Source organism: Yersinia alsatica (assembly GCF_902170305.1).
In the GTDB taxonomy this organism is placed as follows: domain Bacteria; phylum Pseudomonadota; class Gammaproteobacteria; order Enterobacterales; family Enterobacteriaceae; genus Yersinia; species Yersinia alsatica.
Genome location: NZ_CABHWW010000026.1, coordinates 230,687 through 288,357, shown reverse-complemented (window position 1 = coordinate 288,357; position 57,671 = coordinate 230,687). Strand labels below are relative to the sequence as shown.

Here is a 57,671-nt window from a genome sequence, read left to right as displayed (position 1 = left end):
AATATCAGGAAACAGTCATCAACCTAAACCCTGGCTTTAACCTAAACCTTGGCTTTAAATATCTTACTCACCCCACCCAAGTCATCAATGATCTGCCAATTAACTTCAGATGGCGTCCCTGCCATGTCAACCGGCAACGCATAACTTCTTTCACCAAAGGGGGCAACATAGGTATTTTCGCCAGCAGAAGATAAATTGATATTTTTGTCACCCAAATGAATAAATTTAAAACTAATGTAAAAAGGTGTCGGGTTATTAACCTGCAACAGCCCCCCTTTACGATGCCATATTAATTCTCCGGCAACTTCCTCCGGTTTTTGTTTGAGTTGGTCGGGTCTAACCAATAATTTCATACAGGTACTGACAGACAATCGAATATCCAGATTAACATCTTGGGCTTGGGTAGTTCTATTTTTGTCGTGTTGACGATTATCCCACACATCCCCTTCTTTCGGTGGTACCCCGGTCAGACATAACCATTGTAAGCTCTCGCGATCCTGCGGGAAGTTACCACCGGTACGAATAACGCGCACTCTGCCCTGCATCCCACCATCAAGACGGAATAACGGTGGCGTCACCACAAACGGGGCTAGCGAATGCTTATCTTCTCCCTTAACCTGTGTTTGCACTAATATCGGATAATCTTGTGGGTTCATCACCGACAATGAAATCCCTTTAACTGAAGATAACGGGTAGATAGTTCGTGTTTGACCCACTTTCACTGAAAATTTATGTTGAATGGCATTAATATTAGTCTCTTTAGCATAAACAAAAGGCAGATATATTAATGATGAAAGTATTAGAAAAATAACTTTTTTAATATTTATTTTCATTTTATTCCTCATTAGAAAAATCCCCATAAAGAAAACAATCCCCCCAAGGAGGGGGTTAAAGCTGAAAAAAACATAGAGAATATGACGATAATAAATCGCCATATTCTCTACTTAATTCCTAATTACAGAAACTCTTCAACTCGACCAGTAAAATGATATACCCCAGCTTTAACCTTAGTACCTGTAACTATGTAAAGGATCGCCTTTTCTTCCTGGCTACCACTACCATTGATATAGTAGTAGCCACCAGACTGTTGGGGTGCCCAAGTCCAACTACTCGTAGAACTTAATTTGACAGTGTCACCTTGGTCGTTATACATAACACTGCCTCTTGATGAACCAGTTGGAATAAAGCGCCAACCTGAATGCTCCGCTGAATCTGATACTTTTAGCACAAATGCAGGCGTAACTTCTTCCTGTACACCTGAGATTATTTCGTTCGGAGAGGGCGCAAATTCAACTTTTGCTGCTCCGCCTTGTCTTACCTCCTTGTCAGCTGATACGTCTTGGCTGTAGATGGTGGTCTCAGATGCATGTGCCATATTCGTCATACCACCAAAAGCCATCATGAATACAGCAATTGCTAAATGTTTTTTCGCAAATTTTTTCATAAGTTAAAACAACCTCATTATTCGTTAAATAACGATGAAATGGAAATGATGATTTCGATAACAGCACCTTTTATGTAGAGAGATAAGTGTCCGCTCGTCAAAAATGATGCAATCACCGACGTGGCATATACTGGCAAAATTTTTTTGATGATTTAAATTATTAATAATTTATTAATCGTTAATAAAAACTGGCCAATAAAAAAGCAGGCTATCCCATTGGGATAGCCTGCTTTTTTACTTGATGAGCCATAGTTAATTAAACGAATATTTTTATTGCAATAACATTATGCACTCACACTGAGATAAGAAGCATGAGTATGTTCACCTTGCAAACCTAATAATAGCGAGGACAAATGAATAGTTTCACCGTTTATTTCAATAAACCCGCGCTCGCCATTAAAGAAACTGACAATATTCTTTTTCTGATTATCAACTTCATAAATACAAACCGATAACACTGAACCTAATGACTTGAGTGACCCTTTGGGCTGACCATTAGCTGCTGATTGATATGAGTGCAGCGGGAAGAAAATATATCCCCCCCCCGGTTTCCGTAGGCTAATACCGGACATCTCTTCTGACAGGATTAAATGCGAATCCTTATCAATAATATAGTGTAAAATGTCAAATTTTAGTCCGCTCACCTTAATATCAATATGCTCGGTATTGCTGCCATACTTCATTTCGGAGTAATAACATAAGTGTTTGTAACTATAGATTAATAATAAAGTAATAATGGAGAAAATAGATATGATAACCACAGATTTTATTTTCATTGCCATTGACACTCCACATGATTGCAAACGATAACTGAACCAAAGTTATCTTTAAATATCACCCCATTCTTGACTTTGGGTAATGTTGCAGCGCTATTATCCAGCGCCGGTGGCACATTGGTGATAATAGTGCTGTGAGTATCGCTATCAGTAAAAGAGATAATATCCTCTTCACCGCTGATAAAAAGCGCCATAATCACAATAATGGCAATAGCCATAAAATAGTAAGTGTAGTTATGGGGGAATCTTTGCCCGCCATGCACTTTAGTCGATTGCAGGGGTTGTTCCTGCTCTGCACTATTCTCTACCGGGGTCTCTTGACGTATTTCTGCTGTATTGATTTGTTGCTCATACACCGCACTATTAATGGCCAATTCAAGACTATCTTGCTGGAAACTGTAACCCACACTTTTATGGGTTTTAATCACCTCTTTTTGGGTGGCCTTGCGTAATGCATCGCGAATATGCTTTATCGCCACCGGTAATGAAACTGGGGATACCACCCGATCAGGCCAGCAGGTACTGAGCAAATCATCGCGGGGAATCACTTCACCACCATGTAAATAGAGATGTTCCAACAGCAGCACTTCATTTTTTGATAAAGCATGTGTTTCATTATTAATGACAAGCACATTTTTTAATTTATCTAAAATAATAGGGCTACTCACCCTTGCCTCCTTTTAATTTAAAAGTCGTTGAGTGATTAAAGACATAAGGGAAAATAGTAACGGGCCGGTATTTTATAGAGGCAACTTAACCCTGGCAAGCATAAATTTAACTACATTATTATCCGTTAATAATGGCATTAAGCATGCATAACAATATGATTTACCAATAAAAATGCCAGTCAGTTAATTCTGACTGGCATTACTCAATAATAGTTATCTTAATCGTATTTAATAATATTTATGCGACTTTCGCGACCACTGCATCAGGGCGTTTTAGCATTGCGTACAGGCCACCGGCCAAAACAGTACCGGCAATAATCGCCACCAGATACAGCAGTACCGGATGAATTGCGCCCGGGATCAGCAGCACGAACAAGCCACCGTGTGGAGCCATCAGTTGCGCGCCGAAGGCCATAGACAGAGCACCAGTCAGTGCGCCACCCGCGATACAGCACGGTAAAACACGCATTGGATCTCGCGCGGCAAAGGGAATCGCCCCTTCAGAGATAAAGCACAGCCCCAGTACCAGCGCCGCTTTGCCCCCTTCTTGCTCGCCTTTGTCGAACTTATGACGTGCCAGCAGAGTTGCCAGACCCATTGCCAGCGGTGGCACCATCCCCGCCGCCATGATAGCTGCCATCGGGGCATAGACTGACGAACTCAGCAGCGCCACACCAAAGGCGTAAGCCGCTTTGTTCACTGGCCCGCCCATATCGGTACACATCATCGCACCGAGGATAGCGCCCAGCAGCACCGCATTGGCGGTACCCATGGATTGCAGCCAGTCAGTCAGGCCAGTCATGATTTTTGCCACCGGCGTACCGACCACATAAATCATCACCAAACCGACAATCAAGCTGGCTACTAGCGGAATAATCAGTATCGGCTTCAGCGCTTCCATACTTTGTGGCAAACGCAGCTTGGTACTGATGGCTTTTGCTACATAACCGGCCAGGAAACCGGCAATAATACCCCCCAGGAAGCCAGCACCAGTGCTGACGGCTAACATACCGCCAATCAAACCCGGAGTCAGACCCGGACGGTCAGCAATGGAGAAGGCGATGAAACCAGCTAACACCGGCACCATCAAGGCGAAGGCAGAACCGCCACCGATTTGCATCAAGGCCGCGGCTAAAGTGCCTTTGACTTCAAATGCTTTAATACCAAACACGAAGGAGAGTGCAATACACAAGCCACCGGCAACTACCATTGGCAACATGTAAGAGACACCGGTCAGCAGATGGCGATAAGGGCCGCCAGTTTCTGCTTTTTTCACCCCAGTGCTGCTGCCGGTTTTTGGCTGATAAACTTCAGCTTCAACCAAGGCTTTATCCAGCTCCTGCACGGTTTTCTTCAGGGCCAGACCGGTGGTGGTGCGGTACATCGGTTTACCGGCAAACTTATCCAGATCCACTTCGATGTCGGCCGCCACAATCACTAAATCGGCGGCTGCGACTTCTTCTGGTGTAATCGCGTTACCAGCACCAACGGAGCCACGGGTTTCAACTTTTACCCACCAGCCACGTTTTTTCGCTTCACTTTCAATGGCTTCAGCGGCCATAAAGGTGTGAGCCACACCGGTCGGGCAAGCAGTGATTGCCACAATGCGCTTAGGCGCAGTTGCTGACGATGTTGCTGGAGTAGCAGTCACTGCGGCTTGATAAGGTTTAGCCTGCGCAATAGCCTGGGCCAAAAAACCTTCCGGGTCGCGTACCGCTTTTTCTACATCACCGAGATAGACTTTTTTGCCGTTCAGCGCAGCATCAGCCGGGATGGATTGCCCTGCGACAATCACCAACTCAGCATCTGCGGCCTTATCAACCCAGCTCAGTCCTGCTTTTGCCGCCGCAGCACCCAACATCAGTGTCGCAAGGTGGCCTCTGGCCTGCCCGAGCGAACTGTCTATTATTAGTAGCGTTTTCATTTCGCCTCCGGAGATCAATTAAAGGGTTTCAGGTCAACTTTCGCCATCATGGCTGCCAACTGCGGGCGATCCGTAATACCCACATTGCTCTGACTGACGGCCAAAGCAGCAACAGCTGTTGCCAAGCGCAGCGTGTGTTCGCTGGATTCGCGCATCAGCAGCCCATAGATCAAGCCTCCGACCATGGAGTCGCCAGCACCCACGGTGCTAACCACTTCACAGGCCGGCGGTTTTGCCAACCAAGCACCAGAGGCATTAACCCACAGCGCCCCTTCTGCCCCGAGCGAGATAACCACATGGGCAATCCCCTGATCACGCAGGGCGTGCGCGGCTTCGACCACATCACCCAGCTCAGGTAATGGGCGACCGGCCCAGATTTCCAGTTCGCGGCGGTTGGGTTTGACCAACCATGGCGAGGCTTTCAGACCTGCCACCAGTGCTTCACGGCTGCTGTCGAAAATGATGCACGGGCATTGGCTGCGCAGGCGCTTCATCCAGTCGGTAAAGTCATCAGGATTAACACCGGCGGGCAGACTGCCGCTGACGGCAACCATGTCGAATTGCCCCAACCAGCTCAATGAGTCGGTCACGAAGCGATCCCAATCCGGTTTAGTGACTTCAAAGCCGGAGAAGTTAAAGTCAGTGACTTCACCATCTTTTTCGGTCAGTTTGACGTTAATGCGGGTACGGCCCGGCACCACCTGAAAACGGTTAGCGATGCCCAGCTCACTGAATAGCAGTTGGAAGCCGTCTTGGTTATCTTTGCCCAGGAAACCACCGACCGTGACATCAATACCCAAGTCTTTCAGGACTTTGGCAACATTGATGCCTTTACCAGCAGCATGCAGACCGGCGGTTTTTACCAAGTTAACTTCGCCACGTTCAATTTCCGGGCAAAAACCGACCAGATCGTAAGCTGGGTTCAGTGTGATAGTTGCAACTCTTCTGCTCATGCTGCCCCCTCGCCCAAACCGGCGGAGATAGCTTCACCAATGGCATCCAGCGCTGCTTGTGCATCTTCACCGCTGGCGGTAAAGCGCAGGCGATTCCCTTTCTTAACTCCTAAAGCCACAACTTTCATCAGACTACGTCCATTAGCGGGTTTACCGGTGCCGTCCAAATTGGTCACGGTGATTTCACTGGTAAACTGTTTGATTGTATTGACTAAAATCGTCCCTGGGCGCGCATGTAACCCATGTTCATTACGGATAACAAACTCAGCGCTTAATACTGCGTTCTGCTCGACATACTCGCTGGTCAGCAGCGCCAGCAGTGCCGCCGCATCCGCGTTCAGCAACGCGTCAGCTTTTTTCGCCAATAACAGGTCGCTTAAATAGTTCAGCACCGAGAGCGGCTGGTCATCAGCAACCGACAGTGTCAGCAGCAGGGCCACTTTCTCTCCGTTATGCTCAAATGCAGTTGCCGGGCGGCTTACCGTAGCGGCGCTGACCAAATTGCCTTCAGTGCTATCACTCAGCCAAATGCCCTGCCCCAGATTCAGTGGCTCACGGGTGATCACATCACTGACAAAACGAGCATCAACCGCGCCGATTTGCTGTAGGCGGCCCGCATTTAGCGCTTGCAGCGTGATCAAATTGTCAGCCGCAACATCGAGTGCAATCAGTGAGGTGTCAAAGTGGAATTCAGCGGTTTTTTGCTCGCCCATCAGCAAACTGCGTAACTCTTCAGCTGACGTGGTTTTGGCCAACTTTGCCGCAACCGCATCATCACTTAATACGTGGGTCAGCTGACGCAATAAGGCCAGATGTTCGTCAGAACGTGCGGCAATCCCGATAACGATATAGGCGGTTTGATCTTCACCCCACGCGATACCCTGCGGGAATTGGAAAACCTGTACGCCAGTGTTCAGCACCAAGTCACGGGTATCAGTGGTACCATGGGGGATAGCGATGCCATTGCCCAAGTAAGTCGAGGTTTGCTGCTCACGGGCTAACATGCCATCGACATAGGCGGCGGCTACACAGCCAGCCTGAGTCAACGCGGCGGCTACCTGGGTGATAGCCTCGTTTTTACTGCCTGCTTGTGCAGCCAGATGGATATCTTTGGTTGATAACTGGAACATTATGTCTCCTCTCTACTGAAATTGAATCGTTTCAGCTTTAGTGAGAAAAAGGAGCGTTACCCTTTATCATCTGGTGACGAGATAACGCTGAAACGTTTCAAGGAGTGTGTTTCCGACTCAGAATATATGCAAGTTTTCTGCTTTTATTCTTGATGAATTTTTGACACTCCGCACATTTTCATGGTGAATAGGCCGGTGTCGGCAGCAAAATAGCATGAATAGCTGATGCTTGCTGACACGCATTGCAAAGGAGTCAATACAATGTCTGTCGTGGTAGGTGTTGGCGTCATTATCGTCAATCAACAAGGTGAAGTGTTACTGGGCAAACGCTGTAGTCAGCACGCGCCTTACTGGTCAATTCCCGGCGGTCACATGGAGGCTGGCGAGTCATTTGAACAAGCCGCTCAGCGGGAGATACTGGAAGAAACTGGTTTAAATATCAATGAGATGAAAGTTATTGCATTGTGCAATAATCTGGCGACCTGGCGGGCGGAAGCTAAACACACCGTTTCAGTTTGTTTGCTGGCCTCGCACCCCGGTGGGCAGCCAGAGCTGAAAGAGCCAGATAAGTGTCAGCAATGGATATGGTGCAACCCGCGAGAATTGCCCGAGCCACATTTTGAAGCCAGCCGCCACGCTATCGATTTATGGCTAAATCAGCAGTTTTACGCCACCTTCGACTAAAAAATAGCGCTATATAAAACATTATATAACCAGCAAATTCAGCTGGTTATTTGTGCTATCACGCAAATATTTATCCATTCATCACATTTTTATTCAGCAAATCTGAACTATTATTGCTAAATACCTCCATTGAGTTAGTCATCAGCAAAAAATCCCCCTACAATACTCGCACTTATTTTGTGGGAAATATTTATCACTAACTGATAAGAATCTATTGGCAGATTATCTGGCATTTTATCTTTTCGTGCATTTGATCCGTCCGTTTTACCAATAATCATTAGAGATACCCAAAATTTTCGAGTTACAGCAACGGCATTACTGCGCGGCAGCTTAGTTCAGCTAACTGACTGAGATGAATAGCTGCGGCTTGAAATATCAAGGGTAGATAACAGTGGGTGCAATTATGAGCAATAAACAGACTGGCTTCGTCAAGCGACGCCGGTGGGGATGGTTATGGATCTTGCTGATCGGCATCATTATTGGTGCGGCGCTATTGGCAGGGACAGCAACCGTCTTCCATAAAACCAGCGATACTGCGTTCTGCGTTTCCTGCCACACCATGCAACAACCACTGGCTGAATACCAAGGTAGCGTCCATTTCCAAAATACCAAAGGTATCCGCGCTGAATGTGCTGACTGCCATGTGCCTCATGAACCACTGGACTATCTCTGGACCAAAATCCGGGCCGTGAAAGATATCTACGGTGAAATGGCTGGCACAATCAATACGCCAGAGAAATACGAAGCCCACAAACTCGCGATGGCTCAGTCAGTATGGAAAACACTGAAAGAGAATGACTCCGCGACCTGCCGTTCATGTCATAGCTTTGATGCCATGGACATCACCGGGCAAAGTGCTGAAGCTCGCATTCAGCATCCGGTTGCCATTAAGAATGGCGAAACCTGCATTGATTGCCATAAAGGTGTCGCCCATATCCTGCCAGACATGAGTGAAGTGACTCAAGCTGGCGCTGCTGAACTGGCCACTGCGGCGGCACAAACCCCGGCCTCGGCAACCAAACTCTATACCATCGCCACTGAGCCCTTCTTTATGAATGCCGGTGACAGCCATAACGCCGGTAATCTGATGCCATCGACCGAGGTCGACGTGGTGAAACAGCAAGGTGATCAGGTGCTGGTTGATGTTAAGGGCTGGCAACAAGATGGCGTCGCCGAGGTGTTCTATGCCGCACAAGGAAAACGCATTCTGAGTGTGCTACTGGGCGAAGATGCGCAAAAAGCGCTGAAAACACTGAATACCCAAACTGACCCGGAAACCAATTTGGTCTGGCATCAAGTGGCACTTCAGGTGTGGTTGCCAAAGAAACAACTGGTTGATGATCAACAGAAAATCTGGCGCTATGCCGCCGATATGATGTCCGCTAACTGTACCGGTTGCCACGGCTTAACGGCACTGGACCGCTTCAATGCGAACCAATGGATTGGGGTAATCAAAGGCATGGCACCACGCACCTCCCTGACTCAGGAGCAGTTGCGCGTGATGACACAATATGTACAAAAACATGCCAGTGATATGCCGGCCAAGCTGTAAATAAGAGGCGAAAATGACTAAATACCAACAACAACCTTTAACTATGAGCCGCCGCCGCTTCTTACTGGGAACCAGCGCGCTGGCCGTCTTGCCGATGGTCGGTGGTCTGTGGCCCAAATCAGCATTAGCAGAAGCCATCAGTCAGGCATTACCTCAGTTTCTGGCACTGCGTCAGGCACAAAAAGGCATTCTGACTGGTGCTCACTGGGGTGCATTTGAAGCTATTGTCGAGAATGGACGCATGGTGGGTGTTCAGCCGGTCAAAGATGATCCGTGGCCCAATGACCTTATCACCATGGCCCCTTATCAGGTGCACGCTGATAACCGCATCAAATACCCAATGGTCAGGAAAAGCTGGCTGGAAGGCGGCCCCGGCAGCCACACCGAGTTGCGAGGCCGTGATGAGTGGGTGCGTGTCAGTTGGGATAAAGCCACCGAACTGGTGTGCAATGAAATCGTGCGAGTGCAGAAAGATCATGGCCCGCAAGCACTGTATGCCGGTTCTTATGGCTGGAAAAGTGTCGGGATGCTACACAACAGCCGCACTTTACTGCAACGGTTGATGAACCTGAGTGGCGGCTTCCTCGGTTATGCCGGTGACTATTCAACCGGTGCCGCGCAGGTCATTATGACCCACGTTATGGGGTCAATGGAGGTTTATGAGCAGCAAACCGCCTGGCCAAATGTGGTTGAAAACAGCGAGCTGGTGATTCTATGGGGTTGTAACCCGATGATCACCTTGAAAAATAGCTGGAATATTCCGGATCATGTCGGTCAAACTGGTTTTGAAGCCTTGAAGAAGAAAGGCACCAAAGTCATCAGTATTGACCCAGTACATAATGACAGCGCTAAATTCACTAACGCTCAATGGATTGCCCCGCGCCCATACACTGATAGCGCCATGCTTATCGGGATTGCCCACACCTTACTAACTGAAAAGCTTCACAATCCAGACTTTATCAAGACCTATACCATCGGTTTTGATAAGTTCCAGGCTTATCTGTTAGGGGAAACTGACGGCCAGCCGAAGAGTGCTGAATGGGCGGCTGATATCAGTGGCGTGGATGCTGAGGTACTGCGCCAACTGGCGCGGGATATGGCAAAACAGCGCACGATGATCATGGGCGGTTGGGGAATTCAACGCCAGCACCACGGTGAGCAACAACACTGGCTGCTGGTAACTGTGGCGGCAATGCTCGGTCAAATTGGCTTACCGGGAGGCGGTTTTGGTTTCAGCTACCACTACTCTTCGGGTGGCAGCCCGACAGCTAAAGGCGGTATTTTACCAGGGATTTCTGCCGGTAATGCGCCGAAGAACTCGCCAACGCCAATTCCGGTGGCTCGTATTGCCGAGTGTCTGGCGAATCCGGGAAAAACCATTGATTTCAATGGCACCAAAGTGACCTATCCCGATGTCAAAATGGTCTATGTTGCTGGCGGCAATACCTTCCACCAGCATCAGGATACCAATAATCTGGTCAAGGCTTGGCAGCACCCAGAAACTATCGTGGTGAATGAACCTTACTGGACTGCCACCGCCAAACATGCCGATATCGTATTGCCCGCAACCACCAGCTATGAACGCAACGATTTGGAAATGGGCGGCGACTATTCGCAACTGTATGTTTTCCCAATGCATCAGTGTGTTCCGCCACAGCATGAATCACGCAATGATTTTGATATCTTCGCCGCGATGGCCACTCGACTGGGTGTTATTGATGCCTTTACCGAGGGCAAAGATGAAACACAGTGGCTGAAATCAATGTATGACGATATGAAATCACAGGCGCGTACTGCCCGTGTTGCCCTGCCCCCTTTCGATATGTTTTGGGCCTCGAACAACTATATTCGCTTCCCGATTCCTGAAGCGAACAAGCAGTGGGTGCGTTTTGCTGATTATCGTGAGAATCCGCTGCTCAATCCTCTCGGCACGCCATCCGGTAAGATTGAAATCTACTCTGATACTATCGCCAAAATGGAATATGCCGATTGTCAGGGGATCCCAACTTGGATGCCGCCTTATGAATGGTATCGTGGCGTGGAGGCCAAGAAGTATCCGCTGTCACTGAATACCGCGCACCCTATCAATCGCCTGCATTCGCAATTGGATAACACCCCACTACGTGAAAAGTATGCCGTTGCCGACCGTGAAGCGATCCTCATCAGCCCGCAAGATGCCAGCGCGCGGGAAATTGTCAACGGGGATTTGGTACGTGCGTTTAATGATCGCGGGCAGATCTTAGTGGGGGCCGTGGTATCGGACGATGTTCGCCCGGGAGTGGTGCGGATCAGTGAAGGTGCCTGGTTTGACCCAGCCGACCCATCAGTACCGGGTTCTCTGTGCAAAAACGGCAATATCAACTGCCTGACTTTCGATATTGGCTCATCCAGTCTGGCACAGGGCAACTGTGGGCAGATGGCGCAGCTTGAAATTGAAAAGTATCGCGGGCCAGTACTGAAAAATACCGCCCACGCGGTTCCTGCCGGAGCTTAATAGCATTAAGTCATCAGCGAAGGGTGGTAATCAGAGCGCCCTTCGCGACCATTAAGGCGCAGTATCCGCTTCCAGCTTAATCAAATACACTAGCGCCTGTTCGCGGGTATCAAAACACATCTCACGCAATGCTTGTAGGCTGGCACAGACTGTCGGGCGGAATGGCGAGTGGAAAATACCGCAGCGCATATTGTCATCCAAATGCAGACAACGGGTATTGGCAGGCTTGCCCAAAGGCATGCCGGGGATCGGGCTGGAAATCGAAGGAGCAATACAGCAGGCACCGCAATCTGAGCGACAGTCCATCAGCAGGCTCCTGTAGGCTGGTGGCATAACAGCGGACAATAGCAACCGCCCTCATGAACTGCCAGCATTATCCTTGATCAATAGCTTAATTGCCGACTCGTCCCACAGCCTTCAGCTGTTAGCTTCGTATTTTCAGTTTGTTTTTTAACCTGAACCATCCCTTTTGGTGCAATATTTGCTCAGTATTTAATCTAGACAACCAGACTAATCACTGACCAAATGATCCACGCAAGCATATTCATCTGTTTACAGCTTCATCGTCAGCATGTACCATTAAGCTAGTACAAAAGAACTATTAACCTATTATTAATATCCACTGTCATTGGCGCTACAGCCTTAAAGACGAAGAATATTTGGAGTGACAAATGTCGATGGACTTAACCCAACCCTTATCACGGCCTTCTGTGCTGGGCGGCGCAATGATAGTTGCTGGCACCGCTGTGGGCGCAGGGATGTTCTCAATCCCCATCGTGACAGCCGGTGTGTGGTTCAGCGGCTCAGTGGCTCTGTTGATTTATACGTGGGCCTGTATGTTGATTTCCGGTCTGATGATTCTGGAAGCTAACTTAAACTACCCAAGTGGTGCCAGTTTCCACACCATGGTGCAAGACCTGCTGGGTAAGGTATGGAGCTCAATCAATGGGCTTTCAATCACTTTTGTCCTCTATATATTAACCTACGCCTATATCTCTGCCGGTGGTTCAATCATTACCCATACACTGCAAAATACAGTGGGGATTGGTCAGGCTGGCGCCGGCTTTATTTTTGCACTGTTGGTGGCGTTTATTGTTTGGTTATCAACCCGAGCCGTCGATCGCTTAAGTACAATATTGATTGGCGGCATGGTCATCACATTCGTCATGTCTGTCGGTGATATGTTTAGCCACGTGGAAAGTGCAGTTCTGTTCAATCAGACTGACAGTAACGCCAGCTACCTGCCTTATGCTTTGGCAGCACTGCCCTACTTACTGACCTCATTTGGTTACCACGGTAATGTGCCGGGGCTGGTGAAGTATTATCACAAAGATGGCAAAGCCGTGGTGAAAAGCCTGCTATACGGCACCCTGATCGCATTGGTCATTTATATCCTGTGGCAGTATACCATTCAGGGCAATATTGCTCGGGATGCATTCAAGCAAGTCATTGCTGATGGCGGTAATATTGGTAGCTTGCTGAAACAGATGGATACGGTCTCGGCGAGTCAGGCCACCAGCCAGCTCCTTAATGCTTTCTCTTATATGGCATTGGCTAGCTCATTCCTTGGCGTGTCCCTTGGGTTATTCGACTATATTGCCGACTTCTTTAAGTTTGCCGATGACCGTGGTGGGCGCACCAAATCTGCATTAATCACTTTTGTGCCGCCAACCATCGGTGCCTTACTGTTCCCAAATGGCTTTCTCTATGCCATCGGTTTTGCCGGTTTAGCTGCGACTATTTGGGCCGTCATTGTTCCTGCATTGATGGCGCGCGCCAGCCGCAAGCGCTTCCCACAAGCGACTTATCGGGCTCCCGGTGGGCGCATGATGATTGGCTTTATTATCTTGTTTGGCCTGATCAATGGCGTCACCCATATCGCCGCTTTATTTGGCCTGTTACCGGTCTATCAATAGGGCCGATTTTATGGCGAAAATATCACTCTTTTTTGCGCTATCTGCTTGCCTGAAACACGCGGCACGAGTAACTTGTCGCAACTTATCTTCAATTCTGATTGGCGGTTAATAAATGGCAAGAGCTAACGAAATAAAACGCGGTATGGCGGTCAACCTCAACGGCAAATTACTGCTGGTGAAAGATATTGACGTGCAAAGCCCAAGTGCCCGTGGCGCAAGTACGCTGTATAAAATGCGTTTTTCTGATGTGCGTACCGGTTTGAAAGTTGAAGAGCGTTTTAAAGGCGATGAGATCCTCGACACCATCACTTTAACTCGTCGTTCAGTCAACTTTTCCTACATTGATGGCGACGAATACGTCTTTATGGATGATGAAGATTTCACCCCATACAACTTCAAGAAAGAGCAGATTGAAGAAGAGCTGCTGTTTATTCCTGAAGGCGGTATGCCTGGGATGCAGGTTCTGACGATGGATGGCCAATTGTTAGCGCTGGAATTGCCGCAGACTGTTGATATGGAAATTGTTGAGACGGCACCTAGCATCAAAGGCGCATCAGCCAGTGCCCGTAACAAACCGGCAGTGATGAGCACCGGTCTGTCCATTCAGGTACCAGAATATATCAGTCCGGGCGAGAAGATTCGTATTCATATTGCGGAGCGTCGCTATATGGGACGCGCCGAATAATCAATTCTATATAAATTTGAAGGGCCGGTTTTCCGGTCCTTCAAATTTTATACTGAAGCCATACCCTATAGATTTCATGATACAGGAAGGCGGCAAGCGAACTCATCCCGATGAGTTTACATCAGTAAGTGATTCGGGTGAGCGAGTACAGCCAACACACCTGTAACATGAAAGATGACGGGTATGGATGGCTATTTTAGCTCAGGGAAAAACGCCCGCTTCAGTGCCAACTCCACACCACGAACTTCTGCCAACCCTTTCAGGCGACCAATGGCGGAATAACCCGGATTGGTCTTCTTATGCAAATCATCCAACATCTGATGACCATGGTCTGGTCGCATTGGAATTGGGCGCATGTCTCCGGCAGCCTGACGACGTTGTTCTTCGGTTAAAATTGCTTTAACGACCGAGTACATGTCGACATCACCCTGCAAATGACCACCTTCATGGAAGGTTTTTGGGTTCCCTTCACGGCAAGTTGAGCGCAGATGAGTAAAGTGAATGCGATCACCAAAGGTTTCGATCATCTGCACCAAATCATTGTCAGCGCGTACGCCATAAGAACCGGTGCACATCGTAAAGCCGTTATGAATGCTATCAACGGTTTCTTTCAGCCACTGCATATCTTCAATCGTTGAAACAATACGCGGCAAACCAAGAATTGGACGCGGTGGATCATCTGGATGTACCGCCATACGCAAGCCGACCTGTTCCGCGACGGGTATAATCTCGCGCAGGAAATAGGCCATATTTTCACGTAGTTGCGCTTTATCGATACCGTCATACTCAGCTAAACGCGCGCGGAACTGGTCCAGCGTATAGCCCTCTTCTGCCCCTGGCAGACCGGCAATAATATTGCCTGTCAGCTTGGCAATATCCGCTTCAGACATAGCATCGAAATAGTCAGCCGCCTGCGCCTGCTCTTCAGCAGTGTAATCATTCACAGCACCAGGACGTTTCAGAATATGCAATTCGAAGGTCGCAAAAGCTATCTGGTCGAAACGCAATGCTTTGGAACCATCAGGCAATTGATATTCCAAATCAGTACGCGTCCAGTCCAGTACCGGCATAAAGTTGTAGCATACGGTATCAATACCGCAATCAGCCAGATTACGTAGCGTTTGCTTATAATTTTCAATGTGTTGCTGATAATTACCGCTGTGAGTTTTGATCTCTTCATGAATCGGTACGCTTTCTACTACCGACCAGACCAAACCTTTCGCCGCCAATTCAGCCTGACGCTGTTTGATCTCACTCACCGGCCAAACTTCGCCATTCGGAATATGGTGTAACGCGGTCACTACTCCAGTTGCGCCAGCCTGACGGATATCATCTAAGGACACCGGATCATTCGGGCCATACCAACGCCATGTTTGTTCCATTTATTTTTTTACCTTCTATGTAAACTATTCAGGTGTGCTAAAAATGCTGTTATACAGATTTCCAAGAGGTATCACTCAGCTTATCCTTACTCTTTCAGCGCTAAGTGTCAAAAAGCAAAACCTCATTGGTTGATCCACTTCACGAATATAACCAATATTGGACTTACCAATTTTATTTTCTGTCATATGGCTTTACACTGCAAGCCGATATTCATGGCAACCAGCAAAAGAAAATGATCAGCACGGTGTGGCCTTTTTCCTACAAGCAGCCCATCGAAACTGGTCTAACAACTTTTTATTTGCCACCTTTTATGTCAACTCCCCATGTACCCATCCTGGGGTGAATGATTTTGGAGCCACGTATGAACACCATAGCCAACAGCACCCTGCCCTCAACTGTACAGTTGCCTACTTATGATAGAACAGCGCTGAAAAGCCGCATTGTTCACATTGGTTTTGGCGCATTTCACCGCGCTCATCAGGCACTGCTCACTGATCGAGTATTAAATCAACAAGGGGGAGACTGGGGTATTTGCGAAGTCAGCTTATTAGGTGGCGACGTATTGATTCAAAATTTACGCCAGCAAGACCATCTTTTCTCCGTTCTGGAAAAAGGCGCGCAGAGCAATCAGGCAATTATCGTCGGTTCTGTTTGTGAGTCGGTACATGCCCGGTTAGACGGCATCATGCAAGTATTGGAGAAATTGGCCGAACCACAAGTGGCCATTGTCTCACTGACCATTACTGAAAAAGGTTATTGCATCGAACCGGGTAGCGGCCAACTGGATCTGCAAAATGAGTTTGTTCGTGCCGACCTGGCAATACCTGACGCCCCAACATCCGCACCGGGTGTGCTGGTTGAAGCTCTTCGTCTGCGTCGCTTGCGTGGCTTACCACCTTTTACCGTGCTTTCCTGCGATAACATTCCTGAAAATGGTCATGTCGTGAAAAATGCGGTTTTGGGTCTGGCGACGGCGCGTGATCCTGAACTGGCCAACTGGATTAGCAAGAACGTTACCTTCCCGAACACCATGGTTGACCGCATTGTGCCAGCAGCTACTGCAGAAACTCTGCAAGAGATTGCCGATGAACTTGGCGTAGTCGACTCGTGCGGGATTGCCTGTGAGCCATTCATTCAGTGGGTTGTTGAAGACAAATTTGTGGCCGGCCGCCCTGACTGGGAGATCGCCGGGGCGCAGTTGGTGGATGACGTATTGCCCTTTGAAGAAATGAAGCTGCGCATGCTGAACGGCAGCCATTCCTACCTCGCATACTTGGGTTATCTGGCCGGTTATCAGCATATTAATGATTGTATGGCCGATAATAATTACCGTGTTACCGCTCGCCGCTTGATGATCGATGAGCAAGCACCTACTCTGCGCGTCACCGGTGTTGACCTTAACGCCTATGCCGACCAGTTGATCGAGCGTTATACCAATCCATCGTTAAAACACCGCACTTGGCAGATTGCTATGGACGGGAGTCAGAAATTACCACAGCGGATGTTAGATTCCGTGCGCTGGCATTTGCAACATGGCGGAAACTACCGCTGTCTGGCATTAGGCATTGCCGGTTGGATGCGTTATGTCAGTGGTGTGGATGATAACGGTCAGCCTATTGATATCCGTGACCCTATGGCTGACAACTTTAAGAAATGTGTCGCCAATAGCGAAGAGGGGGTTGCCAGAGTACAGAGTTTGCTCTCGCTGAAAGCACTATTTGGCGAGACCCTGCCACAACAGCAAGCTTTCGTCGAGGCTGTCACCGAGGCCTATCTCAGCCTGCAACAATTTGGCGCGAAAGAGAGTGTGAAACGTTTAGCCGAACACGCTTAATTTCATGAGTTAATATTGGCTGGATGACATTTATGCTGGTTATCCAGCCAATACTTTAATGACTCAATGAGATTCTATTCTTCCAACTGATACGGCGCAGACTCAAATAAATAACCATCGAAATCAGGATGGTCAGCATCAGAAAGCTCCAGTAACTTCAGTTTTACATTCTCCAAATGCTGCCACATAGCTTGCTTGGCGGCCTTGCTGTCACGGCGCAGCACGGCTTGCAAGATTTTCTGATGATCTTCCAGCCACTGCCAGCGGTAGCTGAAATCAACAGTATGGCCGTGAGCACCTAACCACATTGCGCTGGTTTTTCGCGCCTGCCAAGCCTCTGCAACCATATTGGCCAGCACGCTATTTTGTGTCGATTGAGCCAGTAGGCAATGAAATAGTTCATCCGCACTTTCATCCACAGCCCCCGCTTCTAGCGCACTTTTTTCTTGTTCGATAGCATGACGCATTTTGATGATATCGGCTTTAGTGGCCTGCATCGCGGCAAAAGCAGCAACTTCGCTTTCGAGTAATTGGCGGGCTTGCAAGAGCTCAAACGGACCATAACCACTGTCGGTTGCAGCGGCGGACTCGCCCCCAACTGACATCTCAGGCACATTGACCACATAAACGCCGGAGCCTTTACGCACCTCTACCAATTTTTCCAGCTCTAACATAATCAGTGCTTCACGTACCACACTGCGGCTGACACTGAAATTTTCGGCGATATCGCGCTCGGGCGGCAAACGATCGCCTACGTTATATTGACCACTGACAATCGCTGCGCGCAGTTGACTGCCCACTTCCTGATATAACCGCATAGCCTTATTTCCTGCATCGGGCATTGGCGTTGATGTTAATAATACCAAATTGGCCGGACCAAAGAGTGTCTGAATAGCAGTGAGTATATCATGTGGTCACACAATTTCATTGTGGTCAAATAACTTCTGACAGCAAAAACATCTGACGAGCTAACACGACTTATCAACAGGATAAGCCGTGTTTATAGGGATAGGTTTCTACAGAGATAAGTATTCAAAGATATAAACAATACAGACTGAAATATTAGAGATAAGTGACGGTTAAAATGCCCAGACTACGCTGTGGATTCAGCCATTCCAGAGTGGAAGAGGCTAAATTACCGGGTAACCGGGAGGTCAGAGGCATATTACGTGAGAGTGCTTGTCGTTGAGTCAGTGTTTCGCCATTACGATAACAACGAGTTGTTATTGTTTGGCCCACTAATGCGGTATCACATGGACTGTCTACAATGGCTCCGGAAAAGGTAATTGTTCCTGAAACAGACAGGGTAGATTGCGCACTACTTGCAGAAAAAGATATTATCCATGAAAACATTATCGCTAAGATAATTAGTACTCGATAATTGCTCATAAACACCTCGACTCTCATATCTGTCATTTTAAAGATAGAGGATTTCAGCGCGAGCAATAGCAATGGCAGAGCTTTTTTTATTGCTCTACTCCGTCTATAACCCACTAAAATCCCCCGAATAAGCTAATTATATTGCTTAACTCAGGGCCGCCATTAGGCGCTGTTCTGAAATTTCCTAGGAAATACTCTTAATTTGGGCTTTTTTCGTTTAATAATTAGCCTACGCGTAGTTCTGTCCTGTTCTAATAACAACGGCTAAAATGCCATTAACTTAATAGCTAATTAAAAAAAAATTTTACAGCGGAGAATCCATATGACAAAAACCAACTTGATTACCGGATTTTTGGGGTGTGGAAAAACCACCACTATTCGTCATTTGTTGGCCCAAAAGCCGGAACATGAGAAATGGGCCGTTTTGGTGAATGAATTTGGTGAAATAGGGATTGATGGCGCGCTATTAGCTGAGAGCGGCGCGGTATTAAAAGAAATACCTGGCGGGTGTATGTGTTGTGTTAATGGTCTGCCGATGCAAGTCGGTTTGAATATGTTGCTACAGCAGGCAAAACCGGACCGTTTGCTGATTGAGCCAACCGGATTAGGCCACCCCAAACAGATCCTCTCCTTATTGACCTCAGATATTTACCAACCATGGATTGATCTGCGCGCGACCTTAAGCTTGCTGGATGCCCGCCAACTGAGTGAGCCTCGCTATACCGAGAATGAAAATTTCCGCGACCAATTGGCAGCCGCAGATATTTTGGTGGCGAATAAACAGGATACTTATAGCGCAACAGATTATGCCGCGTTACAACAGTGGCATGAGCAACAACCAACATCACGCCCCCTCTATTATGCGGAACAAGGGAAAATTGATGTGGCCCTGCTCGATACACCGCACAGTAATAATGATGAATTACCTGACGGTGCGCATCACCACGGCTCCACACGACAACATGGGTTGGCAGCATTACGTTTGAAAGGGACGGAACCTTGGCGTCGGGCATTGAATAAAGGTCAAGGTTATCTGAGCTGTGGTTGGGCATTTAATGCCGACACCGTATTTGATACAGTTCCACTATTGGAATGGGTACGATTAAATCCAGCCGAGCGGGTAAAGGGAGTGATGCGTATTGCAGAGGGAACATTAGTAATTAACAAGCAAGGGAATGATCTAAAAATAGAAACACGTCAGATCCCCCCGCTAGATAGCCGGATTGAACTGATTAGCGCGAATGAAGCTGATTGGAATGCACTACAGCATGAATTACTGAATATTCGGTTAAATAAAGGGGTATGATATGCCCCGATTTTTATTCGTTGCACAATTTATAGTATAGGCCGCCGCATGACCCGTCGTAATTTACCGACAATTTTACTGCTCAATTTGCTTGGGATTGCTCTGTTCTTCTCTTGGTACATCCCGGCAAACCACGGTTTTTGGTTCAAAATAGATTCGGCAATATTCTTCTATTTTAACCAACATCTGCTGTCCAGCCCTGCCTTTCTGCATTTGGTGGCACTCACCAACAATCGGGCTTTTGATGTCATTTCCCTAATGTGTATGGGCCTGCTGTATTTATACTTCTACATAAAGGAAACACCCGTAGGTCGTCGCCGACTGATAGTCACCGGGTTTGTCATGTTGCTGACCGCGGTTATCCTCAACCAGTTAGGCCACATGTTGCCAGTTTCGCATCCCAGCCCAACACTGGTGTTTGAGAATATTAATCGCGTCAGTGAGTTAACCGGTATTCCAACCAAAGACGCTTCTGGTGATAGTTTCCCTGGCGACCATGGCATGATGTTAATGATCTTTGCCTGCTTTATGCTGCGCTATTTTTCTCGCGGTGCTTTTGCCATCGCCTTATTGATTGTGATTGTCTTCTCGATGCCACGAGTGATGATCGGCGCGCATTGGTTTACTGATATTGCTGTTGGTTCTCTTTCCGTTGTTCTGGTTGGGATAAGCTGGGTACTGCTAACACCACTCAGTGACAAGGCCATTGATGTCATTAACCGGAACTTGCCTGGGTTCACAACGAAATAATCTGTAACCTGCTTATGTTGGGGCAAAAGTCTATTTTTTGCTCCAACTGCCATTAACATTTCCCTTCATTTATTATCCCCGAGTGGCTACAAAATCAGCAATCTCGCTTTTAATAGCACACATTAAGTTTCATTAACATTTAGTAAAATAATGGTTATAAAAGCTCTCGCCTTTTATTAACTATTACGGTAACCTCAAAAACGTTTGTGTTCGGATACCGGCATTTCACCACTGTCCTGATTAATATTGTGCGTTCCTGCACATTTATTTGGTTAAGTGATTGTCTCATCAGACCACAATCAATAATCTCGATTCGTTTGGCATTTTTGGGTAGCGACATCCGTCGTAAGGATAGCAAGGGAAAACAACAACAATGGTCAAGTCTCAACCTATTATGAGATATATTCTGCGGGTCATTCCTGCGGTTGCAGTAGCGGTAATGTTATCCGCGTGTAGTTCATCACAGACTTCGAACTTACATAATACGCAAACTGAGATGCGTGCAGTTAATGACAAAGATGGGCTTTTACTGCAAGCCTCTCAGGATGAATTCGAAGCGATGGTGCGCAACGTTGACGTCAAGTCAAAAATTCTAGAACAGTATGCAGGGTGGAAAGGTGTTCGTTATCGTTTAGGCGGTAGCACCAAACGCGGTATTGATTGCTCCGCATTTGTACAAGCCACTTTCCGTGAACAATTTGGTATGAATTTGCCACGCTCAACATCTGAGCAGCAGGATCTTGGCAAGAAAATTCAACGTACCAAGTTGCGTCCTGGTGATTTAGTACTGTTCCGAGCGGGTTCGACTGGACGCCATGTTGGTATCTACTTAGGTAACGATAAATTTGTTCATGCATCGACCAGTGTCGGCGTGACAATATCGAGCCTAAATGAAGATTATTGGAATAAGCGTTATCGCGATGGGCGCCGAGTGCTAAGTAGCGGTTCGCGCAGCTAGCTGATTTTATTCCTGTTGTCCGAGAGATGCCAAACGAAACTCTGAAACGCCGCATTAGCGGCGTTTTTTATTATCCGCTATTTATGACTGCCCATTCTGCAACTACCCACTCTTCCTGCTGGCTTGTAGGAAATGTCCTTTTTTTTTAGCAACCGCGAAATTCAAGAAATTTCTGTGTAAAATCCGCCCCACTTAACCAAGAGTTTTCTGGCACTAAGACATATCAACCGACGATTCTCCTTTCTAGAATTAAGTAGATTGTGTCAATAATCTGAAAATTTGTTTTACTGATATATATTCCTGAATATACCTATCAGTACAAATTAAGAATGCAGATCCGCTTATTTGATGCATTTTATGAGCACATTTCTTTATATTGGATGTTATTCATATCGATACGCTTATTAATGCCAATAATGCTCACTAGCAAACCGGTAGCGCTGTGCTGCCAACTTACTTATACTCATAACACTTTATCAATCATGCTGAGGAGCGGCGTAACATGGGTTCAAACAGTGCGTTCTCCCGCAATATTTTATCCAGACGCCACCTTGTAAAAAAAAGTGTCATCCTCGCACTCTGTTTCTTTATTTGTTTTGTTGTTATTACGTTGTCATTACTTTATCGCAGCAGTGAACGTAAATTAACAACACAAAGCGATCATATTATATCCTATTCGTCTCAGTTCCTTAATGGACTGACGACAACCATGTCTCAGCTTATCCCGCAAAGCACCAAGACATGTGAACAGGCCAGTTCAGCACTGCACTATCGAGCTGCATTTACCAATGGCGTTAGAGCTTTCTTATTGGTTCACGATGACATTGTTTATTGTTCTTCAGCAACAGGTGAAATGCATGTACCGGTCAGTGCGCTATATCCTAAAATTAACGTATCCCAGCCTTTAGATTTTAAAATTCAGCAAGGTACGCCCATGATGCCAAGTAAACCGGCAATTGGGGTTTGGTTGCGTGAGGCTGGTCGAGGTAACTCTGGGGTATTAGCAACACTAGAATTAACGCTACATCCTTATTTCTTGCTGAACTCGGCGGAAAACCAAGTCAATAACTTAGCTATCGTTATTGATGATTTAGCGATAACCACTTTTAGCGCCAGAGTCATTCCGGTCAACCAATTACCAGCCCAATCCTCACATGAGGTCCAATTACCCGGCTATCCCATTAAAATATTGATTTATCACACCAGCCTGACTGCGGATGATATTCGCATGACGTTACTCGGCGGTCTGTTACTTTCAGGTTTAGTCGGTATCCTGGCATATTATATTTTGATTACCAGTCAAAGTGCTGAAGCCGAAATTCTACGTGGTATACGGCGTGGTGAATTCTTCATTGAGTATCAGCCAGTATTCCGTTCAGATGAACGTACAATGTCAGGCTTTGAGGCACTCATCCGTTGGAAACATCCTATCGAAGGGCGAATCTCACCGGATCTCTTTATTCCCTATGCAGAAGCTCAGCATTTGATTCAACCACTGACTCGGCATTTATTTGAATTAATCGTCAGTGACAGTAAGTTAATGGAAGATTACGTTCCTGCTGGGACGAAGCTTGCTTTTAATATCTCCCCTGTCCATCTTGCTGATGATGGCTTCCGTAAAGATGTCTTACACATGTTGCAGCAATTAAATACCGACATTTTTGCTCCGGTGTTCGAGATTACCGAGCGAGGTATGGTTGAAGAAGAATTAGCTATTGAGCAATTCGCCTGGCTGCGTTCCCAAGGGATACAAATCGCGGTTGATGACTTTGGGACTGGACACAGTGCGCTGATCTATTTAGAACGTTTTACTTTAGATTATATTAAAATTGATCGTGGCTTTGTTAGCACCATCGGCATTAATACGGTCGCGGCACCGGTATTAGATGCTGTATTAATGTTGGCGCAGAACCTCAATATCGAGACGGTTGCTGAAGGTGTTGAAACAGAACAACAACTCCAGTATTTGGCCCAACATGGGGTGAACTTCTTGCAAGGCTATTTACTTAGCAAGCCGTTATCTGTTGGGGATTTAGTCAAGTTTTGTAATAAAAAGAATTCGTAACAAAAACTCATTGGCTTAATGTTTGCTTTACCCCTGCAAACTGGTAATTTCATTTAAGAGTATTACTATTCGAATAACAGCAGGAGATCACCACCAATATGTTGTCACGCCTACTTGCTGCCTTAGCACTTGCGGCCCTGAGTTTTGGGCTACAGGCTGAAACTATTAAAGAAGGCAGCTCTTTTGCCATACTGGGTGAACCTAAATACTCATCAGATTTTAGCCATTTTGATTATGTTAATCCGGCGGCCCCTAAAGGCGGGGATATAACGCTATCGGCTATTGGTACCTTTGATAACTTTAACCGCTATGCATTGCGTGGCAACCCGGCTATACGCTCTGAGCGGCTATATGACTCGCTATTTGCCACCTCCGATGACGAAATTGGCAGCTATTACCCATTAATTGCCGAATCCGCGCGTTTTGCCCCAGACTTTCATTGGATTGAAGTGGATATCAATCCCCGTGCCCGTTTCCATGATGGCACGCCAATTACCGCGCAAGATGTTGCCTTCACTTTCAATAAATTCATGACCGAGGGTGTGCCACAATTTCGTATCGTCTATAAAGGCGTGCAGGTAAAAGCCATTTCTCGCCTGACTGTACGTTTTGAATTCCCGGAACCCAATAAAGATAAAATGCTGGGTCTATTTGGTTTGCCAGTGATGCCAGAGCATTTTTGGCGAGACCATAAACTCAGTGATCCTCTGAGTAAACCGCCAGTCAGCAGCGGCCCTTATCGTATTGGTAAATATAAAATGGGCCAGTTTATTACTTATGAGCGGGTCAGAGATTATTGGGCGGCTAATTTGCCAGTCAATCGTGGCCAATATAATTTTGACACCATCCGCTATGATTATTATTTAGACGATAAAGTCGCGCTAGAAGCCTTTAAAGCTGGGGCGTTTGATTTCCGTGAAGAGACCTCGCCAAAAAGCTGGGCCACACAATATGTGGGCGGCAACTTCGCCAAAAACTATATCGTTAAACAGGATATCGTCGATAACTCGGCACAAAATACTCGCTGGCTGGCATTTAATGTCCAACGCCCTATTTTTAGCGATCGCCGAGTTCGTCAGGCGCTCACCTTAGCTTTTGACTTTGACTGGATGAATAAAGCCTTTTATTACAACAGTTATCAGCGCACTAACAGTTTCTTCCAGAATACTGAATATGCTGCGACGGGTTATCCAGACAGTGCTGAATTAGCCTGGTTAGCCCCGCTGAAAGGCAAAATACCGCCAGAGGTATTTACGCAACTATATCAGCCACCACAAACTGACGGCAGCGGCGATTCGCGGGATAATCTGTTAAAAGCGCGCGAATTACTGAGTGAAGCTGGCTGGGAAGTAAAAAACCAGCAATTGGTCAATAGCAAAACTGGCAAACCTTTTGAGTTTGAATTGCTATTGCTCAGTGGCAGCAACTTCCAATATGTTCAGCCGTTCAAACATAATTTGCAGCGTTTGGGCATCACCATGAATATCCGTGAGGTTGACAGTTCTCAATTTGTTAACCGCCTACGCAGTCGGGATTACGATATGATCCCGACCGTTTACACTGCGTTCCCTTACCCTAGCCCAAATCTGCAAATCTTGTGGAGCTCGGCTTATATTGATTCCAGCTATAATGCTTCCGGTATTAAAGATCCGGCTATTGACCACTTGATTGAACAGATTATCAAACATCAAGAACAGCCCGAAGCCTTGCTGTCTCTGGGGCGCGCCCTTGATCGCGTCTTGACCTGGAATTATTTGATGATCCCGATGTGGTATTCCAATCATGCCCGCTTTGCGTATTGGGATAAATTCTCAATGCCTGTGGATCGCCCCACTTATTCGCTAGGGTTTGATAGCTGGTGGCTGGATGTCAACAAGGCAGCTCGCCTGCCAGCAGAACGTCACTAGGGGGCGGTTGTGGGCGCATATCTATTACGGCGGTTATTGCTGGTTATTCCCACATTGTGGGCGATTATTACTATCAACTTTTTTATTGTGCAAATCGCCCCAGGCGGGCCAGTTGATCAGGCGATAGCCAACATTGAACTGGGCCATTCCAGTGGCTATAGCGCAGGCGGCGGTGATGCTGGCTTGGGTGGCGCGAAAGTGGGCCTTAATGCTGCCCAGGTGGGTGACAGTAACTATCGCGGCTCACGCGGATTAGACCCGGAAGTCATTGCCGAAATCAAACAGCGTTTTGGATTCGACAAGCCGCTGCACCAACGTTATTTCGATATGTTATGGAGCTATGTGCGCTTTGATTTTGGCGACAGTCTGTTTCGTGGCGAATCGGTAATGTCATTGATTAAGCACAGTCTGCCAGTGTCCATCTCTCTCGGGCTATGGAGCACGCTGATAATTTATATCGTTTCCATTCCACTGGGGATTAAAAAAGCGGTGCGAAATGGCACGGCTTTTGATACCTGGAGCAGCACCTTAATCATTATCGGCTATGCTATCCCTTCGTTTTTGTTTGCCATTTTGCTGGTGGTGCTGTTTTCCGGCGGCAGCTATTTCGATTTATTCCCGCTGCGCGGACTGGTTTCCAGTAACTGGGATACGCTGCCGTGGTACAGCAAAATAACCGACTATTTGTGGCATATCACTTTACCGGTATTGGCCACAGTGATTGGCGGCTTTGCTACATTGACCATGCTGACTAAAAACTCCTTCCTCGACGAAATTCGCAAGCAATATGTTGTCACCGCGCGCGCCAAAGGGCTACCTGAAGAAAAAATTCTCTATCGCCATGTGTTTCGCAATGCCATGTTGCTGGTGATCGCCGGTTTCCCGGCCACCTTTATCAGTATGTTTTTCACTGGCTCACTGCTGATCGAAGTGATGTTTTCATTGAATGGATTGGGATTACTGGGCTACGACGCCACCTTACAGCGCGATTACCCGGTAATGTTTGGCACTCTTTATATTTTCACCCTGATTGGTTTGCTGCTGAATATCCTCAGCGATATCACCTACACCTTGGTTGATCCACGGATTGATTTTGAGGGCCGCCAATAATGATACGGCTAAGTGCTATTAATCAGGCCCGCTGGGGGCGATTTCGTCAGAACCGCCGTGGCTACTGGTCGCTGTGGATTTTCCTGACTCTGTTTATTATTAGTTTGTTTGCCGAGCTCATCGCCAATGACAAACCGTTGCTGGTGAGCTATCAAGGGCGAATTTATATGCCCTTTATGGCTAATTACAGCGAGTCAACTTTTGGCGGCATTTTAACCACCGCCGCCGATTATCAAGACCCTTATGTTATTGGCCGAATTAAAGATCATGGTTGGGCTATCTGGGCACCTATCCGCTTTAGCAATAACACCATTAATTTTGCCACTGACGTGCCCTTCCCTTCGCCCCCCAGCCGCACCAATTTATTGGGGACTGACAGCACCGGTGGCGACGTGTTGGCTAAAGTCATTTATGGGTTCCGTATTTCGCTGTTATTTGGCCTGACACTGACGCTATTTTCCAGTGTGATTGGGATTTGTGCCGGGGCAGTTCAAGGCTATTACGGTGGCCGAGTTGACCTATGGGGCCAGCGATTTATTGAAGTCTGGTCAGGTATGCCAACCCTGTTTTTAGTGATTCTACTGTCCAGCATCGTGCAACCCAATTTCTGGTGGTTATTAGGTATTACCGTGATATTTGGCTGGATGGGGTTGGTCGGTGTGGTGCGGGCAGAGTTTCTGCGCACGCGAAATTATGACTATATCCGGGCAGCACGGGCCATGGGAGTACGCGACCGAGTTATTATGTCGCGACATATGCTACCTAATGCCATGGTGGCCACATTGACCTTCTTGCCCTTCATTCTGTGTGGTTCTATTACCACCCTAACTTCGCTGGATTTCCTTGGTTTTGGCTTGCCTATGGGCTCTCCCTCATTAGGCGGGCTGCTCTTGGAAGGTAAAAATAACCTGCAAGCGCCCTGGCTTGGGATCACTGCATTCCTGGTATTAGCCGTGCTGTTATCTCTGTTGATCTTTATCGGCGAAGCGGTGCGTGACGCCTTTGACCCAAGTAAGGTGTACTGATATGGCAACCTCTCCACTCCTGGATATTCAGAATCTCAGTGTTGCATTTCGTCAGGCTGGCGTTGAACGTCAAGTGGTCAGCGAGCTGTCATTGCAGGTAGCACCGGGTGAAACACTGGCTTTAGTGGGGGAATCTGGCTCCGGCAAGAGTGTCACCGCCTTGTCAATATTGCGTTTATTGCCCTCACCGCCGGTAGTTTACCCGACAGGGGATATTCTGTTTGCCGGCAAATCACTGTTACATGCCGACGAACCGACATTACGCAGTATTCGTGGTGACCAGGTTTCAATGATATTTCAAGAGCCTATGGTCTCACTCAACCCACTGCATACCATTGAAAAACAGTTGGCTGAAGTTTTGTCGCTGCACCGAGGTATGCGTCAAGAAGCGGCTCGAGCGGAGATTATTCAGTGCCTTGACCGGGTGGGAATTCGCAATGCTAAAGACCGACTGGCTGATTTTCCGCATCAGTTATCCGGTGGGGAACGTCAGCGCGTCATGATCGCCATGGCGGTCTTGACCAAACCCAAATTGCTGATTGCCGATGAACCGACCACCGCGCTGGATGTATCAGTTCAAGCCCAGATTTTGAGTTTGCTGAAAGAGTTAAAGCAAGAAATGGGTATGAGTTTGCTGTTTATCACTCATAACCTGAATATCGTGCGCCGGCTGGCAGACAATGTGGCGGTGATGCGTGAAGGCCGTATTGTTGAGCAGAACAGCCGCCAGACACTGTTCAGCGCCCCGCAGCACCCCTATACCCGTCAATTATTGGATGCCGAGCCACAGGGCGACCCACTGCCACTGACCATGGACTTGCAACCCTTACTGCAAGTTAAAGGGCTGCAAGTGGCTTTTCCCATTAAACGCGGCTTACTGCGCCGCACTGTCGCTCATCACTATGCACTGAAAGATCTCAGTTTTGATTTAAAGCCCGGTGAGAGTTTAGGTTTAGTGGGAGAATCTGGCTCAGGGAAAAGCACCACTGGGCTGGCACTGCTGCGCTTGCTGCCCTCTAAAGGTGAGATTTGGTTTAGTGGTCAGCCGCTACACAGCTTCTCGCCCAAGCAAATGTTGCCTTATCGTAGCCGCATTCAAATCGTGTTTCAGGACCCTTATTCAGCCCTAAACCCACGCTTGAATGTTCAACAGATCATTGCTGAAGGGCTGGAAGTGCATCAAAGGCTCAGTGCAGTACACCGTGAGCAGCGAGTAATTAAGGCCATGGAAGAAGTTGGTCTGGACCCAGTGAGCCGCTACCGCTACCCAACTGAGTTCTCTGGTGGGCAGCGCCAGCGCATTGCAATTGCGCGAGCCCTCATTTTGCAACCTCAATTACTGATTCTGGATGAGCCAACCTCATCACTGGATAAATCAGTACAGGCACAAATTCTGGCCTTGCTGAAATCTTTGCAGCAACGTTATCAACTCAGTTATCTGTTTATCAGCCATGACTTACAAGTCGTTCGTTCGCTCTGTCATCAGGTGATTGTGTTAAAACAGGGCGAGGTGGTGGAGCAAGGTGATTGTCAGGCGATATTTGCCGCACCCAAGCAGCAGTATACTCAGCAACTGCTGCAATTTGCTGATTAATTTGGTGTAAATCAGGAATTAAGACACAAAAAAGCGCCAGCATATTTGCGTGACAAACAGCGCTGACGAAATGCCGCTAACGAGTGCTCGATAGCGTATCAGAAGGGATAAAGTGCCGTCATGGTTTCGGCAATGGCCACACCCACATCTTTCAGGCGGCAGATAGTGGCACTCTCATCTTGATTGTGAACAAATAAGCAAGGCTCACCTTCCCATTCGACAATCGCGGAATCCACTTGTATCTCTTGTAACGAGAGATGCAACCGCTGCATGATAATTTGCGCGTGTTTACCATCGTGGCTAAGTAATTTCAGCCCCATGAGGTCATTATTGGTCTCGTCTATCGCCGTCAGTGGTATCGGCTCAACTTTCACGCCGATAAATCCAGATAACCAACGGTAACTTTGCGGCAGACGATGTACTACCGAAAGTTGGATATTATTCACGTGTTTTTCCTAGTCAAATATAAAAATGCAAAAAATCATAAAAGCACCACAATGACTCACACTTACTAAAGTTATAGCTGCTAAGTTGTCATTGTGCTTGGTTCAACCTCTACCAAAACACAACATTGATAACAATTTAGAAACTAAAAATCTACAATGTCATTTTTATGCTGTTTCTAACCTTGATTCAGCCACCGATGCCAAGCACGGGACTGTTGGTTTGGGATTTAGATCCCATTTTTTGTTATATTTATACCTTTATGGCGGCTATCTCAACCATTTTTCTTGCAAACTTGTTACTTAATGCCAATCAACATTTTACATTTCAAGAACAAACAAAGATCAATACAGGCAAAGAAAATCCATTTAATTAATTGATAAATAACTATATTCAATGATATTCATCACTCTTTTATGAGTACCAATAACGGATAAAAGTCCGGTTGATACAATTGAAACTTTTTTATTTCATCGCTCAAAAAGTTAACAATATGGTGTCAAACATAACTATGCAATAAATAATGATATGCATGCTTACTATATTGATGGAGCGCAATAATTTTGTGCTTTTTAGTGGCTATTAGAGCGATATTTAGCAGAGTGAAGGGAAAAGCAGAAAGGAAATATGAGCAAAATGTTAATTAATAAATAAGAGATATGAAGGGAGCGCTCGCCAGCCTCTCCTCTTCATATCTCTCAATTAATTATTTTACCGCGCCCTTATGGGGGCGGCTGGCATAAAGATACAGCAGCATGGCGACAATAATACAGAAGGCCATTGAGCTCACCATTGGCCAGGCACTACGCGATGGTGCCATCGACAATAGCGTTCCCACTATCGCACCAATACCAAAGCGTAAAGTTCCGGCCAGAGAAGAAGCCGTGCCCGCCATATGTGGGAAGTCATCCAAAATAACGGCCATGGCATTTGAGGTGATCATCGCGATACAGCCGACATAAGCCGCCACGCCCAATACCAGCGCCCAGAATCCCAGCCCGGTGGCACATACCACCAGCAGCCAGATGCCCATCACCAGTTGGACTAACATACCAAAGCGGAACATTTTCAGTGCGCCAAAACGGCGAACATTGCGGCTATTTATCAATGTCATCAAGAACAGAAAGACAATATTCAGTGCAAAATAGTAGCCAAAGTTCTGCGGAGAAACGCCGTTTAACTCAATATAAACAAAGGGACCGGCACTCAGGAATGAAAACATCCCGGCAAAAGAGAAGCCGCTGGCCAGCATATAGCTCAATACCCGCTTGTGGCGGAATAAGGTCGCGAAATTGCCGATAGTGGTACGCAAGTGAAATCGCTGTCGCTTCTCTTGCGGTAAGGTTTCTTTGATAAACAGTGAAACCAGTATCGCCGCCACCAAGGCGGCACCGGCCATGGTCCAGAAAATCGCATGCCAGCTAAACCACACCAGTAGCGCGCCACCAATAATCGGTGCCATTAGTGGGGCAATAGTCATCACTAAGACCACAAAAGACATCATGCGGGAGAAGTCATCTTTGGTGAACATGTCTCGCATCAATGCATTGATCACCACACTGGCGGCGGCGGCGGACAAACCATGCAAAAAGCGCATGTTAATCAATTGTTCAATTGACTGCGCCATAGCACAAGCCATCCCCGCCAGTGCGAAGATAAGCGTTCCCCAGAAAATGACCGGCTTACGCCCGATGCTATCGGCCATCGGCCCATAGAACATCTGCCCGATAGCAAACCCCAGCACATAAGCGCTTAGGGTCATCTGCACCGCGCCACTCTCTACGCCAAACTCTTGCGCAATGGTGGGCATGGCGGGCAGATACATGTCAATCGCCAAGGGCATCAGCATCGACAGCAGGCCCAAGATGAAGATTAAGCCAAAGTGGGATGTCCGGGTCTTCCCGTCATTTTGATTACTGGCATGCACGTTCAACAACTCCTTCCATAACCTACTGCGGGTTATATCAACGGCAAAACAGCGTGGAGACAGTTCGCCCACGTTGCAATAGAAAATCACTTACAGATGGGGAGCGCCGACACTCGCAATCTCTTCTGCCGTCAGTGGACGATACTCGCCAGGTGCTAAATCATCGTCTAACTTGATATCGCCAATTCGCTCACGGTGCAGTTCAAGCACCCGATTCCCGACGGCGGCAAACATCCGCTTAACCTGATGGTAGCGCCCTTCGCTAAGGGTCAGACGTACCAACTGTGGCTCAATAACCTCAAGCTGCGCTGGTTTGGTCAGGGACTTTTCATTATGTAACTGTACGCCGTCCGCAAACTGCTGCGCCGTATCATCCGCCAGCGGATGCTCCAGTGTCACCAGATAGGTTTTTTCACAATGGTGACGCGGAGAGGTGATGCGATGTGACCACTGGCCATCATCTGTCATCAGGACTAGCCCGGTAGTATCAATATCTAATCGGCCCGCGGCATGAAGTTTGTAAGCTACTGGCTCATCAAGGAAATACAGCACCGTCGGATGATCGGGATCTTCGGTAGAACACACATAGCCCTGCGGTTTGTTCAGCATGAAGTAACGTGGGCCAACTGTTTGTTGCAGTGGGTTACCATCAAATCTCACGTCTTGTTCTGGCGTCAGCTTAATAGCGCCACTTTTGACCACTTCGCCATCAATGGTTACTCGTTTTGCCCGCAGCTCGCGCGCGACCAACGCCCGGCTGACACCTAATTGCTGAGATAAAAACTTGTCCAATCGCATTGAATCTACTTTGCCTGTTGTATAGTCGTGCCAGTAACAGGCACGATACCCGCAATCACGCCTACATCTTAAAGATGCGGGGGATTATACGGTGTGGAATGAATGAAGCAGTAAAGTGGTATAGGGGAAAATAATTTGCTGCCTAACCGACCTAATTCACCAGTATAGCGGCGGTTGCCATATCATCCTAGGAACAGTTGCAGTGAAACCCTTATTTAGCAACCACATCGTGGTAAAATTCAGCAATCGCCCTAATCCCGCCGATGGGCACAATAGAGAGTAGAAATTTTTTCACTACTCGTAGAGAGAAATATTGTTTATACCCGGTAAAAGAGTGTTGCAAATCATGTATTCAATCTATGGTCACGCAGTGTAATGGCATTCACATTACGCCCCTATCAGCAAGAAGCGGTGGATGCGACGCTGGCCCATTTTCGTCGTCACACTGAACCCGCACTGATTGTTTTACCCACCGGGGCCGGGAAAAGTCTGGTCATTGCCGAGTTGGCAAAACTGGCGCGTGGGCGCGTTCTGGTGCTGGCACATGTTAAAGAACTGGTGGCGCAGAATCATGCCAAATACTGTGCCTATGGTTTAGAGGCTGATATCTTCGCCGCCGGTCTGCAACAGCGCCAAAGTGCAGGGAAAGTGGTCTTCGGCAGTGTGCAATCTGTGGCGCGCAATCTTACTTTGTTTGATAGCGCCTTTTCGTTGCTGATTATCGATGAGTGCCATCGCATCAGTGACGAGGATGACAGTCAATATCAGCAAATTATTCAGCATCTGCGTAGCACTAATCCGCGTCTACGGCTGCTGGGGCTGACCGCCACGCCTTATCGTCTGGGTAAGGGCTGGATTTATCAATTCCACTATCACGGTATTACCCGTGGTGATGGGAAATCTCTGTTCCGCGATTGTATTTATGAATTACCCCTGCGCTACATGATTAAGCACGGTTTTCTGGTGCCACCAGAGCGGCTGGATATGCCGGTGGTACAATATGATTTCAGCCGTCTGACCAGCAACAGTGACGGTATGTTCCGTGAAGCGGATCTAGACCGCGAACTTAAACAACAACAAAGAATTACTCCGCATATTGTTAGCCAGATAATTGAGTATGCCGCCCATCGTCGCGGGGTGATGATTTTCGCCGCCACCGTTGAACATGCTAAAGAGGTTTACGGGCTACTACCCCAAGGTGAAGCCGCGCTGGTCAGTGCCGGAACGCCTCCCGCAGAGCGCGATGCACTCATTAGCGCCTTTAAGCAGCAGCAATTGCGTTATTTGGTCAATGTTGCCGTGCTGACAACCGGCTTTGATGCCCCACATGTCGACCTGATTGCGATTCTACGCCCGACTGAGTCGGTCAGTTTATATCAACAAATCGTTGGCCGCGGTTTGCGGCTCTCTCCGGGTAAAGAAGATTGTCTGATTCTGGATTATGCTGGCAATCCCCATGACTTATTCACGCCAGAAGTGGGTACCAGCAAACCTCACAGTGATAGCCAACCGGTGCAGGTCTTCTGCCCTGACTGCGGTTTTGCCAATATTTTCTGGGGTAAATGCACTGAGTCAGGCGAGATTATTGAACATTATGGCCGCCGCTGTCAGGGCTGGTTTGAGGATGACTCTGGGGCGCGGGCACAATGTGACTATCGCTTTCGCTTTAAGTCCTGCCCACATTGCGGTGCTGAGAATGATATTGCCGCCCGCCGCTGTCATCAGTGCCAGGAAGTGCTGGTCGATCCCGATGATATGTTAAAAGCTGCCCTGAAATTGAAGGATGCACTGGTTCTGCGTTGCGGCGGAATGAGTTTGGAAGCGGGGCATGATGCGAAAGGCGAGTGGCTAAAAATCACTTATTACGATGAGGATGGCACCAATACCAGTGAGCGTTTTCGCCTGACCACGCCCGCTCAGCGAATGGCATTTGAGCAAATTTTCTTACGCCCTCACCAGCGGGCGCCCGGTGTTACCCTCAAATGGCAAAACGCCGCAGATATCATCGCGCAACAGGCATTACTGCGTTACCCGGATTTTGTTGTCGCCCGTCCTCGCGGACAATGGTGGCAAATCCGAGAAAAGATATTTGACTATCAAGGGCGTTTTAGAAAAGCAGATTCACTGGCTTAATGAGTTGACGTTGCAGCAAGGCGGCAAGTGAGTGCATCCCGATGAGTTTACATCAGTAAGTGATTCGGGTAAGCGAATGCAGCCAACACCGCTGTAGCGTCAAATACAGAGAGGATTATACCCAAAGTAGTTGGCGTGACAGCAAGGCGGCAAGTGAGTGCATCCCGATGAGTTTACATCAGTAAGTGATTCGGGTAAGCGAATGCAGCCAACACCGCTGTAGCGTCAAATACGCAGGGAATATGCGGTATTGTTTGCTGTCTGGCGGAGACTTCGCTAGAATATCGCCCGCTTTGCTCTGGGTTTACCCAGTCAAAGCCGAGTATCGAACCTGTTGCTGGGTCGCCTGTAGCAGGGTAAATTTTCTTTAAGAGAAAACAAAATGACCACTATCAATGTAGAAGTACGTAACGACCAGGGTAAGGGTGCGAGCCGCCGCCTGCGTGCAGCAAATAAATTTCCGGCAATCATTTACGGTGGTTCTGAAGCAGCAATTTCTATTGCTCTTGACCATGACACCACCAAGAACCTTGAATTGAAACCGGGCTTTTATGATTCCGTACTGACTCTGGTTGTTGACGGTAAAGAAACCAAAGTTAAAGTACAGGCTGTTCAGCGTCACGCTTTCAAGCCAAAACTGACTCATATCGACTTCGTTCGCGTTTAATCGCGTCGCTGTCGATATTCGGGACGCCGAAGTAAAAAACGCCGCTTATGCGGCGTTTTTTATTGGCTAATTTGGTGATTTTCTCATCACGCAATCTATTCTACTTACCGGCATTGCGCTGCAACTGATCGCGCAGATTCGGCGGCGTGCCTTTAATGGTCAATGTATCTGTCGCTGCATCCCAGAAAATACGCTCACCGAGTAATAGCGCGTCAAAATTGATACTCAACCCGCCGCCACTGCCTGCGAACTTGGTCAACTGACGCAGAGTGCCGCGATCCGCCGGGAAGCTCTCTTCTAATCCATAGCCTTGCTCAGCAGAGAACTGTTGGAAATCTTTTTCGCCCAACTTCGGCAACTCTTGCGCAAGCTCTTGTAAGGCAATCTCCTCACCGGCCTGCAACTGCTCATTACAATAACTATAAACTTGCTGGCGATAGGCTTGACGCTCATTTTTACCCAGTTCAGCATCCGCACAGTAATCATCAACGGCTTGTAGTAAACCGCGATTCTGCGCTTTGGTATCTAAACCTTCAGCAGCAGACAGGAAATCCATAAAGAAGTCAGATACTTTGCGCCCGATCCGCCCTTTCAGGAATGAAAGATAACGGGTAGATTCCGGGTTATTTTCCCACTCAGTCAAATCAATACGAGCCACAATGTCAGCACGGTTTATATCAAGATAGTGAGTGGTGCTCAGATCCAACTGCTCGTTTACTCGCATGCTATTACAGCTGCTCAGCACCGAAATCAGCAAATATTCCACCGCCAGATAACGATATTGGCAAAACAGCACCACACCGCCTTCAGCAAAGGGATACTTGGCTAACTCATCGCGTAAGCGCCCAGTTGCCGCGCGGCTAAAGCTGAGGAAGTCTTCATCACCCTTACGGCTTCGTTTCAGTGCTTCAGCCAGCTCACTTTGCTCATTAAACAACCCGTAAGCTTTGCTTTTGGCACTGTAGACCCGATGCAGCTCGGCCATCATTTCTTCAACTACAGCATTGGCAGGTAACAGCGAATCGCGCAACACCACATCAAGCGTTTGTTCATCACGTTTGATAAGCTGATGTAAGGCTATCTGGTCAATATCCAGACTCATGATAAATACTCCTTTTGGCTAGGGGCGTATTCAATCACTGATGCCTGAGAGCTGCAACCCAAAAGCTATCGCCGCCCTCAATTAATGGCTAATGATTCTTAATGCTATAAAATAGCGGAAAAGCGCGACTCTATACGGTAAGATATGGGACTTTGTCAGGTGTTGAGCACAATTTTTATGCCACAATCATCCCGTTATAGCGACGAACACGTTGAACAATTGCTGTCTGAACTGGTCAGCGTACTGGAAAAACACCGTACCCCAACCGATCTTTCTTTGATGGTTTTGGGAAATATGGTAACAAATCTGATCAATACCAGCATTGCCCCGGCGCAACGCAAAGTATTGGCGCGTTCTTTCGCTGAAGCCCTGCAAGCTTCAGTACGTGAAGATAAAGCTCATTAATTTATCGGCCAAGACTGCAATCTCAATATGGTGACAAATCGTCAGCGCTATCGTGAAAAAGTCTCCCAGATGATCAGCTGGGGGCACTGGTTCGCCTTGTTTAATATCCTGTTCAGCCTAGTGCTGGGTAGCCGCTATTTGTTTGTTTCCGATTGGCCTTCATCGCTGATTGGCCGTATCTATGCCCTTGTCAGTTGGCTCGGGCACTTTAGTTTTATCGTTTTTGCCGCCTATTTATTGGTGATATTCCCACTGACTTTTGTGGTGATGTCGCAACGATTGCTGCGCTTCCTTTCTGCGGCCTTTGCCACTGCGGGTTTAACCCTGCTCTTGGTCGATACTGAAGTTTTCACCCGCTTCCACTTACATCTTAACTCCGTGGTATGGGAGTTAGTGATTAACCCCGACCAAACTGAGCTAGCGCGTGATTGGCAACTGATGTTTATTGCCGTGCCGGTCATTTTTCTGGTCGAGATGCTTTTTGGTACCTGGGCGTGGCAAAAACTACGCAGTCTCAACCGGCAGCGTTTCGTTAAGCCATTGGTTGCGGTGTTCATTTCCGCATTCTTTGCTTCACATCTAATTTATATCTGGGCCGATGCCAATTTCTATCGCCCAATCAGTATGCAACGCGCTAACTTGCCGCTGTCATACCCAATGACCGCGCGTAAATTCCTTGAAAAACATGGTCTACTTGACCAACAGGAATATCAGCGCCGCTTGGTAGAGCAAGGGAATCCGGATGCATTAACGGTTGAATATCCACTCAGCCCGATTACTTTTAGTGATAAAGGCAGCGGTTATAACCTGCTATTGATTGTGGTTGATGGTATCCGCGTCGATAGCCTGCAAAAAGATATGCCCGCGTTAGCTGAGTTTGGTCACTCAAACATTCAGTTTGACCGACATTATAGTTCGGGTAACCGCCAAGATACGGGTCTGTTTGGCCTGTTTTATGGCATATCTCCAACTTATCTGGACGGGGTTCTCGCTGCCCGGAAACCTTCTGCATTTATTACGGCATTAGGTGCGCAAGGCTACCAATTTGGTCTGTTCTCATCTGATGGCTTTGCATCGCCGCTCTACCGCCAGGCGTTATTATCTGATTTCACCTTACCTGCGCCAACACAGCAAACAGACAGTGAAACGACGGCACAATGGCAACAGTGGTTGTCAACTCTGACCAGCAGTGCGCCGTGGTTCTCATACATTAATCTTAATGGCGCAGTCGAAGCACAAGACCCCATCAAAGGTAATCAAGTTGCCTTGCCAACTGACTTTATTCGTCACTATAAAGCCGGGGCGCAAGATGTGGATCAACAGATTGCGACCATTCTGGATACCCTGAAACAACGTGGGCAACTCGATAAAACAGTGGTGGTGATTACTGCCGCCCATGGTGTCGAATTTAATGACTACGGCAATGATAATTGGGGTGCAGGCAGTAGTTTCAATCGTCAACAGCTACAAGTGCCGCTCATTGTTCACTGGCCGGGGACACCTGCGCAAGCAGTTAACAAGCTAACTAACCACGAAGACATCATGACGACACTGATGCAACGGTTGTTGCACGTCAAAACGACATCAGAAGATTATTCGCAAGGGGAAGATTTATTCGCCGCGCAGCGCAATCATAACTGGGTGGCAACCGGCGATAACGGCATGCTGGTTATTACTACGCCAACACAAACGATTGTGTTAGATAATAACGGTGAATATCGGACCTATGATCAGCAAGGCAATGAAATCAAAGATGAAAAGCCTCAGCTCCCATTACTATTGCAAGTGCTGACGGATATAAAACGTTTTATTGCGAACTAGCTCTAAAAACTGAGCACGATACGTTTAAAAAACCGGCAACTGTTTTTATCCGGTATTGCATTAGTCACTGTAAAATGTAGTATAAATACCGCAGCATCGGCATGTAGCGCAGCCTGGTAGCGCACCGTCATGGGGTGTCGGGGGTCGAAGGTTCAAATCCTTTCATGCCGACCAAAATACCTAAAGAAAACCAACCTGTTAAGGTTGGTTTTCTTGTTTGTGGGGTTTGGTGAGGGAAACCTAAGGGTAAAACACTGACTATATCTGACCCGTGTGGCTCAATACTTCTATTCAATGTTTACCCGATGACACGCAATATGTCTAAAGCATTACAGATTTAAAGTTCTTCACCGTTGCTGGCAATAACTTTCTTATACCAGTCAAAACTCAGTTTACGCGAGCGCGCCATTGTGCCGCTACCGTCATCATTTTTATCAACATAGATAAAACCGTAACGTTTGCTATATTCGCCAGTGGTAAATGACACGCAATCAATGCAACCCCATGGGGTGTAACCCATCAGATCAACACCGTCCTCAAATACCGCTTTTTTCATCTGCTCGATATGCGCTTTGAGATAAGCAATACGGTAATCATCGTGGACCATGCCATCATCAGCCACTTTATCGATAGCGCCAAAACCGTTTTCAACAATAAATAACGGTTTTTGATAACGCTCATACAATACACTGAGTGAATAACGTAAGCCGACTGGATCAATCTGCCATCCCCAGTCAGAGGCTTTAACATGTGGGTTAGGCACACTGCCCTCGAAGCCAGACAGCGAATTGCCACTTCCTGGATTGGTCGCTGAAACCGCGTTACTCATGTAGTAACTCAGCCCCATATAGTCAGCACAGCCCTCACGCAGAGTCTCAAGATCGCCCTCTTCCATATTGATGGTGAAGCCACGGCGCTCCCATTCATTCAGAATGTACGAAGGATAATAACCGCGCATATGAACGTCACCGAATAAATAACGCTCACGCATGGCTTCCACGGAATACATCATGTCGTCAGGGTGGCAAGAGAACGGATATAGCGGCACCATCGCAACCATACAGCCAATCTTGAACTCAGGGTTAATCGCATGGCCCAGTTTGACCACTTTGGCGCTGGCAACAAACTGATGATGCAGAACCTGATACATTGTCTCTTCAGGATTTTCTTGTTCAGTGAATACCACGCCAGAACAGCAATAACCAAATAACGGATATTTCCAGTTACGTTGATTATTGATCTCGTTGAAAGTCATCCAATATTTGACTTTGCTTTTGTAACGCTCCATCACCACTTCACTGAATCTGACAAAGAAGTCGACCACTTTGCGATTTTTCCAGCCGCCGTATTCTTTGACTAAATGCCATGGCATTTCGAAGTGAGATAAAGTAATCACCGGTTCGATGCCGTATTTCAACAGTTCATCAAACATATCGTCGTAAAATTGCAGGCCAGCTTCGTTCGGTTGCAGTTCATCACCCTGCGGGAAAATACGTGTCCAGGCAATAGAAGTACGGAAACATTTGAAGCCCATCTCGGCAAACAGTGCGATGTCTTCTTTATAATGGCCATAAAAATCAACCGCTTCATGGTTTGGATAGCGATACCCTTCCTGCACACCATCGGTCATAACACGGTCAACGCCGTGTGCGCCGCCGGAAAGTACATCGGCAATACTTACCCCTTTACCGCCTTTATCCCAGCCGCCTTCGACCTGATGTGCTGCGACCGCGCCGCCCCATAAAAAATCTTTCGGCAATTGTTTGTGGCTCATAACTTTCTCCCTTAGTACTGTGGGCAACTATTCGCCCTGAAAATGAAATTCAATGGCGGGTGGTTGCCCGCCTAAATCTTAAAACTATTTTAGCCTTGATTCATTTGTGCCTGAGCAATAGGTGCTGCTGATGTTTTTTCCTCTACACTTTCACTCTCATCGGTAAACCCAACCAGCCAAGTGAACACGGCACCCAAGACGAAAGCGACAGTGATAGACAGTAAGAAACCGAGGAATTGGGCCATATGCCCCTCTTTAAAGAAGACGGGGAGCACAGCAATACCCGGTAAACAGTAGCTCCAGGACACCGCATTAAAACTCCCGGCAATAGCCCCGCCAATTCCACCAGCAGCGCAACTGCACAAGAAAGGTTTTTTCAGTCGTAATGCCACACCGTAAATGGCCGGTTCGGTAATACCGAATAAAGCGGTGATCCCGGCCGACAATGAAATACCTTTCATTTCACTGTTGCGAGTTTTTAGGTAAACACCAAACATGGTACCTGCCATCGCGAAGACGGCTGAAGCTTGCAGACCGGTAAAGGTGTCGTAACCCAAAGTTGCATAGTTACCCACCGTCACTGGCGTAATGCCCCAATGCACCCCTAAAGTCACCAATGGTTGCCAGAATGCCCCGACCATAAACCCTGCAATCGCTGGGCTAAGGTTATACAGTGTATTGTAAACACCGCCGATAGCACCGCCAATCAAGTTACCTATCGGGCCGAAAACCAGCAGAGTTAATGGCACCATAATGGCGATACAGAACATGGGGGTAAACAGGTTACGCACCACCATTGGCAGGATACGTTCAAAGAAACGCTGCACATATGACATGGCCCAGACCATCAAAATGATCGGAATAACCGAGGCGGTATAACTCAGGTATTGCACGGGAATACCGAAGAAATCCAATGTTGGAGAGGATAAAGGAATACCGGCAATGGTATTCAGAATCTGGGCAATTTGTGGATTATTCACCGCTTCATGCATCAGTTGCTGAACCGCCGGGTCCGCTGAATTGACAGTCACTATCTTATTGGCGGTCAGCATATTCATGTAATCAGGGCTGATCAGTGCACACGCCGTAATGACGGCAGTAAAAGGGTTAACATTGAATTTTTTAGCCGCGGTGAAAGCCACCATGACCGGCAGGAAGGTAAAGCCCGTCCAGGAAACAAAGTTTAGAATTCGATAAGTACCACTAGCAGCATCCATCCAACCAATAGCCGCGAGGAATGAGATAATCCCCTGCAAAATACCGCATGCCGCCAATGGATAAAGGAAGGGAGCAAAAATGCTAGAGATAATGTCCATCAAGCGGCTAACAATACCGACTTTAGGAGCGGCAACTGGCGCGCTTTCATCGATGTTAATTAAGTTGGTGACATGTTTGTAGGCATCACCAACATGGTTGCCAATGACCACCTGCATTTGCCCGCCAGCTTCAATAACAGTAATCACGCCTTTAACACGATTTAATTTTTCTTTATCGACCGCTTTATTATCTTTCAATATAAAACGTAAACGCGTTGCACAATGTGTGACGGTAATCACATTATTATCACCGCCAATATACTTAATAATTTCCTGAGCGGTTAATGAGTAATCAATTGCCATTATTAGTCTCCTGTTAAGGACGCTGGTATAAGATAAACAGAGCGTTATCGGCTTATTATTAATATTTTTGGTCGATTGAGACTGGAGTTTAACAAAAAAAGAAGTGAAGTCACGATATAACAAAAATCGCAACTTGTAATATGTAACAGGTAAAAAACACCCTGTTTTATTTCGCGTTTTTATTAATTAATGGCGGGAGTTTCTTACCTATGGTTTCAATAATATACAACACTGGAATTTGAGTGGTAATATTATAATGACCTTCCAATACAATAGGTGGCATATGATAAGAGATATTCAAATCAGCCATCTTAGCTAATGTTGAGTTATCACTGTTGGTTAGGCTGATAATTTTACAGTTATGCAAGCTAAACTGATTGGCAATACGAATAATCTCCTCGGTCTCGCCGGAGACTGAGAGGATGATCGCAATAGCATCCTGATACATATCACTATTAATAGGATAATAAGGATCGTCAATATAGGTACTATATTTCCCTATATTAGAAAAGAAACGAGCACTGTATTTTCCTAATGCGCCTGAGGTACCTATGCCAACAAAAATAATTCGACGCGTTGCCGCTATTTGTTCTGCGGCCATATCAAGCAACTCATCAAACTCACTATTATTAATACTTTTAAAATAGCTAATTATTTCACTGATACCAAAACTAACCGGTGGCTTTTCGTCATGCTCTAAATACAGTTTAAAACGCACGCGGAATTCAGAGTAGCCATCACAATTCATTTTTTTGCAAAAACGCAAAACCGTGGTAGTTGAAACACCCGCAGCATCAGCCAGTTCTCTGATGGTCATATACATCACTTTGTCAGTGTTTTTTATGATGTAGTTATAGACAATCAGTTCCAGTTCGTTTAGCGACGATATTTCTTTATATGTAAACATACTGGTACCTGAAACGATGCATTGGCCTGTGATATGAGAATTTACCATGAAATGAGGATAGTCACGAGGGGGATTGGTGTAGGGTTGAGTTTTGCAGCAAGGATACGGATTATCCCCAATTGGCAAGATTCCGGGCGGTTAAGCCCGGCGTTGTATTACTCAGGTACAGTAGGCCACTCAATATCAGGAGCTCTCAAGGTGTCAATACGATTTAGCAATACACGGTAAGTTTTCCAAGCTGCAAGTTGGATCTTCTCATCAACTATTGCTATATCGGTATCGACAGCATCTTGCAGCGGTGCCATCCTTACTGCTGCCTCATTCAATAACTGTTTTTTTGTATCCTCAGCCATTTGTACTTCAGAAATGTACTGCTTTTCTGAATCCGTAACCCACTGCATTCCATTCCACAAGTCGTAATTCGTCTGTGGAGCTAGTAATGTAAGTGTATCAGGCAAAGTACCAATAGAATTAACTGACTCCGGCAGTCCGGTAACAGTGCTATAAGCTACTTTACCACGAAAATCAGCTACAACTTCCCAAGCCATCTCATCGTCAGTACGTCGTACAGTTTTATCATCATCTTTAACTAACATTGGAGCATCAATATAGCCACCAGCAGGCAAACCCACCCCGAGTGCAAGAAATTCGTTATTTACGCCTGTGTATTCTCGCGATTCACGGCTTGCACTATAAACGGTGACCCAACCTTCGGTAATAGCCAAACCATATTCACTTAATTGAGCCTGGACAATATCTAGCGCATTTTTTTTCATTATAAAGCTCTCACTATGTAATTGAATGCAATATTTCGCATACGGTTTTCGGCAGCAGTAGGTACAACATTTGCGGCAGAAAAATTAAATTGAGGGATAGTTGTATCTCCACCAGCTGCAACATTATTTTTCCCTGCAACACCACTAATGGCAAATGCTCCACTCGCTGCTGATGGAAATGATGTTGATAATTCTTTAGCGCCATGAACGCTAAAAGTCCCTGTTATATTTCGAATTGCATCGCCCTGTTCTGACAGTAATGCTCGGCCAGCATCAATCCCTCGACCATCATCCCATGCACGAATAACATCACCGCGCATATCAGGTAAAATACCCGATGGATAGGCGAGAGCCAGTTTGGGATATTGTGTTTTACTAAAAGAAGCACCGTTACATTTCAAATATCCCATGGGAAGAGTGGCTTGAGGCCAAGGAATTGGAGATCCTACTAGGTCAATTGTGTTTATATAATTATAAAGATTACTCCCCCATATCGAACCGGTAATATTCCCATCTGTGCCGAGAATAGATGTCCCACCGTCACCATTCTCATTAGCATAAATAGCACCTTTAGATATCAATCTCCCTCCATGAAGATCACCGGTTACGGAAAGACTTTTTACCCCCAATGCACCTGCTAATTGAATATCCGTATCCATACTATTAATAAAGGGCAAAGCAATATCAGCAGTCCCATCAAAAGCCACACCGCCAATTTTACGGGCTGTAGCAAGCTTGGTTGCCGCTGCTGCTGTCCCAGTCGCTGATAATGCGCTAAGGTTTACAAGAGCCGCTGCAACGGCGGTTGGGCCGGCGGCTTTTATTTCGGATAAATTATTACCCGACTGTAAAAACAGTTTCTTCAGGGCGGCTAATACCTGGGTATCGTCATTGGGATCTAATGCTAATCCTCCGTCTTGCACGACTTTAATTAATTCGCGTTGCAAGGTATTAAACCATTCAGCCGGTAATATGGTTGGTGGCACACCGGCGGCAACATTACCGTCGGTGAACTCGCCATTACTGTCGGCGCGTGCATTAGGAATATCGCCAATTTTTTGCATAGAAAATCCTCGCCAGTTAAGGCACTTAAAAATAAATGAAAGGGATTAGTTAACTAACGTAGCCGAATTTCAAAATCGTATGAGACGGATTTAATACTGCTAATCTGCACTCAAGCTGTTTATTACCCCATGAACGTAATGGGTCACTGCAATAGGTTAGGCCACTTTGGGCATCATTAATGGTGGTTTTTGGGGCGGTAATTAACCAGGTGAATGGCCACTCTTCGCCATTCAAGGCATCTCGACAAACCGCCATCCCTGCGCAAGCTTGTCGGTATTGGGTCACCGTAATGGAGTAGCCCAGCGCCTTTGCTACCCGGATAAAATAAGCGGCGGACTGCCCACCGATACCAAATAACTTCGACACCACAGCGCGCTGACGCTGGATCATACTGTCGACTTCACCAATAGCACACAAATCCGGTAACCCAAGTGTTGCTTCCCACTCCGGTAGCATTGACGTGGCTGTGGCCGGAAAAGCGCCAGACAGCAAGTCTTGTGCCTCTTCATCACTGCGCCGATAAGCCTGAGCCAATGCCCGCAAGACTTCGGTTTGTACTCCATCGGGCCGTCGTGGCCAGACCAAACCCATTGGCATTAACGCCTGCAAAGCTTCGGTATATTCACTGACAGAATAGCGGCTCATAAGTAGCTCACTGTACCCCTAATGGGGAGTTTGCCGGTTTGCAGCTCAATATTTGCTGCTGGAGATTGCATGATAAAGCCCCCGGTACCGGCGATTTCACCGATGGCTAACAGCAGCGATGACCACAGAATTTTGCCTCCGGGTTCTCCTTCGGTGAAAAATACCTCGTCGATGGCTGCATTAATGGCCGCGGTAGTTGCACTATCAGCATGGGAAATACCACTAATAATAAAATCAATGGATTGCGCGACAGGGGCACAGACATAAACCAGTGCGATAATCGGTTGCTGCGGATAAATTGCATCCGCGACTCGCCGCTGATCACCGCTGGCTTTCACCGCCCCCCACTCTTCAAGAGATGAAATCCCGTCGCTACCCTGTGGGAAGCCAGCATAATCATTATCATCACACATAATATAGATGCCAACGGTACCGGCCCCCATCAAGCGCCGTTTAACCCAACATCGGGTCACTCCCGGCACCGACAATGCCCAAGATTGATAGTCAGTATCATTACCACCTTGTGGGATATTTTGGTAAGCCAATAACATGCGGGAGCGAAATGCATCTTCGGATTCAATATCAGCTCCGCCGCTAATTTTACTCAGCGCCGTGGCCGTGGCCTGCACCCCATCAATGGCAATATCCAGCGTCAGTACAGTTCCGAGTGCACTGTTCCCCCGATTTCCTCCGCCAGTCGCATCGTCCAATGGGCTAGGTAAAATGGCGGTAATTTCTCCGATTACGCTGCCATTGGTAGCGATTGTGACTGCATTATCCAGCCGATATTGATAGCCATCAGCTCGATTTAGCCGCCGACCAGACGGAATAACTCGCCCAGCGATACCACTGAAGCGCACATCGGCACAGCGGGCCGGATTAGCGGCTTTGCGAAAGACATCTTTCAGCGCCGCCCAAGCCGCAAGGTATTCATCGCTAGCATTATAAGGTGTCGCTTGCCGGGCAATATAATCAAGATAGCCGTAATGCAGGTGAGCCATCCCAGCATCTGCGTCACTGATCACGCCAATGTTAGAAAAACGCAATAAATTGCCGCCAGTTTTCAGTTCCGATTGAATATAGGACTGATTTCGCTGTCGCAATTCGCTTAATGTGGGTCGATTAAATGGCATGAATTACTCCTCCCATACCCATGAAAATTTAACTGATGATTGAGTTTTACCCGGTTGTTGATAAGCAATAATCAGCAATAATGTATTGGGGAAGATTATTTGCGCCCGAGGACTAATAACGCTGACAACGGCATCTTCCATTAGCCAGGCCAATGCTTCACGAGCATAATCTTCAGCTTTGATAGCAACTTGAGTGGTCAGTTTTTGCCGCCGTAATAGCCAAAGCCGTGAACCAATGGCCGATGTTGCGCCACTGTCCCCCCACCAGCCGCGACGATCATCACCATCGATATCGTCATCAGCGCGGGCCAGACGATCAGTGAACAAACTCAGTAAAATGGCAGTATGCAGATCATCACCATCCAGCAACCCACCATGGCCGGTCCGCCAATCCCCCAGCGAGGCATCGACATCCCAAACTGTTTTAATATCCGTTGTCATCGCACCACCTTAGCGGGTGTTTCACTGGTGAGTGTTGCATTACCCGACTGTACATTTTTGAGTTGATGATTATGACTGTTGTAGGTGTCACGTAAGGTTTTCAGCGTCGTCGCATTACTGTCGGCGTTATCCACAATATCGCCACTAACCTCCAGTAGCGGGGTGTTTAACCGTACTTTTACCGATGCATTGACGGTCACCTCGGTGGCATCATTTACCGTCACTGGCTGGTTATTGGCCTCAATGATCACTCCACTTTCGGTCAATTTAATAAATTGCCCCCATTGGGAATAAATCACTGTTTCTCCTGGATTTAATTCTTTATGGCGGTAAGACGGATGGTTAGACGCAATGATCATGCCGCTGGAGCGATCCCCACCCAGAAACCCCATCACCACGTCACTGCCCGCCGGTAATCCTGATGAAAAACCAAACTCGGCTAACCGTGGCGTATCGCTGTGAACTTCCAGTAAGGTCTGATATTGCACGGTTTGTACCCCATCACTGTCATCGAAAGCCGTTGCTCGCCCGATCCCCAACAGCATTTTTATCTGCCGGTACAAGGTCGAGATTTGCCCACTAACGTCATGCATATAACCCCCTGTTTCATTTGATTTTATAGAGCTGAACTGCGAAGGCCTCAGGAGGCATCAGCGTCATAGTCGCCACGGTTCCGCTGGTATCTTTCTGATAAACCACCTCTGATAGCAGCCACAGTTCATCTTGCAGCCCCAAGGACGGGATAGTGATAGGAATCAGTGAGTTGGTTTGCCAGAGTTGCTGCTCCCGATCACGCCAGTTATCAACTTGCACCTTGAGAGCTTTGGAACGACCGTTATTACGATTTATGCTCCAATCAAGGCTGTTCCTCACCAAGTTAGGTGAATTCATCGTGCTTTCGACGATAACTATCTTGTTGCGGTGGCGAGCCGGAAACTGTTCAGCCAGTTGAGTATCCTGAGTTCTCACCAGAGCCGAGGTATTATTGCCGCCGGAAGCAGAACGGCGGGCGACCGCATTGCTGGAAAGGGCGACACCGGTGTAGTCAATAAAACGCTGATTGATATCCGTATGCAGGTTGGCACTCAAGATATTAACCCCCTGCTCCACGCCGCTGGCTGCTTGACGCGTACCAACCCGTGTCAGGTATAAATTGCCATCGGGTTGGTCGTAATAAAGCAATGCTGCCCAGCGGGTTACGTGCTCAATGACTGCCTGTGCGGTTTCCCCCCAGTTAAGGGTGAATTTCGGCACCACCACCATGTCGTTAATGTCTGATATCACCTTAATGCCGTAAGGTTCGGCCAGTTTTTGTGCAATTTGTAATACCGTAGACTGGCTGATCACGCTGTTGGGCCATTCAGCGGAGCAATCCACTAAATCCTGGCATTTGCTGCGCCCTTTGGCTGTCACCTCACGGCTGGTAGCCGTAATGGTGCTATCCCAACTGTCGATATAGCCGGTCAGAACGGCATCGTTGCCCAGCTTAACTACGCAGGGATCGCCAGGATTTATCCATTGCTGCCCTTCGCTACCGGGGTAGCGGTCCATTAATGACAGCTCAAAGCTGCTGGGTAATTTTTCAATGCCTCTGGTAACCTGAATTTTGCTCCAGCCAGTGATTGCCCGGCCGCCGACTTCGAGTGTTAAATCATCGTTTATCCGTTCATCATTCATAAGTTCAATGCCTTAAAACGGATAGGCATAAATGCCGGATGAATCGGGTCGGCCATTTTCACCAATGCATCAGTGCGAGAAGCATCCTGATACAGACGATTTGCCAACATCAAGGCGGGCTGTGAGCGGCTAAAATTCACCTCTGCGACACGCGATAAATTAGCGCCAGCTTGCTGTAATTTCAGGACGATAGACTCTCGCATCAGCATTAATGCGCCATAGGTTTCATCATTTCCATTGTCAGCGGCAGCCAGCGCTTTCCTGTCGATGACCTCACACACTCGCGCCAAAATATCGACAGCATCGTCATAACTTTCCGGCTGATATTGCGACGCGGCATAGACCATCGCGCCCGCGCACAATGTCGTCATTAAGTGCTGGCTGGCGTCAGCAACCGCAGCATCGCTATTATTGGCACGAAACATATCGTCTTGAGATATCGACAGATTTTCCATCATGCGCATGACATCTACGATACTGACGCCGCTGCTTTGCAGTGTATTGACCAGCGCCAACATCTTGTCGGCATGAGCATCAATGCTGTTTGCATCAAGCAGTTCATTTACTGCCGTATCGACAGCCGCCCGCCCCTCAACCGTTAATGCCAGCCGCTGCGACACCAAAAGTGCCAAATCCGTAGTATCACTTTCCAGCACGACGGCTGCGGTGGCCCCCGAACTGCTGCCGCCTACTGTGCCGTGGTTGTAGCGGCCATAGCGTTTGCGACCAAAAGTTGAGCGCAGAGCATTTCCCAAATTACTGGCTTCATTGGCGGTATTGGTGACCATTCGCCCCCAAAACGCCGCCGTACTTTTCAGTGTTTTTATCGCCTGAGTTGCAGAGCGCATTTCTCCTTTCACTGTAGCGATAAAACCCGCGACGGCTTTAGCACTCAACCCCAGCCAGGAAGATTGGATTGATGCGCCCATTTCTGTCGCGCCGGTGATGGCAAAGGCGCGTAAACCAGATTCGTGCACTGTTAAGCTGAATGAGAATATCCGCCCGCCAGCGGTATTTTCATCAATCTTCAACTCACTCACACTGACGGTCATTTCGCCAAGCGTCGGGTGCACTAATGTCCCTGGTCCCGGCATTTCACAGGCGGCAATCAATGAGTCACGCTGGGTCATTACATCTGGTGCGGTATAAATCTGACTGTTCTGCACCAGAAAACCGCCCAAAGTCATGCTTCTGGCACTGCGCCCCAGATCCTCGATATAGCTGGTATCACGATAAGGATAACTGTGTACTGCCTGACGGCGACCAAAGGTGCCGGTGCTTTTTTCAATGACAAAAGGAACACCGCGAAATGAAGCTTGATGTAAATGTTCCGACCATTGCCAACGGGTGTCACCGCCGCCTAATAGCGCTGATAAGGTATTGCCGATGAGTGACATGGCGTTCTCCTGTTGAGGATCCTTACGATAGAAAGTTAAAAACCCGCCGCAGCGGGTTATTGCAAAAACGAAGTAATATGACTCACGCCATTACATTGGCATGGCCATCGCATAGCTAATCCGCCCGCCCCCCTGCGCCAATAGCATTGAAGTTTCCCCACTCCGGCTGTCGATTAATGTCAGTTCGATCTGCACTCGGTTATTCTGCATTGCAGTCGCAATAACATCGGCAATATCACCAGAATTAAAGCCTCCCGCCGACTCTGGATAAATAGGCGATATAGATGTAGAAGCTGTTGCAGGAAATGTATTCATTAGATTGCTGGCTACAGCCTGCTCAGATGAAATAGGAGGTAATGATGACAACAGTGGCCAAATATAATAATCCGTTGGTTGATTATCACTCCACGTATCATCAGCTTCCAGATCAAATGTATTCTTATCAGAATAAGATTTGTTTCCCAGATTAAATATATCCGTCAATGGATTCGGTTCAGGCTGAGGTAATGTAAGTCCTGGAATAGCACCCGCCATAGCTTCTTTATATACTAATGGTTCAGCATTTTTGAACTCAGAGTAATCTTGGTACTTTTTGCGAAAACCATCAGTCATAAAACCAAGCTTAAGCATTTCTTTTTCATATCGATTTAGCTGTTGATAAAAATCCGAATCATTATATGCCGAGCGCATTTTATCGGATTCTTCGCCACTGATTACCCCAAGGGTTCGCGTAATGGCGAAGCTATCTAGACCATACGTCATCAGATCAGTTACTCCTCCTATACCATCAGCTATAGAGCCATCGGAAACTAGAGCGCCATATAATTTATTGGATACTTTATCTTTCAACCCATCCCAAGCCGCACTTAACTCATTAGTCTTGCGGTCTAGTTCTGTTAACTGCGTATTGAGTTCAGGGTCAATCATTAACCCAAATCTAGTCGATTTAGCCAGTAAGTCCCTTAGCCGTACACCCTCTCGTAATAACTCAATAGCATTACTGTCCAAGCCAAGAGAACTAATCAACGTGCTTTGTGCTTTGGGATCCATTTGCGAAAAATCATTGGCAATGTTAGCCATAGTTGCAGGAACATCCGCTGTACCATTTTTATTACTGATAATTTCAAAACCGAAGTTACGTAGCTGAGCTAATCCCTTCTCATTACGCCCCCAAAGCATATCATTCAACTGACTATAGAGCTGCTCAGTCGATTTGATTGAAGCATTTTGCTCAGCACCGCGAATGCGCATAGCACCACTAATCTGGCTAAATTGGTTAATAGGCGCACTGACATTTAGAGCTGCCGTATTTACTGTATGAGCCTGCTCAGCCGCTCTATTTAGCCCGCTGGCAACCTCAGCGCCAGCTGTATAAATAAGATTAGCTCGTCTGGTTAATTTATAAATATTTTTCGCTCTATCTGAAGTTTTATCCTCCTGGCTTTCTAAAGCTGCGCCAACAGTATTACCTTTAAAACTCTTATTATATTTTTCAAGACGTTTTTCTATCCTCTTAATTGGGAGAGGAATTACCTGATCAACCGCCACAACACTTTTACGTAGTTCATAAAATTGAGGCACTAATTCTTTTACTGCCTTATTCATACGCTTAACTGACTCAGTTATCTGAGCATTAGTGGTTAATTCAAAATCAAATTTATTAGCCATTTTTGCCAGCCTTAATTTTATTAATCCGCTCGGCCTGCTGGCACCACCACATTAATTTACTGTAGGTCAGGGACCAGGCATCGCCCGGCCCCCAGCTATAGTAGTAAGTGACGTCAGCGATTATTTCGCGCCATCGTCCCCCATTGGGGAGTAGGCTAAAAAACCCATCATGTAGACCTCGCAAGCTTTGTAGTCGGTGAAAGCCATCTTTTTGATGGCCTCACGCGGTACCCCAGACACTAATGCAATCAGCAATCCCATGCCGCTAAGTGAACCGGTCTTGGTTTGCTCATCGTAAAATTGCTGCACTTGCAATAGAGTGGGCTCGTAGAGTTCGACCACCTCATAAGTGGTCTTGGTAGCCTCGTGCGAAATGGGTTTAACCAGCGAAATGGTTTTACTGCGCTCCAATTCAGCCATATCAGTTCTCCGTCACCGAACCGCCTTCCCAACTGACATCAACCGTACCTTCGGTGCTGTCCACCACCAAAGTACTCACTGACCACATGCCGCTACCGATAATGGTTTTGCCATTAGCCAATTCACACACGATATTGACATTGGTTTGGTCATTGAAGTCACTGATGGAAACACCGCCACTATCGCGGATGGTGCAAGAAATTGACGGTGCAACCACGGTTTCTTTATAGCCGTGAATGCCGTCCATCCCCATCACGGTTTCACGTTTAACTTTTGACGGGCTGTATTTGAACTGACCGGCGACCATGATAGTAATGCCATCAACAGTGACATAAGCGGTACCCGCCAGGCGGTTTGAAGAATCGCTCATAATTTATTTCCTTTTATTTTTAACGAGTTGAGAATTAGCAGATGGCAGTTAAACCGCCGCTTGCAGACGGAATTGATTGAGTACCGCGAAGATACGTAGCTGATTAATCAGCACACCGGTCCACAACACATCGACGCGATTTGGGTTACTGGTGTTTTTCTCAACAATCAGCCCACGGGCGAAACCTTTGGCGTCCTGCACATAGCCGTTAAATTCCAATGTCTGATACTGGGCAATGAGCTCAGCACGAATAACATTGGGGGTGATAATCGCCGAACCGGCGGCAAAACGGGTGCCATCTGCGGCTAACTTCATACGAGCAAATTTAGAGGTCACTTGCGTACGCAGGTAGCGGGTGACAAACATCAGCAAGAACAAGGTTTCGATTTGCAGGTAACTATCATCTTCAGCACCGTATTTATTGGTCTGATAGGTAGTGATGATATTCTCCACTTGGACCCTACCGTCATCCGCCACTGTCACGGTGGAAATACCACTGTGCAGCAGGTTATTGCGCTCCGTCAGAGTGAAACGGCTAGATAATGGCGGTGCCAGCACCCCACTGACCGCCAGTGTTTGCAATGGGCGACCGGGATCATTGCGCAGGCTCTGAGCAATTGCCCCCACATAAGCTGCCGACCAGATGTAGGCCGGAGTCGGTGAGTTATGAATGCCCAGCAATGAAGCATGTTGATCATTACGTAGCTCTCCGGCAGCGGTCAGTTGACCATAAGTGCCCGATTGCGCGGCGAAACTGTGCCCATACAACTGCTGGCTGTAGCTCCAACGCCCGGTGCTATCGGAGAGAAAAGCTTTGATAGCATCCAATGACGCCGTATCGGTATAAGGGTTAATGATGAAATCGAAGGTGCGATCCTGCAAATTCGCCAGGCCATCAGCCAGTTCAGGCACACCGGCGCCACCAGCCATCGGGGTCATCGTCAGGACCAGACTGTCTGGGGTCACTTCCCCACCCGCACTGCCTAAGTAGTTCAAACGCAAGTCAATATTATTACCGTGCGCGCCTTTATTTTTCGCCGTCAAGACGATGACACCATCTTCCGCCGCCACACCTTCGGCATGAACAACCGTCACGGGCAATTCGGGTTTGCTCTCAATGGCCGCAGCCAGTGCAGTGGCTACAGCATTGGCATCATCGGTTGCAACCACCGTGGTTTGTACCCGAATACCGCCGATATACAGTGAAATGACCCCAGTTGCCGAGGCTGGCGTGGTGACAGTGATTTTGCCCGTAGCAGCCACCATGGCATCAGTGTCACTCAGCGGAAGAAGATAAATTTCACCGGCAGTGTCGTTCGCCAAATAAGCCGCCATTTGCCCATGTAGCATCGAACCGGCCCCGGCTAAACCGGCCACTGTCGCCGTTGATGAAACCAGTAATGGCACATTGGCTGGCAAACTACTTTCTGGCAAAGTTTGCCCGATAATCAAAGTCCGCTGAGTAGTACTCGCCGTATTAGCCTGAGAATTATCAAATTCCGCAAAGAACAGCGGCGTGCGCAAATTGCTTGGGATATTAGTGAAAGGAATGGTCATAGTTTTGTACTCTCCGTTGTTGATACTTCAAATGCAGATATCACTGATTTAGCAGCTATCTGCATCACATCGCCGTCTTGAATTCGACGGCGCCAAAATGTGTTATCAGGAACCTCAGTACCCAATTCAGGCAAAAAGGTGCCCTTGACCGGGTCACGTACCGCGCGACCAGTCATAGGTTTGACGAACATAGGGTTACTCCGGGAAGGTGATGGCGATCAGCGGGTCGGTGGTGCCATCGGGCATAGCAATAGTGACGTCGATGCCCGCCAATGGCGTGGTTTCCAGCGGGAAGAAATCTTCCGGCCCTTGGTAATACTCAAGATCCAACTCTACTTTGACTTCAGCAAAGTGCTGCTCACTGCTGGTGTCGATACCCAGGGTGGTGCGCACTTTGGCAAATTGCTGAATCTGCCGGGTCAACTCATAGCTGTTAATCACCGCGCGTTGAATTTGCTCACACAAACGCTCAAGTGCAGTTGCTGCTGCAGTGACCCGATTTTCCGTCTCACTCAGTTGGATATGCCCACTGATTCGCAAAGTGGTCATGGTCTTAAACTGCGGCGCATTACGGCCAATGGACTCTTTAACTTCCAGCGGTGTTTGCAACAAAATGGCCGGATAAGTCGTTAGCGGCCAGGCGTCGGTTGAATAGATCCGATCTTCAGCATCGGTTTTTCCTACTAGCGCTGCGGCTGCCAGTTGCCTGATTTGAGCTGCATTCATGATTTCACCCGATAGAAAATGCGAATTCCGACATCAATACATGCCATGATTATTCTCCTGATAGATAGTTGCCCCATTAGGGGATAAAGCTCGAGCGGCCACTAAGGGCGAGTCACCGAACAGCGGGAATTTCTCAGGGGCGCAGGGAGTTACGCCAATTTATAACCTCATCTAACCGCCCCTTGCAGATGAGCAATTCCCGCTTGAGGGTCAGGGCATATAAGGCGCTATCACCCCATGTCGATCCGGTAAACTCAGGGATTTCACATGCAGTCATCGCTGGCTCTGGCGGCAATAACAGCGGGGGATTGACTAAAAGAGTGCGCGGTTTATTCGCGCAGGATGCTAATACCAGACTCAGGCATGCGGCTAACAGCACAGTTGTCAGTTGCCGACGCAGCCGCAAAACGCTTGAGACGATCCTCGGTTTCATGTCGTAACGCCCTTTCGTTTTCTAACTGTCGGGCGGCGGCCGCTCGATTGGCGGCGTCGTTTAACTGATAGGCATCAATGATGTTACCCAACGTCTGATTCACCAGTTGTTCCGCCTGTAACTGTGTATGTTCTTGTTTTTGCTTAGCGCTAAGCCGATAAGTATTTGCTGTAAGGCCAAGGAGCAAGAACAACAGCAACCCAATGCTGATAATCCGTCGCTTCATTTATCCTCCGCGGCTTTTTTCGCCACCGATAGGGGCATCAAGCACAGCTCGCGTTCTATCTCGCGCCGATGAATCAAACCTTGCCACCGTTTACCGCCCGCCATAATCCAGCGCCGTAACTCGTCGCACGCAGTAGCCATATCGCCACTATTCAATTTCTTTAATAAAGTTGAGTTGAGGAATGCGGTTTGACCGACGTTGTAGGTAAAAGAGTAGAGTGCTGCCCGGGTGTATTCCCCGATGGGAACCTGTACGGCGCTATCAACCCGCGCCTTTACTGGCAGTAAATCCCGCTGTAGCAGAGCATCACACTCCTGATCGCTGTACTGCTTATGGCGAATAATATCGCTGCCAGTGTGGCCATCGCATACCGTCAGAACCCCCGCGACATCATAATAAGCACGATATTCGCGGCCCTCGATGCCGCCATGCCCGCCAAGTAATACTCCGGCAATCGCAATAGCACCTCCGGCGGCAGCGCCCAACACTTTGTTACGTAATGCTGGTGTCATATCAGCTCTCCATCTTGTGCAATGCGTCATTGCATACCGCAATGGCGGCTGGAATATTCTCTATTGTTTTATTCCGTAAAAAATCTCGTAATATTTCGGTTCGACGTTGCTCCTCTTTAATTATTGCGGCCTTCTCATGTAAATTGACGTAATACGTTTTAATCGTGAATATCACGCTAATCACTGTACCGAGAATAAAGATGTAATCCTGTAAGCTCAGAGCCGAAAATAGTGCCAGCGATCCTGTCCACCAATATGGCAGTTGACTTTGTTCATTCATTTATTACCTCCCATTCTGATACACTGGCACGTATTACCAACAGAAACAGGAAAGCCCCGACATTGCGAGGCTTTCCTGTTTTTAATCAGTATGTAACTAACCAGTGATATCAGACTAATATACTTTTTGCGGACCGCGTTAATGTTTTTTAATGAATATTTAAAAAATTATTTATTTACACTAACAGTCAGAATTATAAAAAGAAAAACCCCGCATTAGCGAGGTCTTAAAATATTATTCTTGCGTAACACACCAACCAGTAATATCAGACTAATACACTTTTTGCGGACCGCGTTAATGTTTTTTCATAAATATGTAAGTTTTCAATTAATGGGTCCATTTCTAATTTTACATTCAACATAGCCAGACAACCATCAATAAAGCCTTCAGCCATTTGCATATTAATCCTTACCAGCTTTTCATCTCTTTTTTGCTGGCGTGCAATAGCTCGCTTTGATTGATTAAGAACATAATGACGAATAATCAATTCATATTCATCTGGTCGGTATTGTTTTAATCGCGCCACACAACCATCTACGACTAAGCCATCATCATCACAGCAGGAGGCTTTACTTTTAGAGGTATCGGGCAAAAGCCCTTTGAAGCCAGCGGCAATAGATGAATAATCCAGCCCCGAGCTATATCTAGCCCAAACACCCCAGCGCGCTAATACTAATTGAATATCTCTCGTGCCCGGCATCTTCTGACTATGGTTTCCGGCTTTCGGGCCGTTAATTGAACTCATATATAGCTACTCCACAAAAGGCGGGGTCACAGGATGACACCTCAGCCTATCGATTGTTCAGCAACGGAAACCCTTATACGCCTGGCTGCCGTCTTCTTGTGATAACCAGAGCAACTCACGGCACGAAGGCTGATGACACGACTAACAGTGCGTGTTGCAGGTGCGATTCCATGCGTTTCTCTTATATATTTTGATTGATTATTACCGCAAGTGATTTTATAGTCAATACCGCAGGTGATTGGATATTATTGCTAACGGTAATAAAATTGACTGATGAAAAAGAAGCCATTGACGCCAGAACAGTTAGACGACGCTAAGCGGCTGAAAGAGCTGTTTAATGCCAAAAAGAAAGCACTGGGTATATCCCAGGAATCGGTTGCGCACGAATTGGGCGTGGGCCAAAGTGCGGTTAACCAATTTCTGAACGGTATAAATCCGCTCAATGTGACCAATGCCGCTGCTTTT

Annotated in this window: 55 protein-coding genes, 1 tRNA gene and 2 pseudogenes (1 of these 58 cut by a window edge); 20 read left to right on the top strand and 38 right to left on the bottom strand. The window is 47.3% G+C overall.

Features of this window, described 5'->3' with window-relative positions:
* Positions 1–41: 41 nt before the first annotated feature.
* The 7 genes from FTA96_RS15420 to fruB all read right to left on the bottom strand — a co-directional run bounded on the left by FTA96_RS15420 (position 42) and on the right by fruB (position 6,895).
* Positions 42–833, bottom strand: coding sequence for a fimbria/pilus periplasmic chaperone (locus FTA96_RS15420; protein WP_145538831.1), 792 nt, complete (start codon positions 831–833; stop codon positions 42–44).
* A 122-nt stretch (positions 834–955) separates the two neighbouring features.
* Entirely contained in the window at positions 956–1,444 is a 489-nt protein-coding gene (locus FTA96_RS15415) for a MyfA/PsaA family fimbrial adhesin (RefSeq protein WP_145538832.1), read from the bottom strand.
* A 284-nt stretch (positions 1,445–1,728) separates the two neighbouring features.
* Complete coding sequence (gene myfF, locus FTA96_RS15410; RefSeq protein ID WP_145538834.1) at positions 1,729–2,220, bottom strand: fimbrial polyadhesin regulatory protein MyfF; 492 nt, start codon at positions 2,218–2,220, stop codon at positions 1,729–1,731.
* Positions 2,217–2,888, bottom strand: a complete 672-nt coding sequence (locus FTA96_RS15405; RefSeq protein WP_145507157.1) for a winged helix-turn-helix domain-containing protein — start codon at positions 2,886–2,888, stop codon at positions 2,217–2,219. Before FTA96_RS15405 ends, myfF begins: the two co-directional genes overlap by 4 nt.
* Positions 2,889–3,126: 238 nt before the next feature.
* The gene (fruA, locus tag FTA96_RS15400; RefSeq protein WP_050120900.1) at positions 3,127–4,812 is read right to left on the bottom strand and encodes a PTS fructose transporter subunit IIBC; all 1,686 of its coding nucleotides are present in this window, start codon (positions 4,810–4,812) and stop codon (positions 3,127–3,129) included.
* A gap of 14 nt (positions 4,813–4,826) precedes the next feature.
* Complete coding sequence (fruK, locus tag FTA96_RS15395; protein WP_005171387.1) at positions 4,827–5,765, bottom strand: 1-phosphofructokinase; 939 nt, start codon at positions 5,763–5,765, stop codon at positions 4,827–4,829.
* Positions 5,762–6,895 (bottom strand): fused PTS fructose transporter subunit IIA/HPr protein, encoded by a 1,134-nt coding sequence (gene fruB / locus FTA96_RS15390; protein WP_050145406.1) that lies wholly within the window; start codon positions 6,893–6,895, stop codon positions 5,762–5,764. The genes fruK and fruB overlap by 4 nt, the downstream gene beginning before the upstream one ends.
* Positions 6,896–7,156: 261 nt before the next feature.
* Between fruB and FTA96_RS15385 the strand changes: the two genes are divergently transcribed.
* The 3 genes from FTA96_RS15385 to torA all read left to right on the top strand — a co-directional run bounded on the left by FTA96_RS15385 (position 7,157) and on the right by torA (position 11,625).
* Complete coding sequence (locus tag FTA96_RS15385; protein WP_050145407.1) at positions 7,157–7,579, top strand: nucleotide triphosphate diphosphatase NUDT15; 423 nt, start codon at positions 7,157–7,159, stop codon at positions 7,577–7,579.
* Positions 7,580–7,982: 403 nt separating this feature from the next.
* Positions 7,983–9,131: a NapC/NirT family cytochrome c gene (locus FTA96_RS15380; protein WP_050106204.1), complete on the top strand. Its 1,149-nt coding sequence runs from the start codon at positions 7,983–7,985 to the stop codon at positions 9,129–9,131.
* A 13-nt stretch (positions 9,132–9,144) separates the two neighbouring features.
* A complete protein-coding gene (torA, locus tag FTA96_RS15375; protein WP_050106202.1) occupies positions 9,145–11,625 on the top strand; it encodes a trimethylamine-N-oxide reductase TorA in 2,481 nt (826 codons plus the stop codon).
* A gap of 51 nt (positions 11,626–11,676) precedes the next feature.
* Here the strand turns inward: torA and FTA96_RS15370 are convergent, their stop codons facing one another.
* A complete protein-coding gene (locus FTA96_RS15370; protein ID WP_050106201.1) occupies positions 11,677–11,931 on the bottom strand; it encodes a YkgJ family cysteine cluster protein in 255 nt (84 codons plus the stop codon).
* 365 nt (positions 11,932–12,296) lie between these two features.
* Between FTA96_RS15370 and mtr the strand changes: the two genes are divergently transcribed.
* Together mtr and yeiP are read left to right on the top strand one after the other, a co-directional pair.
* Positions 12,297–13,541: a tryptophan permease gene (gene mtr / locus FTA96_RS15365; RefSeq protein ID WP_050120897.1), complete on the top strand. Its 1,245-nt coding sequence runs from the start codon at positions 12,297–12,299 to the stop codon at positions 13,539–13,541.
* A gap of 112 nt (positions 13,542–13,653) precedes the next feature.
* Positions 13,654–14,226, top strand: coding sequence for an elongation factor P-like protein YeiP (gene yeiP, locus FTA96_RS15360; protein ID WP_025378855.1), 573 nt, complete (start codon positions 13,654–13,656; stop codon positions 14,224–14,226).
* A 191-nt stretch (positions 14,227–14,417) separates the two neighbouring features.
* Here yeiP and uxuA read toward each other — a convergent pair whose 3' ends face one another.
* A complete protein-coding gene (uxuA, locus tag FTA96_RS15355) occupies positions 14,418–15,608 on the bottom strand; it encodes a mannonate dehydratase (RefSeq protein WP_050106199.1) in 1,191 nt (396 codons plus the stop codon).
* Positions 15,609–15,970: 362 nt separating this feature from the next.
* On the opposite strand from uxuA, the gene FTA96_RS15345 reads away from it, so the two are divergent.
* On the top strand, positions 15,971–17,443 hold the full coding sequence (locus tag FTA96_RS15345) for a mannitol dehydrogenase family protein (protein ID WP_145574234.1): 1,473 nt from the start codon (positions 15,971–15,973) through the stop codon (positions 17,441–17,443).
* A gap of 74 nt (positions 17,444–17,517) precedes the next feature.
* On the opposite strand, the gene FTA96_RS15340 is transcribed toward FTA96_RS15345, so the two are convergent.
* Entirely contained in the window at positions 17,518–18,261 is a 744-nt protein-coding gene (locus tag FTA96_RS15340) for a GntR family transcriptional regulator (protein ID WP_050106196.1), read from the bottom strand.
* Between the two features lie 244 nt (positions 18,262–18,505).
* Positions 18,506–18,832: a type 1 fimbrial protein gene (locus FTA96_RS15335; protein ID WP_050106195.1), complete on the bottom strand. Its 327-nt coding sequence runs from the start codon at positions 18,830–18,832 to the stop codon at positions 18,506–18,508.
* A gap of 313 nt (positions 18,833–19,145) precedes the next feature.
* Here FTA96_RS15335 and FTA96_RS15330 point away from each other — a divergent pair, with 313 nt between their 5' ends.
* The 8 genes from FTA96_RS15330 to yejF all read left to right on the top strand — a co-directional run bounded on the left by FTA96_RS15330 (position 19,146) and on the right by yejF (position 29,538).
* Positions 19,146–20,129 (top strand): CobW family GTP-binding protein, encoded by a 984-nt coding sequence (locus FTA96_RS15330; protein ID WP_050106193.1) that lies wholly within the window; start codon positions 19,146–19,148, stop codon positions 20,127–20,129.
* Between the two features lie 48 nt (positions 20,130–20,177).
* Positions 20,178–20,879, top strand: coding sequence for a phosphatase PAP2 family protein (locus FTA96_RS15325; protein ID WP_050106191.1), 702 nt, complete (start codon positions 20,178–20,180; stop codon positions 20,877–20,879).
* A 373-nt stretch (positions 20,880–21,252) separates the two neighbouring features.
* On the top strand, positions 21,253–21,837 hold the full coding sequence (mepS, locus tag FTA96_RS15320) for a bifunctional murein DD-endopeptidase/murein LD-carboxypeptidase (RefSeq protein WP_050106186.1): 585 nt from the start codon (positions 21,253–21,255) through the stop codon (positions 21,835–21,837).
* Positions 21,838–22,339: 502 nt separating this feature from the next.
* Entirely contained in the window at positions 22,340–23,902 is a 1,563-nt protein-coding gene (locus FTA96_RS15310; protein ID WP_050120894.1) for a cyclic di-GMP phosphodiesterase, read from the top strand.
* A 98-nt stretch (positions 23,903–24,000) separates the two neighbouring features.
* On the top strand, positions 24,001–25,809 hold the full coding sequence (locus tag FTA96_RS15305; protein WP_145574232.1) for an extracellular solute-binding protein: 1,809 nt from the start codon (positions 24,001–24,003) through the stop codon (positions 25,807–25,809).
* 9 nt (positions 25,810–25,818) lie between these two features.
* A complete protein-coding gene (locus FTA96_RS15300) occupies positions 25,819–26,919 on the top strand; it encodes a microcin C ABC transporter permease YejB (RefSeq protein WP_050106180.1) in 1,101 nt (366 codons plus the stop codon).
* On the top strand, positions 26,919–27,944 hold the full coding sequence (locus FTA96_RS15295; RefSeq protein ID WP_050106177.1) for an ABC transporter permease: 1,026 nt from the start codon (positions 26,919–26,921) through the stop codon (positions 27,942–27,944). The genes FTA96_RS15300 and FTA96_RS15295 overlap by 1 nt, the downstream gene beginning before the upstream one ends.
* Before the next feature lies 1 nt (position 27,945).
* On the top strand, positions 27,946–29,538 hold the full coding sequence (gene yejF, locus FTA96_RS15290) for a microcin C ABC transporter ATP-binding protein YejF (RefSeq protein WP_145574230.1): 1,593 nt from the start codon (positions 27,946–27,948) through the stop codon (positions 29,536–29,538).
* A gap of 98 nt (positions 29,539–29,636) precedes the next feature.
* Here the strand turns inward: yejF and FTA96_RS15285 are convergent, their stop codons facing one another.
* The 3 genes from FTA96_RS15285 to rsuA form a co-directional block, all read right to left on the bottom strand.
* Positions 29,637–29,984 carry a YejG family protein gene (locus FTA96_RS15285; RefSeq protein ID WP_004710851.1) on the bottom strand — a complete coding sequence of 116 codons (348 nt, stop codon included), beginning with the start codon at positions 29,982–29,984 and terminating at the stop codon, positions 29,637–29,639.
* A 704-nt stretch (positions 29,985–30,688) separates the two neighbouring features.
* Positions 30,689–31,909 (bottom strand): Bcr/CflA family multidrug efflux MFS transporter, encoded by a 1,221-nt coding sequence (locus FTA96_RS15280; protein WP_050145410.1) that lies wholly within the window; start codon positions 31,907–31,909, stop codon positions 30,689–30,691.
* A 90-nt stretch (positions 31,910–31,999) separates the two neighbouring features.
* Positions 32,000–32,707: a 16S rRNA pseudouridine(516) synthase RsuA gene (gene rsuA, locus FTA96_RS15275; RefSeq protein ID WP_050145411.1), complete on the bottom strand. Its 708-nt coding sequence runs from the start codon at positions 32,705–32,707 to the stop codon at positions 32,000–32,002.
* Between the two features lie 375 nt (positions 32,708–33,082).
* On the opposite strand from rsuA, the gene FTA96_RS15270 reads away from it, so the two are divergent.
* Both FTA96_RS15270 and rplY read left to right on the top strand, forming a co-directional pair.
* Positions 33,083–34,840, top strand: a complete 1,758-nt coding sequence (locus FTA96_RS15270; protein ID WP_145574227.1) for a DEAD/DEAH box helicase — start codon at positions 33,083–33,085, stop codon at positions 34,838–34,840.
* 382 nt (positions 34,841–35,222) lie between these two features.
* Positions 35,223–35,507, top strand: coding sequence for a 50S ribosomal protein L25 (gene rplY, locus FTA96_RS15265; RefSeq protein ID WP_004700538.1), 285 nt, complete (start codon positions 35,223–35,225; stop codon positions 35,505–35,507).
* Between the two features lie 100 nt (positions 35,508–35,607).
* Here rplY and yejK read toward each other — a convergent pair whose 3' ends face one another.
* On the bottom strand, positions 35,608–36,609 hold the full coding sequence (gene yejK, locus FTA96_RS15260; RefSeq protein WP_134956688.1) for a nucleoid-associated protein YejK: 1,002 nt from the start codon (positions 36,607–36,609) through the stop codon (positions 35,608–35,610).
* Between the two features lie 177 nt (positions 36,610–36,786).
* On the opposite strand from yejK, the gene FTA96_RS15255 reads away from it, so the two are divergent.
* The 3 genes from FTA96_RS15255 (at position 36,787) to FTA96_RS15245 (ending at position 39,009) form a co-directional block, all read left to right on the top strand.
* The gene (locus FTA96_RS15255) at positions 36,787–37,014 is read left to right on the top strand and encodes a YejL family protein (RefSeq protein ID WP_002208836.1); all 228 of its coding nucleotides are present in this window, start codon (positions 36,787–36,789) and stop codon (positions 37,012–37,014) included.
* A 27-nt stretch (positions 37,015–37,041) separates the two neighbouring features.
* Complete coding sequence (yejM, locus tag FTA96_RS15250; RefSeq protein ID WP_050106170.1) at positions 37,042–38,835, top strand: LPS biosynthesis-modulating metalloenzyme YejM; 1,794 nt, start codon at positions 37,042–37,044, stop codon at positions 38,833–38,835.
* Between the two features lie 97 nt (positions 38,836–38,932).
* Positions 38,933–39,009, top strand: a tRNA-Pro gene (locus FTA96_RS15245).
* Between the two features lie 163 nt (positions 39,010–39,172).
* Here FTA96_RS15245 and FTA96_RS15240 read toward each other — a convergent pair.
* The 23 genes and pseudogenes from FTA96_RS15240 to FTA96_RS15135 form a co-directional block, all read right to left on the bottom strand.
* A complete protein-coding gene (locus FTA96_RS15240) occupies positions 39,173–40,609 on the bottom strand; it encodes a 6-phospho-beta-glucosidase (protein ID WP_050145415.1) in 1,437 nt (478 codons plus the stop codon).
* An 89-nt stretch (positions 40,610–40,698) separates the two neighbouring features.
* Positions 40,699–42,228 (bottom strand): PTS transporter subunit EIIC, encoded by a 1,530-nt coding sequence (locus FTA96_RS15235; RefSeq protein ID WP_050151028.1) that lies wholly within the window; start codon positions 42,226–42,228, stop codon positions 40,699–40,701.
* 166 nt (positions 42,229–42,394) lie between these two features.
* Positions 42,395–43,135 (bottom strand): MurR/RpiR family transcriptional regulator, encoded by a 741-nt coding sequence (locus FTA96_RS15230; protein ID WP_145537050.1) that lies wholly within the window; start codon positions 43,133–43,135, stop codon positions 42,395–42,397.
* A gap of 155 nt (positions 43,136–43,290) precedes the next feature.
* Positions 43,291–43,911: a tail fiber assembly protein gene (locus FTA96_RS15225; RefSeq protein ID WP_145507144.1), complete on the bottom strand. Its 621-nt coding sequence runs from the start codon at positions 43,909–43,911 to the stop codon at positions 43,291–43,293.
* A pseudogene (locus FTA96_RS23870) lies at positions 43,911–44,360 on the bottom strand (phage tail protein); the annotation flags it as partial. The pseudogene FTA96_RS23870 and the gene FTA96_RS15225, both read right to left, overlap by 1 nt.
* Before the next feature lie 327 nt (positions 44,361–44,687).
* Positions 44,688–44,975: pseudogene (locus FTA96_RS23865) on the bottom strand (hypothetical protein); the annotation flags it as partial.
* 49 nt (positions 44,976–45,024) lie between these two features.
* Positions 45,025–45,621 (bottom strand): YmfQ family protein, encoded by a 597-nt coding sequence (locus FTA96_RS15215; RefSeq protein ID WP_050106165.1) that lies wholly within the window; start codon positions 45,619–45,621, stop codon positions 45,025–45,027.
* Positions 45,618–46,754, bottom strand: a complete 1,137-nt coding sequence (locus FTA96_RS15210; RefSeq protein ID WP_145574222.1) for a baseplate J/gp47 family protein — start codon at positions 46,752–46,754, stop codon at positions 45,618–45,620. Before FTA96_RS15210 ends, FTA96_RS15215 begins: the two co-directional genes overlap by 4 nt.
* Before the next feature lie 3 nt (positions 46,755–46,757).
* The gene (locus tag FTA96_RS15205) at positions 46,758–47,195 is read right to left on the bottom strand and encodes a phage GP46 family protein (protein ID WP_050120880.1); all 438 of its coding nucleotides are present in this window, start codon (positions 47,193–47,195) and stop codon (positions 46,758–46,760) included.
* On the bottom strand, positions 47,192–47,788 hold the full coding sequence (locus FTA96_RS15200) for a phage baseplate assembly protein domain-containing protein (protein ID WP_050132984.1): 597 nt from the start codon (positions 47,786–47,788) through the stop codon (positions 47,192–47,194). The genes FTA96_RS15205 and FTA96_RS15200 overlap by 4 nt, the downstream gene beginning before the upstream one ends.
* A gap of 13 nt (positions 47,789–47,801) precedes the next feature.
* A complete protein-coding gene (locus FTA96_RS15195) occupies positions 47,802–48,857 on the bottom strand; it encodes a phage baseplate assembly protein (protein WP_050133074.1) in 1,056 nt (351 codons plus the stop codon).
* Between the two features lie 11 nt (positions 48,858–48,868).
* Positions 48,869–50,269: a DNA circularization protein gene (locus tag FTA96_RS15190; protein WP_050132982.1), complete on the bottom strand. Its 1,401-nt coding sequence runs from the start codon at positions 50,267–50,269 to the stop codon at positions 48,869–48,871.
* Between the two features lie 90 nt (positions 50,270–50,359).
* Entirely contained in the window at positions 50,360–51,937 is a 1,578-nt protein-coding gene (locus tag FTA96_RS15185; RefSeq protein WP_050151020.1) for a hypothetical protein, read from the bottom strand.
* 120 nt (positions 51,938–52,057) lie between these two features.
* Positions 52,058–52,357: a phage tail assembly protein gene (locus FTA96_RS15175; protein WP_145529211.1), complete on the bottom strand. Its 300-nt coding sequence runs from the start codon at positions 52,355–52,357 to the stop codon at positions 52,058–52,060.
* Position 52,358: 1 nt separating this feature from the next.
* Positions 52,359–52,727: a phage tail tube protein gene (locus FTA96_RS15170; protein ID WP_004708659.1), complete on the bottom strand. Its 369-nt coding sequence runs from the start codon at positions 52,725–52,727 to the stop codon at positions 52,359–52,361.
* A 48-nt stretch (positions 52,728–52,775) separates the two neighbouring features.
* Positions 52,776–54,284 (bottom strand): phage tail sheath subtilisin-like domain-containing protein, encoded by a 1,509-nt coding sequence (locus FTA96_RS15165; protein ID WP_050106158.1) that lies wholly within the window; start codon positions 54,282–54,284, stop codon positions 52,776–52,778.
* Positions 54,281–54,475, bottom strand: coding sequence for a DUF2635 domain-containing protein (locus FTA96_RS15160; RefSeq protein WP_087817103.1), 195 nt, complete (start codon positions 54,473–54,475; stop codon positions 54,281–54,283). Before FTA96_RS15160 ends, FTA96_RS15165 begins: the two co-directional genes overlap by 4 nt.
* 4 nt (positions 54,476–54,479) lie before the next feature.
* Positions 54,480–55,010, bottom strand: coding sequence for an ATP-binding protein (locus tag FTA96_RS15155; RefSeq protein WP_145574220.1), 531 nt, complete (start codon positions 55,008–55,010; stop codon positions 54,480–54,482).
* A 133-nt stretch (positions 55,011–55,143) separates the two neighbouring features.
* On the bottom strand, positions 55,144–55,443 hold the full coding sequence (lysC, locus tag FTA96_RS23860) for an Rz1-like lysis system protein LysC (RefSeq protein ID WP_422646228.1): 300 nt from the start codon (positions 55,441–55,443) through the stop codon (positions 55,144–55,146).
* On the bottom strand, positions 55,340–55,669 hold the full coding sequence (locus FTA96_RS15150; protein ID WP_050145423.1) for a DUF2570 domain-containing protein: 330 nt from the start codon (positions 55,667–55,669) through the stop codon (positions 55,340–55,342). The genes lysC and FTA96_RS15150 overlap by 104 nt, the downstream gene beginning before the upstream one ends.
* Entirely contained in the window at positions 55,666–56,181 is a 516-nt protein-coding gene (locus tag FTA96_RS15145; protein ID WP_134956693.1) for a lysozyme, read from the bottom strand. The genes FTA96_RS15150 and FTA96_RS15145 overlap by 4 nt, the downstream gene beginning before the upstream one ends.
* Position 56,182: 1 nt before the next feature.
* Positions 56,183–56,461 (bottom strand): hypothetical protein, encoded by a 279-nt coding sequence (locus tag FTA96_RS15140; protein ID WP_050120874.1) that lies wholly within the window; start codon positions 56,459–56,461, stop codon positions 56,183–56,185.
* A 265-nt stretch (positions 56,462–56,726) separates the two neighbouring features.
* On the bottom strand, positions 56,727–57,206 hold the full coding sequence (locus FTA96_RS15135) for an antiterminator Q family protein (protein ID WP_050106152.1): 480 nt from the start codon (positions 57,204–57,206) through the stop codon (positions 56,727–56,729).
* Positions 57,207–57,479: 273 nt separating this feature from the next.
* Here FTA96_RS15135 and FTA96_RS15130 point away from each other — a divergent pair, with 273 nt between their 5' ends.
* Positions 57,480–57,671: the beginning of a LexA family protein gene (locus FTA96_RS15130; RefSeq protein WP_004708676.1), read on the top strand. It continues 531 nt past the right edge of the window; 192 of the gene's 723 nt are visible here — the first part of the coding sequence; its start codon is at positions 57,480–57,482; its stop codon lies off the right edge, out of view.

What these genes read in the sequence shown, in the direction of transcription:
- FTA96_RS15370 (WP_050106201.1), bottom strand. Translation starts at nt 11,931, where the DNA reads ATGGACTGTCGCTCAGATTGCGGTGCCTGCTGTATTGCTCCTTCGATT.
- FTA96_RS15185 (WP_050151020.1), bottom strand. Translation starts at nt 51,937, where the DNA reads ATGGCTAATAAATTTGATTTTGAATTAACCACTAATGCTCAGATAACT.
- fruA (WP_050120900.1), bottom strand. Translation starts at nt 4,812, where the DNA reads ATGAAAACGCTACTAATAATAGACAGTTCGCTCGGGCAGGCCAGAGGC.
- FTA96_RS15140 (WP_050120874.1), bottom strand. Translation starts at nt 56,461, where the DNA reads ATGAATGAACAAAGTCAACTGCCATATTGGTGGACAGGATCGCTGGCA.
- FTA96_RS15380 (WP_050106204.1), top strand. Translation starts at nt 7,983, where the DNA reads ATGAGCAATAAACAGACTGGCTTCGTCAAGCGACGCCGGTGGGGATGG.
- mtr (WP_050120897.1), top strand. Translation starts at nt 12,297, where the DNA reads ATGTCGATGGACTTAACCCAACCCTTATCACGGCCTTCTGTGCTGGGC.
- FTA96_RS15385 (WP_050145407.1), top strand. Translation starts at nt 7,157, where the DNA reads ATGTCTGTCGTGGTAGGTGTTGGCGTCATTATCGTCAATCAACAAGGT.
- rsuA (WP_050145411.1), bottom strand. Translation starts at nt 32,707, where the DNA reads ATGCGATTGGACAAGTTTTTATCTCAGCAATTAGGTGTCAGCCGGGCG.
- FTA96_RS15305 (WP_145574232.1), top strand. Translation starts at nt 24,001, where the DNA reads ATGTTGTCACGCCTACTTGCTGCCTTAGCACTTGCGGCCCTGAGTTTT.
- fruB (WP_050145406.1), bottom strand. Translation starts at nt 6,895, where the DNA reads ATGTTCCAGTTATCAACCAAAGATATCCATCTGGCTGCACAAGCAGGC.
- FTA96_RS15420 (WP_145538831.1), bottom strand. Translation starts at nt 833, where the DNA reads ATGAAAATAAATATTAAAAAAGTTATTTTTCTAATACTTTCATCATTA.
- yeiP (WP_025378855.1), top strand. Translation starts at nt 13,654, where the DNA reads ATGGCAAGAGCTAACGAAATAAAACGCGGTATGGCGGTCAACCTCAAC.
- yejM (WP_050106170.1), top strand. Translation starts at nt 37,042, where the DNA reads ATGGTGACAAATCGTCAGCGCTATCGTGAAAAAGTCTCCCAGATGATC.
- FTA96_RS15215 (WP_050106165.1), bottom strand. Translation starts at nt 45,621, where the DNA reads ATGAGCCGCTATTCTGTCAGTGAATATACCGAAGCTTTGCAGGCGTTA.
- FTA96_RS15325 (WP_050106191.1), top strand. Translation starts at nt 20,178, where the DNA reads ATGACCCGTCGTAATTTACCGACAATTTTACTGCTCAATTTGCTTGGG.
- FTA96_RS15295 (WP_050106177.1), top strand. Translation starts at nt 26,919, where the DNA reads ATGATACGGCTAAGTGCTATTAATCAGGCCCGCTGGGGGCGATTTCGT.
- FTA96_RS15190 (WP_050132982.1), bottom strand. Translation starts at nt 50,269, where the DNA reads ATGTCACTCATCGGCAATACCTTATCAGCGCTATTAGGCGGCGGTGAC.
- FTA96_RS15145 (WP_134956693.1), bottom strand. Translation starts at nt 56,181, where the DNA reads ATGACACCAGCATTACGTAACAAAGTGTTGGGCGCTGCCGCCGGAGGT.
- FTA96_RS15200 (WP_050132984.1), bottom strand. Translation starts at nt 47,788, where the DNA reads ATGCATGACGTTAGTGGGCAAATCTCGACCTTGTACCGGCAGATAAAA.
- FTA96_RS15255 (WP_002208836.1), top strand. Translation starts at nt 36,787, where the DNA reads ATGCCACAATCATCCCGTTATAGCGACGAACACGTTGAACAATTGCTG.
- FTA96_RS15205 (WP_050120880.1), bottom strand. Translation starts at nt 47,195, where the DNA reads ATGACAACGGATATTAAAACAGTTTGGGATGTCGATGCCTCGCTGGGG.
- FTA96_RS15230 (WP_145537050.1), bottom strand. Translation starts at nt 43,135, where the DNA reads ATGTTTACATATAAAGAAATATCGTCGCTAAACGAACTGGAACTGATT.
- fruK (WP_005171387.1), bottom strand. Translation starts at nt 5,765, where the DNA reads ATGAGCAGAAGAGTTGCAACTATCACACTGAACCCAGCTTACGATCTG.
- uxuA (WP_050106199.1), bottom strand. Translation starts at nt 15,608, where the DNA reads ATGGAACAAACATGGCGTTGGTATGGCCCGAATGATCCGGTGTCCTTA.
- mepS (WP_050106186.1), top strand. Translation starts at nt 21,253, where the DNA reads ATGGTCAAGTCTCAACCTATTATGAGATATATTCTGCGGGTCATTCCT.
- FTA96_RS15135 (WP_050106152.1), bottom strand. Translation starts at nt 57,206, where the DNA reads ATGAGTTCAATTAACGGCCCGAAAGCCGGAAACCATAGTCAGAAGATG.
- FTA96_RS15225 (WP_145507144.1), bottom strand. Translation starts at nt 43,911, where the DNA reads ATGAAAAAAAATGCGCTAGATATTGTCCAGGCTCAATTAAGTGAATAT.
- FTA96_RS15160 (WP_087817103.1), bottom strand. Translation starts at nt 54,475, where the DNA reads ATGTTCGTCAAACCTATGACTGGTCGCGCGGTACGTGACCCGGTCAAG.
- myfF (WP_145538834.1), bottom strand. Translation starts at nt 2,220, where the DNA reads ATGAAAATAAAATCTGTGGTTATCATATCTATTTTCTCCATTATTACT.
- lysC (WP_422646228.1), bottom strand. Translation starts at nt 55,443, where the DNA reads ATGAAACCGAGGATCGTCTCAAGCGTTTTGCGGCTGCGTCGGCAACTG.
- FTA96_RS15150 (WP_050145423.1), bottom strand. Translation starts at nt 55,669, where the DNA reads ATGAAGCGACGGATTATCAGCATTGGGTTGCTGTTGTTCTTGCTCCTT.
- FTA96_RS15330 (WP_050106193.1), top strand. Translation starts at nt 19,146, where the DNA reads ATGACAAAAACCAACTTGATTACCGGATTTTTGGGGTGTGGAAAAACC.
- FTA96_RS15235 (WP_050151028.1), bottom strand. Translation starts at nt 42,228, where the DNA reads ATGGCAATTGATTACTCATTAACCGCTCAGGAAATTATTAAGTATATT.
- FTA96_RS15340 (WP_050106196.1), bottom strand. Translation starts at nt 18,261, where the DNA reads ATGCGGTTATATCAGGAAGTGGGCAGTCAACTGCGCGCAGCGATTGTC.
- yejF (WP_145574230.1), top strand. Translation starts at nt 27,946, where the DNA reads ATGGCAACCTCTCCACTCCTGGATATTCAGAATCTCAGTGTTGCATTT.
- FTA96_RS15165 (WP_050106158.1), bottom strand. Translation starts at nt 54,284, where the DNA reads ATGACCATTCCTTTCACTAATATCCCAAGCAATTTGCGCACGCCGCTG.
- FTA96_RS15175 (WP_145529211.1), bottom strand. Translation starts at nt 52,357, where the DNA reads ATGGCTGAATTGGAGCGCAGTAAAACCATTTCGCTGGTTAAACCCATT.
- FTA96_RS15240 (WP_050145415.1), bottom strand. Translation starts at nt 40,609, where the DNA reads ATGAGCCACAAACAATTGCCGAAAGATTTTTTATGGGGCGGCGCGGTC.
- FTA96_RS15415 (WP_145538832.1), bottom strand. Translation starts at nt 1,444, where the DNA reads ATGAAAAAATTTGCGAAAAAACATTTAGCAATTGCTGTATTCATGATG.
- FTA96_RS15335 (WP_050106195.1), bottom strand. Translation starts at nt 18,832, where the DNA reads ATGAGCAATTATCGAGTACTAATTATCTTAGCGATAATGTTTTCATGG.
- FTA96_RS15310 (WP_050120894.1), top strand. Translation starts at nt 22,340, where the DNA reads ATGGGTTCAAACAGTGCGTTCTCCCGCAATATTTTATCCAGACGCCAC.
- FTA96_RS15155 (WP_145574220.1), bottom strand. Translation starts at nt 55,010, where the DNA reads ATGAATGCAGCTCAAATCAGGCAACTGGCAGCCGCAGCGCTAGTAGGA.
- FTA96_RS15270 (WP_145574227.1), top strand. Translation starts at nt 33,083, where the DNA reads ATGGCATTCACATTACGCCCCTATCAGCAAGAAGCGGTGGATGCGACG.
- yejK (WP_134956688.1), bottom strand. Translation starts at nt 36,609, where the DNA reads ATGAGTCTGGATATTGACCAGATAGCCTTACATCAGCTTATCAAACGT.
- FTA96_RS15345 (WP_145574234.1), top strand. Translation starts at nt 15,971, where the DNA reads ATGAACACCATAGCCAACAGCACCCTGCCCTCAACTGTACAGTTGCCT.
- torA (WP_050106202.1), top strand. Translation starts at nt 9,145, where the DNA reads ATGACTAAATACCAACAACAACCTTTAACTATGAGCCGCCGCCGCTTC.
- FTA96_RS15210 (WP_145574222.1), bottom strand. Translation starts at nt 46,754, where the DNA reads ATGCCATTTAATCGACCCACATTAAGCGAATTGCGACAGCGAAATCAG.
- FTA96_RS15170 (WP_004708659.1), bottom strand. Translation starts at nt 52,727, where the DNA reads ATGAGCGATTCTTCAAACCGCCTGGCGGGTACCGCTTATGTCACTGTT.
- rplY (WP_004700538.1), top strand. Translation starts at nt 35,223, where the DNA reads ATGACCACTATCAATGTAGAAGTACGTAACGACCAGGGTAAGGGTGCG.